This window comes from Pseudoalteromonas issachenkonii (assembly GCF_002310795.1).
Classification (GTDB): domain Bacteria; phylum Pseudomonadota; class Gammaproteobacteria; order Enterobacterales; family Alteromonadaceae; genus Pseudoalteromonas; species Pseudoalteromonas tetraodonis.
The window spans coordinates 461,371-519,041 of record NZ_CP011030.1; the positions used below are offsets into that span (position 1 = coordinate 461,371).

General features: G+C 40.4%; 57 protein-coding genes, 1 tRNA gene and 1 pseudogene (2 of these 59 only partly in view). 31 read left to right on the forward strand and 28 right to left on the reverse strand.

The features are described 5' to 3' along the window. The 10 genes from rapZ to PISS_RS02140 all read right to left on the reverse strand — a co-directional run. A protein-coding gene (gene rapZ, locus PISS_RS02095) for an RNase adapter RapZ (RefSeq protein ID WP_010390558.1) crosses the window boundary here: on the reverse strand, positions 1 to 227 show its beginning. It extends 616 nt beyond the left edge of the window; 227 of the gene's 843 nt are visible here — the first part of the coding sequence; the start codon lies at positions 225 to 227; the stop codon falls past the left edge of the window. Between the two features lie 19 nt (positions 228 to 246). Continuing rightward, complete coding sequence (gene ptsN, locus PISS_RS02100) at positions 247 to 699, reverse strand: PTS IIA-like nitrogen regulatory protein PtsN (RefSeq protein ID WP_013463980.1); 453 nt, start codon at positions 697 to 699, stop codon at positions 247 to 249. Positions 700 to 703: 4 nt separating this feature from the next. Then, positions 704 to 991: a ribosome hibernation promoting factor gene (gene hpf / locus PISS_RS02105; RefSeq protein ID WP_010390562.1), complete on the reverse strand. Its 288-nt coding sequence runs from the start codon at positions 989 to 991 to the stop codon at positions 704 to 706. Between the two features lie 26 nt (positions 992 to 1,017). Then, on the reverse strand, positions 1,018 to 2,517 hold the full coding sequence (locus PISS_RS02110; protein ID WP_024601344.1) for an RNA polymerase factor sigma-54: 1,500 nt from the start codon (positions 2,515 to 2,517) through the stop codon (positions 1,018 to 1,020). Between the two features lie 334 nt (positions 2,518 to 2,851). Further along, on the reverse strand, positions 2,852 to 3,577 hold the full coding sequence (lptB, locus tag PISS_RS02115) for an LPS export ABC transporter ATP-binding protein (RefSeq protein WP_013463982.1): 726 nt from the start codon (positions 3,575 to 3,577) through the stop codon (positions 2,852 to 2,854). Next, the gene (gene lptA, locus PISS_RS02120) at positions 3,574 to 4,113 is read right to left on the reverse strand and encodes a lipopolysaccharide transport periplasmic protein LptA (RefSeq protein WP_016900279.1); all 540 of its coding nucleotides are present in this window, start codon (positions 4,111 to 4,113) and stop codon (positions 3,574 to 3,576) included. The genes lptB and lptA overlap by 4 nt, the downstream gene beginning before the upstream one ends. Beyond that, positions 4,103 to 4,657, reverse strand: coding sequence for an LPS export ABC transporter periplasmic protein LptC (gene lptC, locus PISS_RS02125; RefSeq protein ID WP_024601343.1), 555 nt, complete (start codon positions 4,655 to 4,657; stop codon positions 4,103 to 4,105). The genes lptA and lptC overlap by 11 nt, the downstream gene beginning before the upstream one ends. Then, entirely contained in the window at positions 4,654 to 5,205 is a 552-nt protein-coding gene (gene kdsC, locus PISS_RS02130; protein ID WP_013463985.1) for a 3-deoxy-manno-octulosonate-8-phosphatase KdsC, read from the reverse strand. Before kdsC ends, lptC begins: the two co-directional genes overlap by 4 nt. After that, positions 5,206 to 6,177 (reverse strand): KpsF/GutQ family sugar-phosphate isomerase, encoded by a 972-nt coding sequence (locus PISS_RS02135; RefSeq protein ID WP_058154118.1) that lies wholly within the window; start codon positions 6,175 to 6,177, stop codon positions 5,206 to 5,208. A gap of 3 nt (positions 6,178 to 6,180) precedes the next feature. Beyond that, positions 6,181 to 7,149, reverse strand: a complete 969-nt coding sequence (locus PISS_RS02140; RefSeq protein WP_013463987.1) for a calcium/sodium antiporter — start codon at positions 7,147 to 7,149, stop codon at positions 6,181 to 6,183. 266 nt (positions 7,150 to 7,415) lie between these two features. Here PISS_RS02140 and PISS_RS02145 point away from each other — a divergent pair, with 266 nt between their 5' ends. From PISS_RS02145 to murA, 7 genes are read left to right on the forward strand one after another with little or no spacing between them, the layout of a single operon-like run. Further along, positions 7,416 to 8,231 carry an ATP-binding cassette domain-containing protein gene (locus PISS_RS02145; RefSeq protein WP_013463988.1) on the forward strand — a complete coding sequence of 272 codons (816 nt, stop codon included), beginning with the start codon at positions 7,416 to 7,418 and terminating at the stop codon, positions 8,229 to 8,231. Then, complete coding sequence (gene mlaE / locus PISS_RS02150) at positions 8,231 to 9,010, forward strand: lipid asymmetry maintenance ABC transporter permease subunit MlaE (protein ID WP_013463989.1); 780 nt, start codon at positions 8,231 to 8,233, stop codon at positions 9,008 to 9,010. Before PISS_RS02145 ends, mlaE begins: the two co-directional genes overlap by 1 nt. A gap of 14 nt (positions 9,011 to 9,024) precedes the next feature. Beyond that, positions 9,025 to 9,573 carry an outer membrane lipid asymmetry maintenance protein MlaD gene (gene mlaD / locus PISS_RS02155; protein ID WP_013463990.1) on the forward strand — a complete coding sequence of 183 codons (549 nt, stop codon included), beginning with the start codon at positions 9,025 to 9,027 and terminating at the stop codon, positions 9,571 to 9,573. 5 nt (positions 9,574 to 9,578) lie between these two features. Beyond that, positions 9,579 to 10,259 carry an MlaC/ttg2D family ABC transporter substrate-binding protein gene (locus PISS_RS02160; protein WP_013463991.1) on the forward strand — a complete coding sequence of 227 codons (681 nt, stop codon included), beginning with the start codon at positions 9,579 to 9,581 and terminating at the stop codon, positions 10,257 to 10,259. After that, positions 10,252 to 10,545 carry an STAS domain-containing protein gene (locus tag PISS_RS02165; protein WP_008465119.1) on the forward strand — a complete coding sequence of 98 codons (294 nt, stop codon included), beginning with the start codon at positions 10,252 to 10,254 and terminating at the stop codon, positions 10,543 to 10,545. The genes PISS_RS02160 and PISS_RS02165 overlap by 8 nt, the downstream gene beginning before the upstream one ends. A gap of 5 nt (positions 10,546 to 10,550) precedes the next feature. Beyond that, positions 10,551 to 10,808 (forward strand): BolA family protein, encoded by a 258-nt coding sequence (locus PISS_RS02170; protein ID WP_007378312.1) that lies wholly within the window; start codon positions 10,551 to 10,553, stop codon positions 10,806 to 10,808. Between the two features lie 14 nt (positions 10,809 to 10,822). Beyond that, entirely contained in the window at positions 10,823 to 12,082 is a 1,260-nt protein-coding gene (gene murA, locus PISS_RS02175; protein ID WP_058154119.1) for a UDP-N-acetylglucosamine 1-carboxyvinyltransferase, read from the forward strand. Positions 12,083 to 12,357: 275 nt separating this feature from the next. Here murA and PISS_RS02180 read toward each other — a convergent pair whose 3' ends face one another. From PISS_RS02180 to PISS_RS02190, 3 genes are all read right to left on the reverse strand, one after another. Next, entirely contained in the window at positions 12,358 to 13,440 is a 1,083-nt protein-coding gene (locus PISS_RS02180; RefSeq protein ID WP_058154120.1) for a trypsin-like peptidase domain-containing protein, read from the reverse strand. Positions 13,441 to 13,527: 87 nt separating this feature from the next. Beyond that, positions 13,528 to 14,880, reverse strand: coding sequence for a Do family serine endopeptidase (locus tag PISS_RS02185; protein ID WP_058154121.1), 1,353 nt, complete (start codon positions 14,878 to 14,880; stop codon positions 13,528 to 13,530). A 122-nt stretch (positions 14,881 to 15,002) separates the two neighbouring features. After that, positions 15,003 to 15,437, reverse strand: coding sequence for a Z-ring associated ZapG family protein (locus tag PISS_RS02190; RefSeq protein ID WP_008115546.1), 435 nt, complete (start codon positions 15,435 to 15,437; stop codon positions 15,003 to 15,005). Positions 15,438 to 15,570: 133 nt separating this feature from the next. On the opposite strand from PISS_RS02190, the gene zapE reads away from it, so the two are divergent. Continuing rightward, positions 15,571 to 16,659, forward strand: coding sequence for a cell division protein ZapE (gene zapE / locus PISS_RS02195; protein ID WP_013463994.1), 1,089 nt, complete (start codon positions 15,571 to 15,573; stop codon positions 16,657 to 16,659). A 160-nt stretch (positions 16,660 to 16,819) separates the two neighbouring features. On the opposite strand, the gene gorA is transcribed toward zapE, so the two are convergent. Next, positions 16,820 to 18,181 (reverse strand): glutathione-disulfide reductase, encoded by a 1,362-nt coding sequence (gene gorA, locus PISS_RS02200; RefSeq protein WP_013463995.1) that lies wholly within the window; start codon positions 18,179 to 18,181, stop codon positions 16,820 to 16,822. 252 nt (positions 18,182 to 18,433) lie between these two features. Here gorA and prlC point away from each other — a divergent pair, with 252 nt between their 5' ends. The 6 genes from prlC (at position 18,434) to PISS_RS02230 (ending at position 24,999) form a co-directional block, all read left to right on the forward strand. After that, positions 18,434 to 20,485, forward strand: a complete 2,052-nt coding sequence (gene prlC, locus PISS_RS02205) for an oligopeptidase A (protein WP_058154122.1) — start codon at positions 18,434 to 18,436, stop codon at positions 20,483 to 20,485. Between the two features lie 162 nt (positions 20,486 to 20,647). After that, positions 20,648 to 21,826, forward strand: coding sequence for a response regulator (locus tag PISS_RS02210; protein ID WP_058154123.1), 1,179 nt, complete (start codon positions 20,648 to 20,650; stop codon positions 21,824 to 21,826). Between the two features lie 76 nt (positions 21,827 to 21,902). Further along, positions 21,903 to 22,658, forward strand: coding sequence for a class I SAM-dependent methyltransferase (locus PISS_RS02215; protein WP_058154124.1), 756 nt, complete (start codon positions 21,903 to 21,905; stop codon positions 22,656 to 22,658). 109 nt (positions 22,659 to 22,767) lie between these two features. Then, entirely contained in the window at positions 22,768 to 23,199 is a 432-nt protein-coding gene (locus PISS_RS02220; RefSeq protein ID WP_232311353.1) for a TniB family NTP-binding protein, read from the forward strand. Between the two features lie 332 nt (positions 23,200 to 23,531). Beyond that, complete coding sequence (locus tag PISS_RS02225) at positions 23,532 to 24,575, forward strand: aldo/keto reductase (protein ID WP_016900269.1); 1,044 nt, start codon at positions 23,532 to 23,534, stop codon at positions 24,573 to 24,575. A 10-nt stretch (positions 24,576 to 24,585) separates the two neighbouring features. Beyond that, complete coding sequence (locus PISS_RS02230; protein WP_058154126.1) at positions 24,586 to 24,999, forward strand: SRPBCC family protein; 414 nt, start codon at positions 24,586 to 24,588, stop codon at positions 24,997 to 24,999. A gap of 82 nt (positions 25,000 to 25,081) precedes the next feature. On the opposite strand, the gene PISS_RS02235 is transcribed toward PISS_RS02230, so the two are convergent. From PISS_RS02235 to dkgB (PISS_RS02250), 4 genes are all read right to left on the reverse strand, one after another. Then, positions 25,082 to 25,951, reverse strand: coding sequence for a LysR family transcriptional regulator (locus tag PISS_RS02235; RefSeq protein ID WP_016899538.1), 870 nt, complete (start codon positions 25,949 to 25,951; stop codon positions 25,082 to 25,084). Between the two features lie 320 nt (positions 25,952 to 26,271). Then, a complete protein-coding gene (locus PISS_RS02240) occupies positions 26,272 to 26,598 on the reverse strand; it encodes a MoaF-related domain-containing protein (protein ID WP_016899539.1) in 327 nt (108 codons plus the stop codon). Between the two features lie 5 nt (positions 26,599 to 26,603). Then, a complete protein-coding gene (locus PISS_RS02245) occupies positions 26,604 to 27,530 on the reverse strand; it encodes a cyclase family protein (protein ID WP_016899540.1) in 927 nt (308 codons plus the stop codon). A 1-nt stretch (position 27,531) separates the two neighbouring features. Then, on the reverse strand, positions 27,532 to 28,338 hold the full coding sequence (dkgB, locus tag PISS_RS02250; protein ID WP_029609932.1) for a 2,5-didehydrogluconate reductase DkgB: 807 nt from the start codon (positions 28,336 to 28,338) through the stop codon (positions 27,532 to 27,534). A gap of 110 nt (positions 28,339 to 28,448) precedes the next feature. On the opposite strand from dkgB (PISS_RS02250), the gene PISS_RS02255 reads away from it, so the two are divergent. Next, a complete protein-coding gene (locus PISS_RS02255) occupies positions 28,449 to 29,348 on the forward strand; it encodes a LysR family transcriptional regulator (RefSeq protein ID WP_016899542.1) in 900 nt (299 codons plus the stop codon). Beyond that, positions 29,290 to 29,721 (forward strand): type I restriction enzyme endonuclease domain-containing protein, encoded by a 432-nt coding sequence (locus PISS_RS02260; RefSeq protein ID WP_257720498.1) that lies wholly within the window; start codon positions 29,290 to 29,292, stop codon positions 29,719 to 29,721. Before PISS_RS02255 ends, PISS_RS02260 begins: the two co-directional genes overlap by 59 nt. A 67-nt stretch (positions 29,722 to 29,788) precedes the next feature. On the opposite strand, the gene PISS_RS02265 is transcribed toward PISS_RS02260, so the two are convergent. From PISS_RS02265 to PISS_RS02290, 7 genes are all read right to left on the reverse strand, one after another. Beyond that, on the reverse strand, positions 29,789 to 30,742 hold the full coding sequence (locus tag PISS_RS02265) for an alcohol dehydrogenase catalytic domain-containing protein (RefSeq protein ID WP_058154127.1): 954 nt from the start codon (positions 30,740 to 30,742) through the stop codon (positions 29,789 to 29,791). A 1-nt stretch (position 30,743) separates the two neighbouring features. Continuing rightward, positions 30,744 to 31,562: a 2,5-didehydrogluconate reductase DkgB gene (gene dkgB, locus PISS_RS02270; protein WP_058154128.1), complete on the reverse strand. Its 819-nt coding sequence runs from the start codon at positions 31,560 to 31,562 to the stop codon at positions 30,744 to 30,746. A 10-nt stretch (positions 31,563 to 31,572) separates the two neighbouring features. Next, positions 31,573 to 32,487, reverse strand: a complete 915-nt coding sequence (locus PISS_RS02275) for a TIGR03571 family LLM class oxidoreductase (protein ID WP_058154129.1) — start codon at positions 32,485 to 32,487, stop codon at positions 31,573 to 31,575. A 37-nt stretch (positions 32,488 to 32,524) separates the two neighbouring features. Continuing rightward, positions 32,525 to 33,700, reverse strand: a complete 1,176-nt coding sequence (locus PISS_RS02280; RefSeq protein ID WP_058154130.1) for an MFS transporter — start codon at positions 33,698 to 33,700, stop codon at positions 32,525 to 32,527. Between the two features lie 300 nt (positions 33,701 to 34,000). Next, positions 34,001 to 34,663: a cyclase family protein gene (locus PISS_RS18985; protein WP_335337941.1), complete on the reverse strand. Its 663-nt coding sequence runs from the start codon at positions 34,661 to 34,663 to the stop codon at positions 34,001 to 34,003. Beyond that, positions 34,606 to 34,941 carry a hypothetical protein gene (locus PISS_RS18990; RefSeq protein ID WP_232311333.1) on the reverse strand — a complete coding sequence of 112 codons (336 nt, stop codon included), beginning with the start codon at positions 34,939 to 34,941 and terminating at the stop codon, positions 34,606 to 34,608. The genes PISS_RS18985 and PISS_RS18990 overlap by 58 nt, the downstream gene beginning before the upstream one ends. Positions 34,942 to 35,382: 441 nt before the next feature. Further along, positions 35,383 to 36,533, reverse strand: a protein-coding gene (locus PISS_RS02290) for an IS3 family transposase (protein WP_096040824.1) whose coding sequence is annotated in 2 segments (ribosomal slippage) — positions 35,383 to 36,263 and positions 36,263 to 36,533 — 1,152 coding nt in all. Because the reading frame shifts where the segments join, the coding sequence is not laid out codon by codon here. Between the two features lie 264 nt (positions 36,534 to 36,797). Between PISS_RS02290 and trmJ the strand changes: the two genes are divergently transcribed. The 11 genes from trmJ (at position 36,798) to PISS_RS02345 (ending at position 49,902) form a co-directional block, all read left to right on the forward strand. Next, entirely contained in the window at positions 36,798 to 37,523 is a 726-nt protein-coding gene (gene trmJ, locus PISS_RS02295) for a tRNA (cytosine(32)/uridine(32)-2'-O)-methyltransferase TrmJ (RefSeq protein ID WP_013463999.1), read from the forward strand. 202 nt (positions 37,524 to 37,725) lie between these two features. After that, complete coding sequence (iscR, locus tag PISS_RS02300) at positions 37,726 to 38,217, forward strand: Fe-S cluster assembly transcriptional regulator IscR (RefSeq protein ID WP_008113921.1); 492 nt, start codon at positions 37,726 to 37,728, stop codon at positions 38,215 to 38,217. Between the two features lie 24 nt (positions 38,218 to 38,241). Then, positions 38,242 to 39,459 carry an IscS subfamily cysteine desulfurase gene (locus PISS_RS02305; protein WP_008113922.1) on the forward strand — a complete coding sequence of 406 codons (1,218 nt, stop codon included), beginning with the start codon at positions 38,242 to 38,244 and terminating at the stop codon, positions 39,457 to 39,459. Positions 39,460 to 39,499: 40 nt separating this feature from the next. Beyond that, entirely contained in the window at positions 39,500 to 39,883 is a 384-nt protein-coding gene (gene iscU / locus PISS_RS02310) for a Fe-S cluster assembly scaffold IscU (protein WP_008113923.1), read from the forward strand. A 9-nt stretch (positions 39,884 to 39,892) separates the two neighbouring features. Further along, on the forward strand, positions 39,893 to 40,216 hold the full coding sequence (iscA, locus tag PISS_RS02315) for an iron-sulfur cluster assembly protein IscA (RefSeq protein ID WP_008113924.1): 324 nt from the start codon (positions 39,893 to 39,895) through the stop codon (positions 40,214 to 40,216). Between the two features lie 70 nt (positions 40,217 to 40,286). Next, positions 40,287 to 40,814, forward strand: a complete 528-nt coding sequence (gene hscB / locus PISS_RS02320) for a co-chaperone HscB (RefSeq protein ID WP_008113925.1) — start codon at positions 40,287 to 40,289, stop codon at positions 40,812 to 40,814. A 41-nt stretch (positions 40,815 to 40,855) separates the two neighbouring features. Next, on the forward strand, positions 40,856 to 42,718 hold the full coding sequence (gene hscA / locus PISS_RS02325; protein ID WP_024602640.1) for a Fe-S protein assembly chaperone HscA: 1,863 nt from the start codon (positions 40,856 to 40,858) through the stop codon (positions 42,716 to 42,718). Positions 42,719 to 42,729: 11 nt separating this feature from the next. Continuing rightward, positions 42,730 to 43,068: an ISC system 2Fe-2S type ferredoxin gene (gene fdx, locus PISS_RS02330; RefSeq protein WP_008113929.1), complete on the forward strand. Its 339-nt coding sequence runs from the start codon at positions 42,730 to 42,732 to the stop codon at positions 43,066 to 43,068. A gap of 834 nt (positions 43,069 to 43,902) precedes the next feature. Next, positions 43,903 to 45,330: an NAD-dependent succinate-semialdehyde dehydrogenase gene (locus tag PISS_RS02335; RefSeq protein WP_058154132.1), complete on the forward strand. Its 1,428-nt coding sequence runs from the start codon at positions 43,903 to 43,905 to the stop codon at positions 45,328 to 45,330. A gap of 473 nt (positions 45,331 to 45,803) precedes the next feature. Next, positions 45,804 to 47,345: a methyl-accepting chemotaxis protein gene (locus PISS_RS02340; protein ID WP_058154133.1), complete on the forward strand. Its 1,542-nt coding sequence runs from the start codon at positions 45,804 to 45,806 to the stop codon at positions 47,343 to 47,345. A gap of 4 nt (positions 47,346 to 47,349) precedes the next feature. Further along, on the forward strand, positions 47,350 to 49,902 hold the full coding sequence (locus PISS_RS02345; RefSeq protein ID WP_058154134.1) for a sensor domain-containing protein: 2,553 nt from the start codon (positions 47,350 to 47,352) through the stop codon (positions 49,900 to 49,902). Between the two features lie 289 nt (positions 49,903 to 50,191). Here the strand turns inward: PISS_RS02345 and PISS_RS02350 are convergent. Together PISS_RS02350 and PISS_RS02355 are read right to left on the reverse strand one after the other, a co-directional pair. Then, positions 50,192 to 50,267 (reverse strand) — tRNA-His (locus PISS_RS02350). Positions 50,268 to 51,233: 966 nt separating this feature from the next. Then, positions 51,234 to 51,875 (reverse strand): translocation/assembly module TamB domain-containing protein, encoded by a 642-nt coding sequence (locus tag PISS_RS02355; protein ID WP_167380507.1) that lies wholly within the window; start codon positions 51,873 to 51,875, stop codon positions 51,234 to 51,236. 35 nt (positions 51,876 to 51,910) lie between these two features. Between PISS_RS02355 and PISS_RS02360 the strand changes: the two genes are divergently transcribed. The 3 genes and pseudogenes from PISS_RS02360 to PISS_RS02370 all read left to right on the forward strand — a co-directional run. After that, the gene (locus PISS_RS02360) at positions 51,911 to 52,729 is read left to right on the forward strand and encodes a mechanosensitive ion channel family protein (RefSeq protein ID WP_013464003.1); all 819 of its coding nucleotides are present in this window, start codon (positions 51,911 to 51,913) and stop codon (positions 52,727 to 52,729) included. Between the two features lie 106 nt (positions 52,730 to 52,835). After that, on the forward strand, positions 52,836 to 53,618 hold the full coding sequence (locus PISS_RS02365) for a DUF481 domain-containing protein (RefSeq protein ID WP_036955876.1): 783 nt from the start codon (positions 52,836 to 52,838) through the stop codon (positions 53,616 to 53,618). A 368-nt stretch (positions 53,619 to 53,986) separates the two neighbouring features. Further along, positions 53,987 to 56,407: pseudogene (locus tag PISS_RS02370) on the forward strand (SLBB domain-containing protein); the annotation flags it as partial. Positions 56,408 to 56,711: 304 nt separating this feature from the next. On the opposite strand, the gene PISS_RS18950 reads toward PISS_RS02370, so the two are convergent. Then, complete coding sequence (locus PISS_RS18950; RefSeq protein ID WP_208617803.1) at positions 56,712 to 57,446, reverse strand: hypothetical protein; 735 nt, start codon at positions 57,444 to 57,446, stop codon at positions 56,712 to 56,714. Here PISS_RS18950 and PISS_RS02380 point away from each other — a divergent pair. Then, positions 57,431 to 57,671, forward strand: partial view of a Wzz/FepE/Etk N-terminal domain-containing protein gene (locus PISS_RS02380; protein ID WP_036955882.1) — the 5' end (the start) only. It continues 722 nt past the right edge of the window; 241 of the gene's 963 nt are visible here — the first part of the coding sequence; its start codon is at positions 57,431 to 57,433; its stop codon lies beyond the right edge, outside the window. The genes PISS_RS18950 and PISS_RS02380 overlap by 16 nt on opposite strands.

Here is a 57,671-nt window from a genome sequence, read left to right on the forward strand (position 1 = left end):
CCAGGTAAATATTCAATGATTTCATTAAACTGCTGTTGCTCTTTAGGTAGATTACGCACATCAACACTCACGGCAATTTTATTATAACTGTCGGAAACACTGCGCACTAATGATGGTAATAAATTAAGTGGAATATTGTCTACACAATAATAACCTAAGTCTTCCACAACGCGTAACGCCACAGATTTACCTGAGCCTGAACGACCGCTTATAATTATTAATTCCATTTATCACCTTTCTTTATTACTACGATTGACTGACGATAACCTGATACAGTTCGCTATCCGATTTGGCGGCGCGTAACTGTTTACAAAATTCTTTATCATTGAGCTTATCAGCAATCGTGGCTAGCGTCTTCAAATGCTGCTGATTATCGCCATCGGGAACAATTAACGCGACAAAAATGTCAACCGGTCGGTTATCAATCGCATCAAAATTAATAGCTGTTTCGCTCACTAAAATCAAAGCAAGGGGCTCTTGAGCACCACTCATGCGACCATGTGGAATAGCAATGCCTCGACCAATGCCTGTACTTCCAAGCTTTTCTCTTGCAGTTAATGCATTAAGAATATCTTGTTGTGTTAAATAGGGCAGCTTATTGTGAGCCAATTCACTGATAAATTCTAAAATTCTTTTTTTACTATTAAAAAGGACCGCAGCTTTACTGCAGTCCTGACAGATAAGTGAGCTTAGTTTCATAGTGTTAGTGTCGAGCAAGTTTCTCTTTGTGTTTAATTACTTGACGATCTAGCTTGTCAATGAGCGAGTCTATAGCGGCATACATATCTTGATGCTCAGTAGAGGCAAAAATCTCAGCGCCACTAACATGAACGGTTGCTTCAGCTTTTTGGTTTAGTTTTTCTACATCGAGAATAACGTGCACATTCGTTATGTGATCAGTGTGCCTCTGTAACTTCGAAAATTTACTATTTACGTAGTCTCTAAGCGAGTCGGTAATATCTACATGGCGACCAGTTAAATTCAGTTGCATAAACATTTTCCTCTTTGTTGTACGCCTTAAATCAAACTTTTACGTTGATTAGACGGGGGAATAGCTAGAGATTCGCGATATTTTGCAATGGTTCTCCTCGCTACTTTAATTCCTTGCTCTGCCAATATATCTGCAATTTTACTATCACTCAATGGTTTAGCTGAGTTTTCTGCAGCGATTAATTTTTTAATTAATGCACGTATTGCTGTTGATGAACATTCGCCACCATTTTCAGTACTTACATGGCTTGAAAAGAAATATTTAAGCTCAAAAATGCCACGTGGTGTATGCATGTATTTTTGCGTAGTAACACGCGATATAGTCGACTCATGCATTTCCACCATTTCAGCCACATCGTTAAGCACCATAGGCTTCATAGCCTCAGGACCGTGTTCAAAAAAGGCCTGTTGCTGCTGCACAATACAGTTGGTTACTTTAAGTAGCGTGTCATTTCTACTTTCTAAGCTTTTTATAAACCATTTAGCCTCTTGTAAGTGCGAGCGAATAAACTGGCTATCACCACTTGATTTAACCGTACGCGACATAGCTGCATATTGGCTATTTACTCTGATCTTAGGCATGCTATCTGGGTTTAATTCAACTACCCAACGACCTTTAACTTTTTTAACCGACACATCAGGAATAACGTATTCAGACTCTTCTCTGACAATAGTGTCTGCCGGTTTTGGGCTGAGCGTATGAATCAACGTCATGATTTCTTTAAGCTCATCTTCTTTAAGCTTTGTTTTTTTCATTAACGTGCGATAGTCACGTGCAGCAAGTAAATCAATATGATCGGTTAAGATCATTTTTGTTTCGTTTAAAAAAGGTGTGTCTTTATCAAATTGATTTAGCTGAATACACAAGCACTCTTGTAAACTACGCGCGGCTATTCCCACTGGATCAAATAGTTGAATACGCTTTAGTACCGCTTCTATTTCGTCAAGTTCAACTTCATCTTCGCCGTCGTTTTCTTGGTTAAAGCTTTCTAATATTTCTTCACAGCTAAGGGTTAGAATCCCTGAGTCGTCTACAGCTTCTACAATTGCAATAGCTATCGCTTCATCGGTAGGACTAAACGGCGTCAGTTGAAGTTGCCACATTAAATACTCATGCAGCGTTTCAGTCGAAGAGCCTTGATAAATAGATTCATCTTCTGGCATTGGGCCCGATGAAGAGGCAGGCGCAGCGCTCATATATTCATCCCAAGTAACATCCATAGCCATATCATCGCTAATAGTGTCTTTGGTCATTGCTTCGCCGCTATCTTGCTCATACTCGCTAGGTTTATCGTCAGCTGAGGCACTTAGCGTTAAGTCATCGTTATCGGCTTTTTGTTCGTTTTTACCTGCAGTGTCTTCGCTGTAATCGTGTTCTTCAACTTCAAGCAAGGGGTTGCTATCGAGCGCTTCTTGAATTTCTTGCTGGAGATCCAATGTACTGAGTTGCAATAAGCGAATTGCTTGTTGCAACTGTGGAGTCATTGTAAGTTGCTGGCCCATGCGCAGCTGTAATGATTGCCTCATGTATCTCTAACAATCCTTTTAAATTACGGTCTGTTGACCTTTACGGATTAAAATTTGTTCAAACTAGGGGCGGTTTAATTGCGGCGCGAGGTTTGTAACCTAGTGGGCTAAGTCAAAACCGAGCAACAAAGAGTAAATCGTCCCTAGGCAGAACCCGAAGGGCAGCGCCTGTTTGGCATTGATGCTGCGTTATCGCCTATTTATGGGGAATACCACACCACATAGGCTCTGCCTTGCCTAAATACCAAACAGACTGCTGCAAATTCAACCTTGAAAGGTCAACAGACCTAAGTATAATTAATCTTAGCAGATGCTTAGTGGAATAACACACATATTAGAGCTTGAACTGCTCGCCTAAATAAACATCGCGTACTGTTTTATCGTTTAATACATATTCTGGAGTGCCTGATGCAATTAACTCCCCATGAGAAACTATGTAGGCTTTTTCACAAACATCAAGAGTTTCGCGTACGTTGTGATCTGTGATCAATACGCCAATTCCTCGGTTTTTAAGATGCTCTATAATCTTTTTAATATCTAATACTGAGATAGGATCAACCCCCGCAAAGGGTTCGTCTAAAAGGATAAATTTAGGGTTTGCTGCTAACGCGCGAGCAATTTCAACGCGGCGACGTTCACCACCTGATAAAGCCATACCTTGACTATCGCGGATATGCTGAATGCTAAATTCATCAAGTAAATTATTTAAGGTATCTTCGCGTTGTTGTTTATTTAATTCTTTACGTGTTTCTAAGATAGCCATTAAGTTTTGATAAACAGTCAGCTTTCTAAAAATAGACGACTCTTGCGGTAAATAACCAATCCCTAAACGCGCTCGGCTGTGCATCGGTAATAAAGTAATATCTTTATCATCAATTGATATTTTGCCTTTATCGCTAGGCACAAGGCCTACAATCATATAAAAAGTGGTGGTTTTACCTGCACCATTAGGGCCAAGTAACCCCACAATACTGCCAGCTTCAACCTCTAGGCCAACGTTTTTTACAACTTCACGACCTTTGTAGCTTTTAGCTAATAGCTCTGCTTTTAATGTGCTCATGGTTGACCTTTATCATCTTCTTTTTTATTTTCAACAGGGACTAAAATAGTGTGTACACGGTCTGTTGAGTTTTCGTCTTTTTCTGCGCTAATTAACTGCTGCTCGATATCGTAAGTGATACTTTTAGCTGTTATTTTTTGACCTGCTTGAGCAATGCTTGCATCGCCGATTAAGGTTAAAAAACGCAGCGACACATCGTAACGCACTTCATTAGCACTGGCGCTCATTATGGTGCCATCAGCTTGTGTTTCTTCAAAATATGCAGGGCTGCCTGTGGCAATTAATAACTGTTTGTTATCGCCTAGGTCATCGCGTTTATGCACTTCTAAACGGTCAGCTGTGATACGGCGATTACCATGAATAATTTCAACATTTTTCTCAAAAATGCCTACGTTTTCTTTTAATTGACCTTCTTGCTTATCTGCACTAATTGAAATTTGATTAGCAGCGGGGGCTTCAGCAGGTTCAGCGCCATTACTGTTAAAAGCAATTAATAGTGAGGGAACAATTAAAATTTTAAATAGGTTATTGGTCATAATATAGGGTTCGCGTATGGTTAATAAGTTTAATCACCTCGGTTTTTAAATCGGCCTCAAGGCCTTTACCTGTGATTTTTAAATTAGGTCCTGTAATAACGACAGGCTGCTGTGATTGCATGGTTAATAGTTTTATATCAACATTGATGGTCTGGGCGGTGATCGTATCGATCATGGCGTTATCTACTAAGTTTTGAGCGGTTACATTACCCTCTAACACCAGTTGACGGTCGTCGTAGAGGGTGGCTTCATCGGCGTTAATACGCCATGTTTGCTGCTCGTTGTATAAAGTGAATATAGGCTTTTCAAAAAAGGTAAAACCGAGTTGTTGATACAACTCCATTTTTACCGCAGTTACCTTATGGCTCACTTTACCTTGTTCATTATAAGCCGTTTGTTTTAGCTCAATAGCGGTATAATCAGGCTTAGCAATAACTTGTGTTTCTTCGCTTGCAGTAATATCAACCTTAGTAAAATAAGGATACCAGAGCCAAACCATACAGCTTATGAATAAAACGCTCAGTATAATGCGCGCTACATTCATGAACTCGTTCCTTGGCTAGTTAGTGGCTTGTTATTTTCGAGCATAAGTAAGTCTGTCAGCTCTCTTACCGCACCAAAACCGCCGGGCAGTTGGGTTACATAATGTGATAAACGTTTAATAAGTGGATGAGCATCGTTTACGGCAACCGCAAAACCGACTTGCTCCATTACTGGCATGTCTGGGCCATCATCACCTATATAAGCAATTTGCTCATCGCTAAGCGCTAATTTTTGTTTTAATTCTTGATAGGCTATAAGCTTGTCTTCTTGGCCTTGATATATATGTTGTACGGTTAAACTGCTCATACGTTGCTGCACTATATGAGAATGGCGCCCAGTGATTACGGCGACTTCAAAACCGCTGTTAATCAGGGCTTTGATACCAAATCCGTCTTTGGTGTTAAATGCTTTGAGTTCTTCACCTTGGTTTCCAAGGTAAATACGGCCATCAGAAAATACACCATCAATATCACAAATTAATAGCTTTACTTTTTTTGCGCGCGCCTTTGCATCATCACTTAGCGGTTGATAGAGATCTTCAAATTGCATTTATAGCACTCCCGCTTTAAGTAAGTCTTGCATATTTAGTGCGCCAATCGGTTGATTATGCTCATTAATTACAATTAAACCATTAATACGTTTTTGTTCCATAATATTTAACGCTTCAGCCGCGAGCATCTCTTGGGTGGCTGTAGTACACGACTTGGTCATCACAACATTAATTTCAGTGCTATGAATGTCAATACGTTGCTCTAAAATACGGCGTAAATCGCCATCGGTAAACAGGCCTGATAATTGCTGGTCACTATCAACAATAGCGGTCATGCCGAGTCCTTTGGCCGACATTTCAATTAAGGCATCTTTAATCGTTTGCGTCTCGTTAATGATAGGTGTATCAGCACCACTGTGCATAACATCTTTAAGAGTTAAGAGTAATCGCTTGCCTAAGCTACCACCAGGGTGCGATAGTGCAAAATCATCAGCAGTAAAGCCGCGTGCTTCTAATAATGCCACCGCCATGGCATCACCCATAGCGAGTGTGGCAGTGGTACTTGCAGTAGGTGCTAAGCCCAATGAGCAGGCTTCTTGTTCAACTTTAATACACACATGCACATTTGCCAATGTTGCCATGGTTGAGCCTTGGTTGCCTGTCATGGCAATCATTTTGGCACCAATGCGCTTTAATACTGGAATAATATTAAGTACTTCGCTGGTTTCACCAGAGTTTGAAATGAGGATAACCACGTCATTTGCTGTGATCATTCCTAAATCACCATGGCTTGCTTCACCCGGGTGAACAAAAAATGCGGGGCTGCCGGTACTGGCAAGAGTGGCGGCTATTTTGTTACCAATATGGCCTGATTTACCCATGCCAATAACAATAATACGACCTGAGCAGTCAAACATTAATTGACAGGCTTGGTTAAAGCTTTCATTAACGTATTGTGTAATATCGCTGAGTGCTTGGCGTTCAATCTCTAGAACACGTAACCCTTGTTGAATAAAGTTTAGCGTTGCCATGGGCTATCCTACTTGACTAAAAATATAACCTTGGTAAATCATAAATGCGACGATGAGCAAGCCACCTTCTATTCTATTGATACGTCTTTGACCTCTAAAGTTCAATGACATAGCAATTAGCGCCAAGGTTGCGCCAATCATAATAATAACATCACGGTTAGCTACCGAAGTATCGATAACCGATGGATTAATTAATCCTGCCAGCGGTAATACCGCTAAAATATTAAAAATATTCGAACCAACTATGTTACCCAGCGCTAAGTCATCTTCATTTTTAAGCACACCTGCAATTGAAGCTGCAAGTTCAGGTAAGCTGGTGCCTATAGCAATAATGGTCAAACCAATCACTAAGTCACTTAAGCCAAAATATTTTGCGATATCAACGGCTGAGCCAACTAAAAAGTGTGAACTAACCGGCAGTAAAATCATACCCACTACCAGCCAAAAAACAGCTTTTTTGGTTGGTACGTTGTCAGGTACTTCGTCACAGGCTTCGCTCACAAACGGATCGTCTTGGTTTTTAGCTCGCAGTGAGACAAAAATAAGTCCGCCAATAAAAACAACAAAGCCAGATAATAAGGCTGCACCTTCAAAAAATGAAAAATAGTTATCTGAAAAAATATACCAAGTTGCAATGGAGACCAGCAGTACCAGTGGAATTTCACGTTTTAACGTACTTGAAGATACTGATAAGGGTCTTAAAAGGGCGGTAATACCTAAAACTAATAAGATGTTAGTGATGTTTGAACCAACTGCATTACCCACGGCAGTATCGGTTTTATTTGCCAAAGCTGCTGAAGCCGATACCATCATTTCAGGCGCAGAAGAGCCCATAGCTACCACGGTTAAACCTACAATTAGCGTTGGCACGCCAAAGTTTTTAGCCAGTGCTGCTGCACCATAAACAAACCTGTCTGCACTCCATACGAGAGCCGCAAAACCAAGAATTAAAATGACAAACGAGGTAACCATTGTGATAAGCCAATTAATGTAAATTCAGATAGCGCGAATAGTAACAAAAGCCACCATAAAAGTATAAATAAAAGAATAAGGTGTAATACATTAGGCGGTTATTTTAAGTATTCTTTGGCGCTTTTTATATGAAATTTTAAGCCAAAGTTAAGGCTGCTTGAATCAATCTTATAACTGTTTTTGCGACACTATTACAAAATCTTACGAATTGTTTTTTCCATATTGGTTAAAAAACCCTTAAAATAGAAATATGAGAGAGTATTGTTATGGAGAGCGACTTGTCGCAATCAATAGTTGAAGTCAAGGATGTTACCTTTTCTAGAGGCGATAGGGTCATATATAAAAATATGAGCTTTGACGTACCTGAGGGTAAAATTACTGCCATTATGGGGCCAAGCGGAATTGGCAAAACCACGATGCTACGCCTAATAGGTGGCCAGCTTAAACCAGACTCCGGTGATATTTTATTTAAAAACGACAGCATTGTCGCTATGTCGCGCAAAGAACTCTACGCGGCACGTAAACGCATGAGTATGTTATTTCAAAGCGGTGCCTTATTTACTGATATGTCGGTGTTCGATAACATTGCATTCCCCATTCGAGAGCACACGCAACTCAGTGAAGATTTAATCCGTTTAGTGGTATTAATGAAATTACAAGCTGTTGGCTTACGTGGTGCTAAAGATTTAATGCCTTCAGAGTTATCTGGCGGTATGGCACGTCGTGCAGCTTTGGCTCGCTCTATAGCGCTTGATCCTGAACTTATTATGTATGATGAGCCTTTTGCAGGACAAGACCCTATTTCAATGGGGGTTTTAGTTAAGCTGATCAAATCTTTAAACGAAGTACTTGGCTTATCTTCTTTAATTGTCACGCACGATGTGACTGAAGTAATGAGTATTGCCGACCACGTTATTATTATTGCTGATCAAGGCGTTATTGGCAGTGGTACACCAGAGCAGATGCGAGAGCACGAATCACCACTTGTTCAACAGTTTTTAAAAGGGTTATCAGATGGTCCAGTGCCATTTCATTATCCAGCACAAACCTATGCAGATGAACTGTTAGGAGAGCAGCAGTAATGTTGGATTTACTACAAAAAATAGGCCACAAAACGCTGGGCCGATTTGCTGCACTGGGGCGTTCAACCCAAATGCTGGCAAGTGCGTTATGGCATGTACCCAATTTTAAAAAAGGCACACCTTTACTCGTGCGCCAACTTTACATGGTTGGTTCACAATCGCTGTTGATTATTGTTGTGTCGGGATTATTTATCGGCATGGTTCTAGCGCTGCAAGGTTATACCGTTTTAGTTGATTATGGCGCTGAAGACAGCCTAGGCCCTTTAGTGGCACTTAGCTTGTTACGTGAGCTTGGACCGGTAGTTACTGCGTTATTATTTGCAGGCAGGGCTGGTAGTGCGTTGACTGCTGAAATCGGCTTAATGAAAGCCACCGAGCAATTATCGTCGCTTGAGATGATGGCCATTGACCCGCTTAGACGAATTATAGCGCCGCGGTTTTGGGCTGGTTTGATTAGTATGCCAATGTTGGCACTTATTTTTTCTGCTGTAGCTATTATTGGTGCTCATTTAGTGGGGGTTGATTGGCTAGGCGTTGATACGGGAAGTTTCTGGTCAATTATGCAATCTCAGGTGTCGTTTGAAAAAGACATACTAAACGGTTTAATTAAAAGTATCGTATTTGCGATTGTTGTTACCTGGATTGCGCTTTACAAAGGGTATGACTGTGTTCCCACATCAGAGGGGATCAGCAAGGCAACAACAGAGACAGTGGTGCACTCATCACTAGCGGTATTAGGTTTTGACTTTATTTTGACAGCGGTAATGTTTACCAGCTAATAGGGTATTAAATAATGAATTCACGGAAATTAGAAATTTTAGTTGGTTTTTTTGTAGCATTGGGCATTTTGGCATTTTCAATGCTGGCGCTCAAAGTGGCTAATTCGGGTATTAGCGGCTCAGGTGAAACCTACACATTGAACGCCAAGTTTGAAAATATAGGATCATTAAAAACACGTGCACCCATTAAGGTGGGCGGCGTTGTTATTGGTCGTGTAGAGTCAATTTATGTGCATCCACAAGAGTTTTTACCAGTAGTAAATATGAGCATTGATGCGCAGTATTTGTGTCGTTTTTCAGACACTAGTTCTATCTCAATTTTAACCTCGGGTATTTTAGGTGAACAATATTTAGGAATTAACCCCGTTATCGCATCAGATTCAGCTAAACAGCGATGTTTAGGCGAAGATGTAGCGAACAGCGAACAAGATCAAGCCATTGACGATTTATTTGGTGTTCAAAGTAAAGCATTAGCCAACGGCGATTCTATTACAGATACCAAGTCAGCATTGGTACTAGAAGAATTAATAGGCCAGTTTTTATTCAACCAAGGTAGTGAGTAATTATTATGTTGAAAACATTTTTAGCAAGTATCGCATTAGTAACTGTCACGCTAGTACAAAGTGTACATGCCGGTGAAGTGAAATTGACTGATCCTAATAAAATGGTACGTCAGGTTGCTGATAATACCTTTGAGCGTATTACCAAAGACCAGCCGTTAATAACCACTAACAAAGAGCATTTACGGGTCATCGTTGAAGAAGAACTGATGCCCTACATTGACTACAAATATGCTGCACTGAGAGTGTTAGGTAGCGAAGTATCTAAGGTACGCGCCATTACCAACAAAGCAGAAAAAGCAAAAGCAATTGAAGATATTCAGCGTTTTATTGGCGCGTTTAGAGAGTACCTTGTTGCCACTTATGCTGGCGTTTTTACCCAGTATACTAATCAACAAGTTGAATTTGCTGCCGAGCAGCCTTTTAAAGGCAAAGATGTGGTGGTGGTAAAAACCAAAATTGTAGAAGCCGGTAAGCCTGATATTAAAATTGATTTTAAAGTACGTGAAGATAGAAGTGGCGAATGGCGCGCTTACGATATGATTGCTGAAGGCATTAGCTTACTTGATGCAAAACAAAGTGAGCTTCAGGGCATTTTACGCCAACAAGGTATTGACCACGTTAGCGACCTGTTAGAGCAAAAAAGTAAGTTACCGGTTCAGTTTAGAGGCAGTGACACAAATGACTAAATTGGCAATCAGCCAAGTCGATGAACAGCATCTACGAGTCAGTGGTGAATTGACTCATAATTCAATTGGCAATGAACGGCTTCTGAACACTAAGCGACAAACTGAGCATAAAACCCTTTATTTTGACCTAAGTGAGGTGACAAGGGTTGACACAGCCGGCTTAGCTTGGTTAATTCACTCTTTTACAGAATTTAAGCAACAAGGCATTCGCCTTGAATTGCAAAACCCACCTGAACAACTGCAAAACCTTATGCAGTTAGGCCAGGTTACAACCCTATTTGAGTGAGAGTTATGGAAACGAGTCAAGTCGAAACATTATTACGCGACGAACTTCAGTTAGCTGAAGTACATGTAAAAGCCAATGGCAGTCATTATGAAGTAATCGCTGTCGGTGAATGCTTTGACGGATTAAGTCGTGTTAAAAAGCAACAGCTAGTATATGGGCCATTAATGAACACTATTTCAGACGGTACCATTCATGCTGTTTCTATCCGCGCTTTTACTCCGACAGAGTGGAAACGTGAGCAAAAATTCATTTTACCGCAATAAATAAGGCCCCTTAGATGGATCAATTTGTAATTCAAGGTGGCACTTCACTGGCTGGTGAAGTAACTATTTCTGGCGCTAAAAACGCAGCTCTTCCGATTCTATTTGCAGCTTTATTAGCTGATGGCAAAAGTACTTTTACTAACGTACCACATCTTCGCGATATCATTACAACCGAAGCCTTATTAAAAACGTTAGGCGCTGATGTTCAATGGCAGGGCGATTCACTCATTATTGATGGTGCAACGGTAAATAGCACGTTAGCGCCTTATGACTTAGTAAAGCAAATGCGTGCGTCAGTGCTTGCACTTGGCCCTTTAGTCGCTCGATTTGGTGAGGCACAAGTATCCTTACCTGGTGGCTGTGCTATTGGTGCGCGCCCGGTTGATATTCATATTCAAGGCTTAGAGCGTATGGGCGCTCAAATAACCGTTGAAAACGGTTATATTAATGCCAAAGTAGATGGTCGCTTAAAAGGCGCTGAAGTTTTCATGGAAATGATCAGCGTAGGTGCCACTGAAAACTTACTCATGGCGGCAACGCTCGCCGAGGGTAAAACAGTATTAGAAAATGCTGCGCGCGAGCCAGAAATTATCGATTTAGCCAATTGCTTAATTGCTATGGGTGCTAAAATCACTGGTGCGGGCTCAAGCCGTATTGAGATTGAAGGGGTTGAGCGTTTATCAGGTTGTGAACACCGCATATTACCGGATCGCATTGAAACGGGTACCTTTTTAGTGGCTGCAGCGATGGCTGGCGGTGAAGTTCTGTGTAAAATGACCGACTTCCATTCGTTAGAGCCAGTAATAGAAAAACTACGTGCAACCAATGCATTATTAGAAGTGCTCGATGACAGTATTTACCTAGACATGCGAGGCCGAGAGCTTAAAGCGGTGAATATTAAAACTATGCCTCATCCTGGTTTTCCGACCGATATGCAAGCGCAGTTTACCGCATTAAATGTGGTGGCTAATGGTAGTGCGACGATTACCGAAACTATTTTTGAAAATCGTTTTATGCATGTGCCTGAGCTTCAACGTATGGGCGCTAATATTCGCTTAGAAGGCAATACGGCCTTTTGTGGTGAAACAAAAAGCTTATCGGGTGCGCAGGTTATGGCAACCGATTTACGCGCATCGGCAAGTCTTATTCTAACGGGGATTGTGGCTCAAGGCGAAACGGTTGTTGATCGTATTTATCATGTAGATAGAGGCTATCAGCGTATTGAAGATAAACTCAGTGCGCTAGGTGCTAACATCAAACGCAAAAGCAATTAGTTATACTAATACGTAACCTGAACTCTGGATAATAAATCTATCTCAAGCAGCTATTTTCAGCGCTAACTGCGTTGAATTTACTTGCAATAGGCTAGCTATTGACGCGTAATTTCGCCTTGTTTTCACTGGAAATCTCTGGCTAGAGAAAAATAAACATAAATATCATTTTTTGATTCAATACGTTAGTAAATCTCTTAACCAGAGTTCAGGTTACATAAAAAACGCGATGATCTATCGCGTTTTTTATGTCTAATGCCAAAGTATAAATAAGCGCTTTATAGCTTGGTTTCGAGCTCTGCTACTTTCACCATTATTTTTTGTATTTCACCGTTACGGTAAAGCTCAAATTCAATTTCTTTCCCCGGTTCGGTACTGCCTATTTTTTTCAATACATTTTGTGGATTAGCCACTGAAAGCCCAGCAATTTTAATCACAATATCTTGCTCTTCTATACCCGCCTGCCATGCAGGACCTAAAGGGTCTAGGTTGGTAATACGCATGCCTGCAACAGGCGTTAAGCTATCATTGACCTCTTTGCCTGTACTGTCTACCGCTGTGCCTTCAAAGCCCAAATAGCCGCGTACAACACGACCATGGCGTATAAGCTTACCCATTACCTCTTTTACCAAGGTGTAAGGCACCGCAAAAAAGATCCCTTGTATATTTAAGTTTTCACGGGTTTTAAACTGGGCAGAGGTGATCCCTACTAAATCGCCATTAGAATTTACCAGTGCACCACCAGAGTTACCTACGTTAATAGCAGCGTCCATTTGCAGTAAGTTATTGTAAGGACTGTCGGTAATTTTTTGCTTACCGGTGGCGCTAATGATCCCCTGAGTAATGGTTTGCCCTAAGTTAAGTGGGTTTCCGATGGCTAATACTAAATCGCCTACACTCGAACTGTAGTTATCGTTAACGGGTATAACAGGCAGGTGATTGGCATTTATTTTTAATAATGCTAAGTCGGTAATAGTATCAAAGCCAATGAGTTGCACATCAAAAAAACGTCTGCCGTCAGTAAGAATAACCAGTATTTGATCGGCATTATTGATCACATGGTAATTAGTCAAAATATAACCGTCAGGTGACATGATCACCCCAGAACCAAGCTCTTGCACCGTATTTTGGCGTTTATAGCGTGGCTCTTTAGAAATGCTTTCTGAAAAAATGGTGACAACCGATGGCGCTGCGCGCTTAACTGCGTCAGAAAAGCTCAAATGACTTGCAGTCATTGCACTGGGTAGCGGCACGTTAGGTAGCAATGCAGTGCGCATGTTAGGGCTAAAAAAAACCACTAAAAAAGCAATGCCTAAACCGGCAAATAGAGGAGGAAGTACAAATTTTAGAAGTTTTAGCACGGTATTCTTATTGTTAGTGAGCAATCCCTTTATGATGGCACAAAAAAAATAACAGCGGCAAGTGCCGCTGTTACTTTTATTGTATTATTACTGAATTAATACAAAAATAGATTCACGTCCGCGTTTCACACCTAACACAATATTACCTTGAATATCTTCGATAATTTTGTTCATGTCGCGAATGCTTTCTACTCGTTGACGGTTTACTTGCACAATAACATCGCCTTCTTCAAGGCCAACCCGTGCTGATGGCGAACGAGGGTCTACAGAGGTCACCTCAATCCCTTTCATTTTGTTCTTCTTCACGTTTTCAAGCGTTGCACCTTGGAATGCTGGGTGTAACTCTTCGCCCGCAGCGGTAATGCCTGATGCACCATCTAGGGTTACTTCCACATTTTTAACTTTACCGTCACGGTAAATCCCCAACTGTACTTCACGACCCTCACCTAAGGTGGCAATTTTACTGCGTAGTTCATGGAAGCCACTAATTTCACTACCATTAATACTAATAATCACATCGCCTGCTTTAATACCGGCTTTGCTGGCTGCGGTGTCATCCATTACCTGCATAACATAAGCCCCTTGTTTAACATCAAGCTGCTGTGCTTTAGCAAGGCCTGCATCAAGAGGGCGGCCTGAAATACCTAACGAACCACGGCGTACTTCACCATGCTCTACAATTTGATCAATTAGGTTTTTCATCATATTTGACGGAATAGCAAAGCCAATCCCCACATTTCCGCCTGATGCACCTAAAATAGCGGTATTAATACCAATCAGCTCACCGTTTAAATTAACTAAAGCCCCACCTGAGTTACCTTGGTTTATCGCGGCATCGGTTTGAATGAAATCTTCGTAACCCTCAATATTTAAGCCACTGCGGCCTAATGCGCTAACAATACCTGAGGTAACCGTGTGGCTTAAACCAAAAGGGTTACCAATTGCGACGGCAAAATCACCGACACGTAAGTCATCTGAGTTAGCTAGCTTTACTGCGGTTAATTCATCTGCGTCTATTTGTAGTAGCGCAATATCAGACTCTTTATCGCTACCAATTTTTGTTGCTTCATATTCGCGGCCATCTTCAAGGGTGACCACCATTTTTTCAGCGTCTTGCACTACATGGTTGTTAGTAACGACATAACCTTTGTCAGCATCAATAATAACTCCTGAGCCTAAACCACTAAACTGGCGCTTTTGGCTACGTGGCTGCGGGTTGCCAAAAAAGAAATCGAGCGGGTCACCGCGTCGGCGAACCTCTTTAGAGCCTGAAACCTGAATACTCACTACACCTGGGGTAATTTGCTCAAGCATAGGGGCAAGTGTTGGTAATTGTTGACCATTAACGGCAACCGGCAATTTAGCAAACGAAGCGGCTGGACTTAGTAATAAGCTAGTAGATAAAATAGCAGCACTGATAAGTGATAATTTCATTTTCATAGTCAGGGTTTACTCCACTTAAAAAGCAAAAGGCTGCAATAAGCAGCCTCAAAAAAGTATATCAATAAGATAAAACAACAAAGCTGTTATATCTAAAGACTATGGGGTCAAAAAAAAGTTCATCAAGATGCTTTAGAAGTATTCACATCACCAGCAAATAATCCTGATTTACCCGACACATAATCAGCTGGTTGAGCATCGGCGTTTGAGCGATCCGAACTACGCTCTTTTAATGACGCTTGTAATTGCTCTGTGGTTTCTTTAGAGAAAAACGGTTCAGCAGGGGCTTTATTTCTGTCTTCAAGTAATAGTTGATTGGTTTCTTCAACATGGCTTAATAACTGGTCGTAGTTTTCTTTCATTTTGTTTACTAACTTACCAGTGTTCGCTAAATGGTCGGCAACATCTTGACGATACTGCTCAAGCGAATGCTTAGCTTGCTCTGCTTGTTGCTCTAACTCATCTTGTTTAAATTGTTTTTTAGTGACAAAGGCACCAACGAAAAATGCAGCAATAGCAACCACTATCACTAAACCTACCCATGTAAATGTACCCATAAATTCACCTCTATGCGAAAATAACTAAAAAAATTTAGTTCAATAATAATTCATACTAAGTCTAATATACCCTGAGTATTGATGCGTGTTAATATGCTTTACAAATTAAACTGTGTTTTAACTGTAAATAGATATGACTCCTTGGCAAACATACCAGCAAGACCTTCAACGCGATGACTTTGTACATGACGCAGCACAAGAAAATGCAGTTCGTCATTTACAGCGTTTATACGACGATTTAACACAAGCAAAACCACAATCTAAAGGCTTTTTTGCAAAGCTTTTTAATAAAGCTGAACCCGCACCTATAAAAGGATTGTACTTTTGGGGTGGCGTAGGCCGAGGTAAAACTTACCTAGTTGATACTTTTTACGAAGCTTTGCCGGGCGATAGAAAAATGCGAGTGCATTTTCACCGTTTTATGCACCGAGTACACGACGAGCTTAAAAAGTTAAACAACACAGCAAACCCATTAGAAACAGTTGCCGATATTTTTAAAGCAGAAACAGACATAATTTGTTTTGATGAGTTTTTTGTACAAGACATTACCGATGCCATGCTGCTCGGTGGTTTAATGGAAGCGCTATTTGCACGTGGTATTGTGTTAGTTGCAACCTCTAATATTATACCTGATGATTTATACCGTAATGGCTTACAACGCGCTCGTTTTTTACCGGCTATTGCCTTAGTGAATAAGCATACTGAAATAGTTAATGTAGATTCCGGTGTTGATTACCGGTTACGTACACTGGAACAAGCAGAAATTTTTCACAGCCCGCTTGATGATCAAGCTGATAAAAACCTATTTGAATACTTTGATAAGCTCTCCCCTGAGGCCGGTAAAGTAGACACCCCAATTGAAATAGAAGGGCGGATGATCAAAACCCGCAAGGTGTCTGATTGCATCGTTATGTTTGAATTTAGCGAACTGTGTGAAACCGCGCGTAGCCAAGTGGATTACATGGAAATAAGCCGATTATATAACACGGTGATTTTATCAAACGTAAAACAGCTTGGACAAAATAATGATGATGCAGCAAGGCGTTTTATTGCGTTGGTAGATGAGTTTTATGAGCGTAACGTTACCTTAATTATCTCTGCAGAAAAACCCATTACTGAGCTGTACACACAAGGCAATTTAAACTTTGAATTTAAACGCTGTATTAGTCGCCTGCAAGAAATGCAATCGTTAGAATATTTAGCCCGAGAGCATTTAGCTTAAAATACGAAGGTTAGCGGGCGACGGGCTACGAGCAACGGGCTACGGGCTACGAGTTGAAATTACCTAGCAGCGGGTTTACCCCGCGTAAAGTTGGTCATTTAAAATAAAAAAACCTTGCGATGTTAACCGCAAGGTTTTTTTATTTTCTCGAACCTCGAGCTTATCTCATGGTAACAAACTCTTCCGAACCCGTCGGGTGAAGTGCTACAACCGCATCAAAATCGGCTTTAGTCGCGCCCATTTTCATGGCGACAGCAAAGCCCTGAATCATTTCATCAACGGTGAAACCGATACCGTGTAAGCCCACAACTTTTTCATCATCGCCTGCACACACAAGCATCATGTTACATGCTTGGCGATGCTGAGTAACTGCGGTGTACATAGCCGCAAAGCTTGATTTATATACTTTTACATTTTCTTCGCCGTACTGAGAAATCGCCTCTTGTTCAGTTAAGCCAATGGTGCCGATAGGTGGATGGCTAAATACCACGGTTGGTACTAGGCTGTAGTCCATTTTTAAATCGTTCGGCAATTCTTTATTAAATAAACGCTCCGATAGAGTACGACCCGCTTTTACAGCAACTGGTGTAAGCTCAATACCATTTTCGATAATATCACCCACAGCGTATACATTTTTAGCCGTGGTGTTTTGGTATTCATCTACTTTTACATAGCCGCTTTCGTTTACTTCTACGCCTGCTGCAGCAAGGTTAATTTTATCGGTTGTAGGTGTACGACCAATCGCCCAAATAACCTGATCAACATTTTCGCTGTAACCGTTTTCAAAATGAATAGTTAAGCTGCCATCAGCCTCTTTTACCACCTCTTTTGGCGAACACTCAGTGTGCAGAGTAGGGCCTTCTTTTGCCATAATATCAACCAGTGTGTCGATAATGTATGGGTCAAAGGTGCGCAGCGGCTTGCTCTTACGAACAAATAAATGGGTTTGTGTCCCTAGGCTGTGTAGCACACCTGCAATTTCTACGGCAATGTAACCGGCACCAACAACGGCAACACGCTTAGGTTGTTCGTTCAGCTCAAAAAAGCCGTTTGAATCAATACCGTGTTCAGCACCTGGAATGTTAGGAATAGTAGGGCGTCCGCCTACAGCAACTAAAATGTGATCAGCAGTGTAATGCTCACCATTTACTTCAACGGTTTTACTATCCACAAATTTTGCAAAGCCTTTGATCACAGTTACGCCATTTTTAGCTAAACCATTATCATAGCCTTTGTGAATGCGGCCAATATAGGCTTCACGGCTTTCTACTAGCTTTGACCAGTCAAAGCCTTTAACTTCAACATCAAAACCGTAATCAGGAGCATAAAGATTAATTGCTTCAGCAACTTGAGCGCCATGCCACATTACTTTTTTAGGAACACACCCTACGTTTACGCAGGTGCCACCCATGTGTTTAGCTTCAATTAATGCTACTTTTGCGCCACGCATTGCTGCACGGTTAGCTGATGCAATACCACCACTACCGCCACCAATTGCAATGTAATCAAAATGCTGAGCCATGTTTAATCCTCTAAATATTAATTTAACTTTTCTGTGCCGATGATAGCATATGCGATGAGCAAGTCACTTGTTCGGGGCTGCTAAAATCTATCAAACATCCTTCATCAAACGAAAGATATGCTATTTCAGATCAAGCTGCTAGGTGATCATTTACAGATACGCACTCGTTAACTAGTAAAGCAGGTTTGCCCTTGTATTTACGTATTTTGCCCCAACTTAAATTTTTATATTTTGCATAAACCGAGAATCACTATGACCAATGCACATACTAATCCCCTAATCGGGCTTGAAGGTTTACCGCCTTTTTCAAAAATAAAGCCAGAGCATGTTGTCCCGGCACTAAAAAAAGGTATTGAGCACTGTCGCAGTGCAATTAATGATGTATTAGCAAAGCAATCATACACATGGGAAGATTTAGTATTACCCCTTGAAGAAGCTGACGATAAACTATCGCGATTGTTTTCACCGGTATCGCATTTGAACTCAGTAATGAACAATGATGAACTTCGCGAAGCCTACGAGCAATGTTTACCGCTTATTTCTGAATACTCTACTTTTGTTGGTCAGCACCAAGGTTTGTATGAGGCTTACAACGCACTTTATAACAGTGACGAATTTAAAACACTCACTACTGCCCAGCAAAAAACCATTACTAACGCATTACGTGACTTTAAGCTTTCAGGTATTGCGTTAAATCCTGAGCAACAAAAACGCTACGGTGAAATTAGTGCGCGTTTATCAGAGCTTGCCTCAAAATTTGGTAATAATGTGATGGATGCCACGCTTGCATGGCATAAGCATATTACCGATGAAAGCCAATTGGCTGGTTTACCAGAATCAGCGCTTGCATTAGCGGCCGATACGGCAAAAAGTAAAGACTTAGACGGCTGGGTATTTACCCTAGATTTCCCTTCATATTTGCCGATTATGACCTATGCAGATAATCGTGAACTTCGCAAAGAAACATACACCGCGTTTTCTACCCGTGCATCCGATCAAGGCCCTAATGCGGGAGAGTTTGATAACTCTGCGATCATGAGTGAAGAGTTGGCACTGCGTCATGAGTTAGCACAATTACTTGGCTTTAATAACTACGCTGAAAAATCGTTGGCTACAAAAATGGCAGAATCACCCGCGCAGGTATTCTCATTTTTAGAAGACTTAGCCGCTAAGTCTAAACCACAAGCAGAGCAAGAACTTAAAGAGCTGCAACAATATGCAGAGCAAAAGCATGGTATTAGTGAACTGCAGGCGTGGGATTTTGGTTATTATAGTGAAAAACTAAAGCAAGAAAAGTACGCGATTTCAGATGAAGTTCTTCGCCCGTACTTCCCAGCAAATAAAGTACTCAGTGGCTTATTTGAAACGGTTAATCGCCTATTTGGTATTACTGTAAAAGAAGTCGCTGATTTTGATAGCTACCATAAAGATGTACGCTTTTTTGAAATTTACGATAGCAATAACACTTTACGTGGTCGTTTTTACTTAGATTTGTATGCGCGTGATCACAAGCGTGGTGGTGCGTGGATGGATGACTGTATGGGTCGTAAAGTGCGCGCTAATGGTGAACTTCAAACACCAGTTGCTTACCTGGTGTGTAATTTTAATAAAGCGATTGGCGATAAGCCGGCGTTATTTACCCATAATGAAGTAACCACACTGTTTCATGAGTTTGGTCACGGTATTCATCATATGCTTACCCAAGTAGATGCAGCCCCCGTTGCCGGTATTAATGGGGTAGCGTGGGATGCTGTTGAGTTGCCAAGCCAGTTTTTAGAAAACTGGTGTTACGAGGAAGAAGCGCTTAGCTTTATCTCAGGTCACTTCGAAACCGGTGAGCCACTACCAAAAGAGTTGCTTGATAAACTACTTGCGGCTAAAAATTATAACTCAGGTATGCAAATGTTAAGACAACTTGAGTTCTCGTTATTTGATTTTAAAATCCACCACGATTACGTGGCAGACAAACCATGTAACATTCAAGCTGTGCTTGATGATGTACGCAGTCGTACCTCAGTCATTAAGCCGCCAGCGTTTAATCGTTTTCAGCATGGCTTTAGTCATATTTTTGCGGGCGGTTATAGTGCAGGTTATTACTCGTACAAATGGGCTGAAGTACTTTCGGCAGATGCCTATTCTAAATTTGAAGAAGAGGGGATTTTTAATCCACAAACAGGCCAAGCGTTTATGCAGCACATTCTTGAAAAAGGCGGCAGCGAAGAGCCGATGACATTGTTTAAAAACTTCCGTGGTCGTGAGCCAAGTGTAGACGCACTACTACGCCACAGTGGCATTGCCGCTTAGGGTCTGTTGACCTTTGCGGATTAAAATATAATTACAAAAGCGCCCCAGTGGCGCTTTTTTATTGCCTAAAACACAGTGTTGTTAAAGAATATTTTGAATAAATTTTAGTAGTTTCAACATAGCGTACTATGCTTTGAACAAAGTACTAAAAGGGACTAACGCATGGCAAAGTTAATACTGGCAATTGATGACGATAAATTAATGCACCATATTATTGAAGAGTCTTTAGCTGGGTTTTGTAAAGTGCTCCATGCCAAAAATGGTGAAGATGGCATAAGACAAGCAAATAAATATAACCCTGATATTATTTTGCTTGATGTTGAAATGCCAGGAATGTCTGGTTATGAGGTCTGCCAAAGTATTAAACAAAATAAAGCCACAACAGACATTCCGGTAATGTTTTTATCATCCAAAGTGGGGCAGGCCGAACGTATTAAAGGGTTTAGTGTTGGCGGGGCTGACTACATTTTAAAGCCTTTTAACGCACAGGAGCTGATGGCACGCATTAAAATTCTTTACCAGTACCGCAAGCAATGCGCAGCACTGCAGTATGATATAGCAAAGGCCAATAAAACAGCTGAAATGGCGATGATTGAAACCGGTGACATGGGACGCATTATGCGCTTTGTTTGTCAAAGCTACCATGCTGATAATTTAGAACTATTAAGTGAATACTTTTTAGGCTTTTTTGCGCCATTACACCTCAATGTTGTGGTCGTTTTTTGGCAAAATAACCAGGGAGTGTTTTATAGCCAAGAGACGGGCGTATGCCCATTAGAGCAAGAGCTACTCATGCAGCATAAAAATGCAGAGCGCTTTGTTGATATTGGTCATAGTACTATTATTAATTACCCTAATATTTCACTGTTAATTAAAAATATGCCAATAGATACGCCATCACTGTATGGTCGCTATAAAGATTTATTTCCGCATATTTTAGAAGTAACTAACGAAAAAGTAGTTACTATACAGCAGCACCAATATCGACTAATGCGCGACAATGAGCTAACCCTTGTTTTTAAAGATATTGTTGCCCAGCTTAAAAATCAAAATGCCATGCAAACGAATGCGATTAGCCAGCTTACAGATCAGCTCGAGCAACTCCAATCGTTAATGCAAACACAAAATGACTTACCAGCTTCGCAGCTCAATGAGCAAATAACTCAGCTTAGCCATACATCACAGCAGCTGGTTGCAACCACGAATGATTTAGCGTTTATCAAGCACCAACTAAAAACAACTACTCAACAGCGTGATGACTTAATTACTCAAACACAACTAAGTAAACAACAAGCGCAGCCAGAATCTGAGAGTGAAAATAACGATATTGAGTTGTTTTAAACTATACACCTTGCGAACTTCGTATATTGCTGCTGTTTGGGTATAATAGCGGTGAAATTTATCATCGGAGTGTGAAGTGATTATACAGTGTGCGTTTAAAGAGTGTCGGCCATATTTGAATGAGTTAGAAACACGCTTTGGGCTTGCTCAATGGGCGGAGCAAAGCCGTGGCTTTAGTTTGCATTACGATGATAAAGGGCTAAGCCTATATAAAACTGATGAGCCTAAACTAGGTGCAATTAACGTAGACTTTGTAACTGGTGCCGTTGCACATAGGCGTAAATTTGGTGGTGGTAAAGGGCAATCAATTGCTAAAGCGGTTGGCCTTAATAAGGGCGCAACGCCAGTGGTACTCGATGCAACCGCAGGGCTTGGACGTGATGGTTTTGTTTTAGCTTCGCTAGGCTGTAAAGTGATTTTGCATGAGCGCCACCCCGTGGTTGCCGCGCTGTTATATGACGGTTTACAACGTGCTTATAACGATAGTGAAATTGGCCCATGGATGCAGCAAAATATGAGCTTAATATTTGGCTCAAGCCATACCTTACTTGCTCAATGTGACAGCATGCCCGATGTAGTGTACTTAGATCCTATGTTTCCGCACCGTGAAAAATCAGCATTGGTTAAAAAAGAAATGCGCGTATTCCAAGAATTAGTAGGTGGCGATACCGACGCCGATGATTTACTCGAGTTTGCCTACCCCCTTGCCAGCAAGCGTGTGGTGGTTAAACGCCCCGATTACGCACCATTTTTAAATGATAAAACTCCAAGCATGCAAATCAAAACTAAAAAGAACCGCTTTGATGTATATGTAAAAGCCGCGATGGTTTAGGTTAAAGGTTAAAGTGTCGCTGCAACCATAGTTTGACATAATACAACCATAGTTTGACATAATTAAAGCTCAAGTAGAGCTACTCATCATTAATGAGTTTCAGGAGTTAATAGAGTTTAAAAGCGTACAAGAACGACAACAAATTGCAAATGGGTTAAAGTTTATTAGTGAAGAAGCCAAAGTGCCAATAGTACTGGTTGGTATGCCTTGGGCTGCAAAAATAGCTGAAGAACCTCAATGGGCTTCTCGCTTAGTTAGAAAAAGAAAACTTGAATACTTTAGCCTAAAAAATGACAGCAAGTACTTTCGCCAATATTTGATGGGGTTAGCTAAGAAAATGCCATTTGATGTACCTCCTAAGCTTGAAAGTAAAAATACCACAATAGCGTTGTTTGCTGCATGTCGAGGTGAGAATCGAGCTCTTAAACATCTACTGTTGGAGGCTTTAAAATTAGCACTAAGTTGTAATGAGTATCTTGAAAATAAACATTTTATTACTGCTTATGACAAGTTTGATTTTTTAATGATAAGGAAAAACTAAAATCAAAAAATCCTTTTAAACAAGACATTAAAGATATTGAAATTTATGAGGTAATCAAAAGCTCATCATACAACCCAAATGCATTAGATCCTGAACATATGCTCACAGGTCGAAAGTTCGAAATAGTAAAATAAACTGTATAACCTAAGTTCTGGTTAGGTGGAATAAAAGAGCAAGTCTTAATTTACACTATCTACGGTAAATAGGGATCCTACAAAATATATTAGTCCGTCGTCTGATCATCTCTACTTTCCTATGGACCCTATTTAATTAATGCAAGTAAGGACTCAACTAGCGCCAATTAAGTCTTAGACACCAAATTGGGGAGCTGTATGATCGCCCTACTTCTTAGTAATAAATTAGGTTTAAGTATGAAAAGTAAATTGTTAGAAAATCAAAAGTTAGGTTTTGGAACTGCTCCTTTAGGCAATATGTTTAGAAATATACCGGAGGAAGAGGCATTAGCCACTATAACAGAAGCTTGGAATCAGGGTATCCGTTATTTCGATACAGCACCATTTTATGGCGCTGGTTTAGCAGAAATAAGATTGGGACAAGTGCTTAAAAACTATAATCGTGATGAATATACATTAAGTTCAAAGGTTGGTCGTATTATCCTCGATGAGGAGGTTGAGTCTCAAGAATTCGGTGAAAAAGGCGCTTTATTTGAGCATGGAAGGAAGAATAGAGTTGTTAATGATTATACTGCTAGTGCAACTTTAAGATCTATTGAAGATAGCTTAAAACGATTAGACACAGACAGCTTAGATATTGTCTATGTACATGATATTGCACAAGACTTTTATGGCGACAATTGGTTAGCTAAATTTGAAGAGGCCAGAAATGGGGCATTTAAAGTATTAGCTGATTTAAAAAAAGAAGGTGTTATTAAATCTTGGGGTTTAGGTGTAAATAAAGTTGAACCAATTGAACTTGCTTTAAATCTTGAAGAAGATAAACCTGATGCATTTTTACTAGCAGGAAGATATACACTGTTAGATCATGAATTGGCACTACAACGTCTGATGCCTAAAGCCGCAGCACAAAAAGTTGATATTATTGTCGGAGGTCCATATAGCTCCGGCATTTTAGCAGGGGGGTCTAATTTCGAATATCAAAAAGCTCCTACTCATATTGTTAACAAAGTAGCTAAAATAAAAGCAGTTTGCGAGAAATTTTCGGTCAGTATTAAAGCTGTAGCACTCCAGTTTGTATTAGCCAATGATGCGGTTAGCTCAGTTATTCCTGGTGCAAGTAAACCTTCTAGAATTGCTGAAGATATCTCAGCCTTAGAAGAAAAAGTGCCTCATGAACTATGGCTTGAATTAAAGCGTGAGGGTGTTATTTCTGAACTCGCTCCAACACCAACTAAGTAGGGAAAACGACATGCTAAAAGCTCAAGCTCAAACTGTAATAATAGCTCCCTCTAACGATGTATGGGAGCTAATTGGTGGATTTAATAGCCTGCCAGATTGGTTACCGTTCATTCGGGAAAGTAAGCTTTCTGAAGGTGGTAGAGTTCGAACATTGCAAAGCCATAAAGGTGATAAAATCATTGAAAGGTTAGAAGGCTTTAGCGAAGATAAAACGTTTTACAGCTATTCAATTATTAACGCGCCATTTCCAGTGAGTAGCTACCTTTCAACTATAAGTGTAAAAGCTATAGATGATAAAAGCTGCCAAGTAACGTGGTTTGGTTCATTCATGGCTGACGACAGCGTAAAAGATTCTGATGTGATTGAACTGTTTACTACTATATATTCAGACGGTCTAAAGGAGTTAAGCAATAATTTCGTCTAAGAAATCACTAACCCCAGTACATTCATCTTGTATTGGGGTTTTTAATGTTTCAATAGTTGAAGGCTAAGGTTGTACGGTATAGCTAACTCATTAGTTGCTCTCTAAATTCTCTTACTATCGGTCTCAGTATTTCAGCATGCCAAGCGACCCATAGAGTAATAGAGAAATTTAGTGCATTGAGTTTAATAGTTACTACATTCTTTGGTAGTTGTTGTTTCAAGCTCTCCTGAATCATTGTAATCCCATTGCCAGCAGCAACCAAGCCAAGGGCACTGACAGGATCATCTACTTCGATCAAGATATTAGGAGAAAACCCTTTCTTAGCGCACTCATTGATAAAGCCTTTTTTGTACGGACCTTTTACTGTCAGCCAAAGCTCCTCGCTTAGATCTACCTCGGTAATAGTTTCTTTTTTGGTAAAATGATGGTCGTCAGCAACAACAAGTACCATTGGATCTTCATAAATTTTTGAAAATTTAATAGTGGTATGTTTTTCTAACAGCTCATCTACAATTGCAATATCAAGACTTCTTTGAATCAACCCTTCGAATTGCTTGTCACTTTTCAAGTGGTATAAAGCTGTATGAATTTTCGGTTTCGTTTTTCTTAACTCTCGAAGCTTAGACGGCAATATATTTGAGAACATTGCGCTATTAACGTACCCGATACATAGTCCACCCTCTTCACCTTTTCCCAACCGTTTTCCTAGTGACTCTAAACGAGTAGCATGTGTTAAAAGAGCTTTTGCCTCTTTAAGGAAAGTATGTCCGTCTGTTGTCAGAATTATTCGCTTTGCTTTTCTTTCGAATAATATTAAGCCAAGTCTATCTTCTAATTGAGATATTTGTCTGCTTAATGGGGACTGAGATATGAACAGCACTTCTGCGGCTTTGCCGACATGTTCTAATTCTGCCACAGTTATAAAATAATGAAGTTGCTTTAGATCTAGCATTGTAATGGCACCGTTTAATATAGAATTTAGCTTTTATAGCTACTGGTACGCTAACACGTATACTTTTAACTACATATCTCAAATTTAAGATAGAGATTCCTTAAAGAAAATAATTGTCATTGTTTTTAATCTAGCCATAGTTAGCAATTGATGACATACATTTTAGGGTTAAAAGTTTAATGAATGGAAGCTATAGCTAGCCATCTAGGTTAAAGTAAATATAAAAAAATATTAATAAACAGCCACATCAATAGATGTGGCTGTTTATTTAGCTTCGGTAAAATCATAGTATCTAAATAGAATATGTGTCCTTATCGAGCTTAGCTCGATAAGCCATTATCTTTCACTACGAGTGTACCTTTAAGCCTATAAAACTCATTATTAGCCGTTGAGAAAAAAGTCATTGATGTACCCTTTTTAAAGTCATCTAAATGAACCACTGTGGCTCCCGAATCTTCTTGCCACGAGATTAAATATACGCCTTCAGATACCTCGTTCCACTCACATGAAGATTTTCCCTTTGAGCCCTTACCTGGTCCTTCAATAATCTCATATTCAACTTGAGAGGCATCAGTATTATATTTATTTGTAGCAACTAAACCGTCATATGAGACAGTAACGAACTTTTCTGCAAAGAATTTTGACATATATTTCACCTTATAGCGATTGGGTTTATATTAACTTGGGTCGATCCTTTATATAGAGGATGACCAAGTACGAATAAAAATTCGAAAATACCGTCTTTTAGTAGCTCTCTTGTATCTATCAATTCAAGGTTATAAATCCCTTTCTTAGCTAACATGAACTGATTGACAGGAAATTCTAGCCCCTTAGGGTTAGGGTAAACCTCAGAAGCCCAAGTATCACCACCAAACGCTACAATCTTCTTATTAGCTAGCCAAGCAGCTGCTTCCATATCGATACCAGGCTCAGTCTCTAAAAATTTTTTATTATCTTTGCCAATAAGGTTTAACCATCCGGTATTAAATAAAACAACATCGCCTTCATTGATAGTTATCTTCTGCTTGGCTAGTACCGCTTTAATATCTTTAACTGTAATGACAGTACCTCCATCAACCACCGGGGTATTAAAGTGAGATGTCATATCTAAAACGACTCCTCGCGTTACTATAGGTGGTACTTTTTCTATACCTAATTTAGTTACACCTTCAACAGTGACAAAATCTTCAGCTTTATTACCATTATAGTAAACATTATCAATACCTATATGGCCAATACCGTTTAGCTGAGTCCCAATTCCAGTCCATCCATTTACAAGCTCATCATTAAATGTAAATTTATTTACACCCAATGTTTTACCTGCTTGACCTTCAGGTTGTACATTGTAAAGGTTGAAAGATCTATGTCTAAAAGCGGGTAAATCTTTACTAACGGGAACAGCTAAAGAGTAAACTTTACCAGTGCTAACGAGATCTACCGCTTGCTTTACTAAACTTGAAGTTAATAAATTAGCAGCTCCAATTTCATCGTTCTGGCCAAATTCTGAGGAAGTCCAATCATTAGCCAAAGCATTAAAACTGACTAAAATTGATAATGAAAGAGTTTTAATTTTTTGCATCTTATATATCCCACTCTGGTGCTAGCCCTTCTGGGTTAACTAGTCGGCCATCTCTTTCCAAGTTATCAATGAGCTGAACCGTTTTCTCATCCAAAACAATTTTCAGCGCCTGCAAGTTACTTGCTAAATTCTCTCGTTTTGTGGAAGATGGAATAACGGCATAACCCTTATGTAATGCCCAAGCTAATGTAAGCTGAGCGGGTGTGATTTGTAACTCTGATGCTAAGTCATTAATAGTAGAGTCATTTAATACACTGCCATATGCCAGTGTCATGTATGAAGTAACCTTTATACCTAAAGTTTTCATATGATCTACGAGCTTATTATTCTGTAAGTAAGGGCTTAGTTCTATTTGGTTTGTAGCAATATTTTCTGCGCCCAAAATATCAACAGCTTTATCGATAAGTTCAATAGTAAAATTTGATACGCCAATTTCTTTTGTTAATCCTAAACGTTTAGCTTCAGCTAAGGCTAAGAGGTACTCTTCAATTGCAACGTTGCTTGTAGGTGCTGGCCAATGAATAAGAACAAGATCCAGATATTCAACCCCGAGTTTTGTAATGCTCTCTTTGACACTTTGAATCAGCTTATCTCTTTCGTAATTGTCTACCCACACTTTAGTAGTTATATATAAGTCACTCCTATTTATATCTGCACGTTTTAGTGCTTTACCAATATCACTTTCATTCTGATATATTTGGGCGGTGTCAATAGCTCTGTAGCCAAGCTCTATCGCATTGCTTACTGATTCAATAACAACATCACCTGTTAACCTAAATGTACCCACTCCGAAAGATGGTACTGCCATAATCATTACCTCGTATAGTTATTTAGTATAAATAAGACATACATATTAGCTGGTAATTTTATTTACATTAAGGCACAGTAAGTAAAATTATATTTGAATTATTATCAACAATGAAAGCTACTTTAGACGAATTAAATACCTTTGTTGCGGTAATTGATTGTGGAACCATTAGTCACGCCGCTGATAAGTTAGACTTAACAGTTTCTGCAGTAAGCCGGAGTTTATCTAGGCTTGAAGAAAAGTTAGGTACAACATTGATAAGTAGAACAACACGCAAAATGGAGCTAACGATTGAAGGACAAGCCTATCTAGAAAAAGTTAGAAAAATCCTCGATGATATCAATGAGGCTGAAGAAATGTTGGCTTTAAAAAAAGGGATGCCTTCAGGTAGGTTACGTGTAGATGCAGCAACACCATTTATGCTAAATGTTATCGCACCTCTAATTAAAGAGTTCGTTCACAAATATCCCCACATACAATTAGAGCTCAACAATAATGATCAAGTAATAGATCTTTTAGAAAAGCGCACTGATGTCGCAATTCGTATTGGTGAGTTACAAGATTCGACACTGCACGCTGCGCTTATAGCCAAAAGTCAAATACGCATTTTAGCAAGCCCAAATTACCTTAGCCGGCATGGTGTACCAACCTCAATCCAGGATTTAAAAAACCATTCTCTAATTGGTTTCAGCAATCTAGAAAAATTAAACTACTGGCCTATATTAGATTCCGAAAAAAAGCTATTTCATGTGAACACTAATATAAAAGCCTCAAGCGGAGAAACAGTAAAAAAACTTGCACTAGATGGAGTTGGTATTGCTTGTTTGTCAGATTTTATGACAGCAACAGAAAGACAAAACTCAGAATTAGTTCAACTTTTTGCTGATGTGACAATTGAGTCTATGCAATCAATTAACGCTGTATATTACAAGAATTCCGTAGTGTCTAGTCGTGTTAGCTCTTTCATTAACTTTCTTAAAGAGAGGCTTAATACTCAGTTGTTTTTGTAAAGCAGCTTTAAACTTAATAGAAAGCATGGTTGATATGATTTACAGCGTACGCGACGAAATGAACGCCGGCGATGAGCTAGGTATTGATATTGAAGAAAAAGGCTTTTACGACGCCCTAAAAATGTTAGCGGTTAAGTACGACTTTGACTACCCCGAAGATAAGCTCATTGAGCTTGCCCAAGCGGTAAAAGTAATTGTAGACGACAAGGTAAAATTTGTAGATTGGAACCACCGCGACGATATTAAATCAGCTTTAAAAGTAGAGCTGATTTTAATACTCGCTAAATTTAAATACCCACCAATGAGCCGCGATGAAGTGTACAAAGAAATATTTGAGCAAGCGCAAAATGTGAAAGCGAATAAAAAAGTTTAAATTACTAGGCTTAGTTTGGATGTGATTTATGGAGTTCGCGATTTAAAGCGAGCTCCATAAACAAGCGTTATAACGCACTTTGGCTAACTACGGTTTTAGCGTTTGATTGTTCACTAAAAATAAGTGCCTCATTAAGTTTTTCAAATGGAAATACTTTCGGTGTATCAGTGATTAGAGTTTGGTTATCTAACTGGTTTATTAATGCCTCACCCTCTTTTATGAGTTCAGCCCAGTCTTGCTCATCGCCATAGTTGTGCAACGCGCCAAGAGCAACTTCATGATAAGAGATTGAGTTGGTAAATGCAGGAAACAGCGGTTCCTCAATTCTATCCTGAATACAGACTAAGTGGCCGTTAGCTTTAAGGTAGCATGCAAGTTTAGTAGCACTTTGTTGGCCTTTAGCATCAAATACGGCGTGGTATTGTTGCTGGCATTGGCTTTGCTCCCTCAGTACTTTATTTACACCAAGTGATAAGGCCTCTGTTTTATTCGCACTTGGGCTGAGTAAATCGATTTTAACGCCATTTTTATGAAGCAGCTGTATAAGGATTTTGGTGACTGCACCAAAACCAGAGACCAACACCTTTTTATTTTGCATGCTTGGCAATTTATTAAATGCCTGTATTGCAGTGAGCATGGGGCACGGTAAGCTTGCAGCTTTAGATAAAGAAAAGCTTTGCGGGAGTCTCATTACTCGTTGAAATTTTAACACTGTGTATGTTGCAAAACTGCCAGGTAAAAGCAGCGATTGATGATAACAAACCGAGCTGCCTATAAACTCTTTAGGTACGCTTGCGCCTGTTTCAATAACAATTCCAGCGCCATCCACACCGGGTGTAAAACCGGGCGGCCAAGCTAGTGGATTGGCTTTTATAAATTTCCAATCAACAGGGTTTATACCCATTGCTTTATTTAAAACAACAATTTCATTTTCGTTTATGTTTAAAGGTGGCGCAATTGAAGATAGAAGCAGGGGTGAGCCTGCCTCTTCAAACTGCCACGCTAAATCGCAGCTGTTCATTTTAGTTATCCCACTGTGGAGAAAAGTCAGGTGATGCTTGGCGATCGTTTTTATTTAATTGATCAATTGCGGTTATTTCTTTAGCACTAAGTGTTAAATCAGGGCCAGCTAAATTTGTAATCAGATTACTTCTTTTAGTTGATGAAGGAATCGTTGTTAATCCATTCGCAAGTGCCCATGCAATAACAACCTCAGAAGGCGCCTTATTATGACTATTGGCAATCTCAATAATGGTTTTATCTTTGAGAACTTTACCAACAGCAAATGGCATATAACCTGTCACATGAATGTTATTTTCACTGCAAAATCCGCGTAATGACTCGTTTGTTAAGTAAGGGTGTACTTCTACTTGGTTAGTAAAAATTTCACCGTTAGGCAAAATAGCCATAGCCTGTTTAAGCAAATCAATAGTGAAATTTGATACGCCAATATTTTTAGCAAGGCCTAGCTCTTTAGCTTTAACTAGCTCACCTAAATATTCTTCCATCGGTTCATCGTTCTCTGGAGATGGCCAGTGTATCAATAACAAATCTACATAATCAGTTTGCAGTTTACTTAGGCTTTCTTTAACACTATCAATGAATGATGCTTTGTTTAAGTTAGCATTCCATACTTTTGTAGTAATAAAAATATCGGCTCTAGGTATGCCGCTGTCGCTAATAGCTTGGCCTACTTGCGCTTCGTTGCCATAAATTTGTGCAGTATCTATATGCTTATACCCAACTTCTAACGCCATTTTTACAGAGTTGTAAGCCACTTCGTCTTCTAAGCGAAAAGTACCCATACCTAATTTTGGCATAGTGTTTAAATTTATGTTCATTAGTTATCCTTTATTTATGAAAAACGGGTAAGACATTTTTTGCTATGTCTTCCATGCTTTGTTCGATATTTATTTCATTGCGTCTAAAATGAAGGCCAATATGATCTACGCCAGCAGCCTTCATGCTGTTTAGCTCTTTTATTAAGCCATTGACTCCGGTTCTAACCCCAAAGTGGTGTCTCTCAATGGGTGCGTCTGGGTTGTCTACAAAATCTAAATGAATAAAGCTTACATAAGGTTTGTCACCTGCAACGCTTCGCCATAGAGCTACACGTTTTACATGATCGTCAGGTGTACCTGGATACGCTAACCATCCATCGAGGTTTTCACCTATAAATTGCGGCGATTGTTGTGCAAGGCCTGCGGCGTAAATAGGGTATTGCGCTACTTGAGGGTATATTTTTTGCCCTGGTTGTAATTTAGAGTCAGACTCATCCTTTAACACCTCAATAGCTTCTCTAAAAAGCTGGCCACGAGCGGCGTAATCAACATTAAATAAAGGATATTCTGAGGGTCTATCACCACTTGCTACACCTAAAATTAAGCGGTTGTTGCTTAGCTCAGCCATTGTGTTCGCTGATTTTTTCACAAGCCAAGGCTGTCTTAATGGCAGAACAATAGCCGCAGTACCTAGTAAAATATTGTTTGTAATACCCGCTAGGTAGCCTAAGTATGTAAACGCTTCAAATACTTGTGCAGCATCGCCAAAGTTAGGGTCGTACAGTGGCACGTCTCTTACCCATGCAGTACTAAAGCCAAGCTCATCGGCTAATATAATGCGCTCTTTATGCTGTGACATATCAGGCACACCAAAAGGCTTGCCTTCTTTAATTCGTTTTTGTTGGCCATCTCTTGACCAGTCATTGTCTAGTGGCAGTTCAACACCAATTGAAAAGCCCAAGTTTTTTAATTTATCAATAGTCATAATCAGCCTCTTTCGAAGAAAAAATTCGGGATTAAATTTAAATAGCTTTCACTTGTTCGCGTGAATCTAGAAAACCCGATAGTCGTGTTAATACAATGGCAAATATAACAATTGATGCGCCCACCCAAGGGGTGTCCATTAACTCCATGTCTTCTACAACAACACCGCCAATGATTGAGCCAATTGCAATACCGACATTAAAGGCCGCTATATTTAAACCTGATGCAACATCTACAGCATTAGGCGTATGTTTTTGTGCTAGCTGCACAACATAGACTTGCAGACCTGGTACGTTACCAAAAGCGAAGGCGCCCCAGATAAGTAGTGTTAAAACAGCGCCAATTTGATTACCAGCTGTAAATGTAAATACAAAAAGAATGATAGCGAGTGCGCTAAAAATACCTGTTAACGCTTTTACTGGCCCCATGCGGTCAGCTAGTTTTCCACCCCAAATATTGCCTATTGCTACTGAAACTCCATAAACAAGCATAATTAAGCCAATTGAACTGGATTCGAAACCAGAAACCTGCTCTAAAATTGGGGCTAAATAGGTAAAGGCTACGAAAGTGCCGCCGTAGCCAACAGCTGTAATAGCGTAAACTAAAAGTAATCTAGGCTGTGTTAGCACTTTTAGTTGCTCTGAGATTTTTGCCGGTACCGCTTTTTTTAAGTTTGATGGTACAAGAATCGCGCTACCAATAAGTGCGATTAAGCCCAATATAGAAACGATTAAAAATGTTGCTCTCCAGCCCAGCTCTTGCCCAATCCACGTACCTAAAGGCACACCGGTCACTAAGGCTACGGTTAAGCCTGTAAACATGATTGCGATTGCGCTGGCTTCTTTTTCTTTAGCAACTAAGCTCGTTGCAATGGTTGAACCAATAGAGAAAAACACACCATGAGCCAATCCTGTTAGGATTCGGGCTACTATTAGGGTTTCATAACTTGGGGCTTGCCAAGCAAGTAGGTTACCTGCGACAAATAAAGCCATTAAAACTAATAAAACAGATTTACGATTCCAACGACCGGTTAATGCTGTTAGCACTGGCGCTCCAATAGCGACACCGAGTGCGTATAAGCTGACTAATAAGCCTGCTGATGGTAGTGAAACACCTAAGTCTGCTGCAATAGTTGGTACTAAGCCAACAATTACAAACTCAGTTGTTCCTATAGCGAATGCGCTTAGTGTAAGCGCCAATAATGCTAAAGGCATTTGTAGTTCCTCAAATAATTAATGTGGGGTAATTTTCATCTAATTTAAGGAGAAGAAACACAGCGTATTTCTCAAAACAATTTTGTTAAAAATGCAAAAGTAAAAATATTGGCTTGTTATTTTTAATATAATACGGGGCCCAGTAGTGGGTTTAATAGAACAATTAAAACGGCAGGTTTTATGCGGGTTCAGAGTATGGGGTATTGGCTAGTATAAATGGGGGAAGGGAAGCCACAAAAAAACGGCAAACAAGGAGTGGTTGACCTCGTTTGCCGTTAAATAACTATGCCTAAATGGGTGTTACAAAATAGCGATAGGGTTAATTTGCACCTGAGTAGAGCCTTCGTATAGAGGGTGGCCAAGTACGAACATAAATTCCCATGCTTGATCTTTTGCTAGGTCGTCACACAAAATGTTTTCAAGCACGTGCACGCCGTAATGAGTGGCCATCATTTGGTTTACAGGAAATGAAAGACTAGGGTCTTCATGCGGAACGGCTTCAGATGACCAGTTATCGGCACCTACTGCAATAACGCCTTTTTCGGCAAGGTACTGACCACCTTCAACATCAATACCTGGGCCGCCCGCAAGGTAACGTTCGTTATCTTTACCCATTAAGTCAGACCAACCGGTACAAAATAAAACAACATCGCCTTTCTGAATATCTACGCCTTGTTGTTTGGCTACTGCGTCAATTTCTTTTTTATTAAAGGTGGTACCTTCGCTCACTATATCTTGGTTAAAATAAGGACGCATATCTAATAATACACCACGAGAAACCATTGGTGGGACTTTCTCTAGACCGAGTTTTTTAACGCTTGTTACAGTCATAAAATCAGATACTTTATGGCCATTATAATGAACGTTGTCGCGGCCATAGTGCGCTAGGCCATTAATTTGAGAGCCTACACCAGTCCAGCCAATAATTTGGTCATCGACATAAGTAAATCTATTGTACCAAATGTTTTAGGTTCAGGCTGCGACGTATGAACTTCAAAGTAACGGTGACGAAACGCTGGGGTATCTTTATTTACCGCCATGCCTAAACCGTACACTTTACCTTGTTTTATTAATTTTGATGCTGTTAATACAGAGCTTGGAGTAATGTAATTCATTGCGCCAATTTCATCATCGGCCCCCCACTTTGAAGTAGGTACTTGATCGGCCGCGTTAACACCAGCAGAAAGTGTAAGTACTGCACTTAGAGCAGTGGCTATTTTCAATTTTTTATGTGCTTTCATATTGCTATTACCTTGTATTTAATTTTAGAGGTGCAAAGCATATTTGCTATGACGTGGCCTACTATATTTAAAACAACGTGAATAATTGATAGTTGAAAACACAAAACTCTTTTTCACTTTTTGCAATTAACGAGCATATTAAATAATAGTGAATACACCTAATTAAAGCTTATGTAATCACTGTAAATAAGAATTAGTTTAATTTTATTATTTCATTTTTAACAAAATAGATTTAACAACAATAGCGTTTTTAACATTTGGAAACCCTTACATAATCTCCTTGCTTTAAAAAAGAGGGCTCACTATAGAGCTTTCTAAATAATTAATTTAGGAGATACACAATGAAAATGAAAAAACACGTACTTGCTATTGCTGCAATCGTTTCAGCCTCACTCAGCTCTGCATCTGTAATGGCAGCAGATTTTGTTCTGCACAACTAAATCAGGACACTTTTTTTAAGGAACTTTGCTCATACTTTACTGGCGATAGATCACCATGAGCAGTATGAAGTCGCTCTAAGTTGTAATAGCGCATATACGCTGCCACATCATTTCTCATATGCTCACGAGTTGGTTGCGGAACTTTCAACAGCCAATCATGTTTTAAGCTGCCGAAGAATCGTTCAACAACCGCATTATCCCAACACGCACCGACATCGCCCATACTGGCTCTGAAGCCATAACTCCATAGTAATTGTCGATATTGTTTACTGGTGTACTGTGAACCTCTATCACTGTGAAAAACCAAGCTTTTTGGTGGCTGCCGTAAGTTATAAGCTTTCATCATCGCCTTGCTAACTAAGTCAGTCGTCATGCGTTTATCAATATGCCAACCAACAATACGACGTGAATATAAGTCCATGACGATAGCCAGATACATCCAACCTTCGCCAGTTCTTAGATAAGTCACATCACCAGCCCACACCTGATTTGGCGCAATAGGATTAAAGTTCTGATTCAAAAGATTATCAGCAACGGCATCACTGTGTTTACGCTTGGTTGTTACCTTGTATGCCACTCGTTGAGTAACGACTAAACCAAGTGTTGCCATTAATTTCTGAACGACATAATCACTGACGCTAAAGCCCTCACTGCGTAACTTCTTTCTAAGCTCTCGGTAGCCTAAGCTATTTCTGCTTTTCTTGAAGAAATACTTGGCCTTTCGATATAAATTAAGCTGCTCTACAGTAATTACTTTTGCTGGCCGCTTAAGCCAAGCATAATAAGCACTGCGGCTTACTTTCATCACTTTGCAGAGCTTAACCACGGGAAACACCGAGGATAACTGCTTAATCGTTTTAAACGTTACTTGGTTTCTTTTAGCAGGAGGGCGCTGGCCTTTTTTAAAATTTCTTTTTCCATCCTTAGCTCTTTATTTTCCTTGCGAAGCCTTAACAGCTCAGCCCGCTCATCAGCATTCAAACTGGCACCAGATTGTTCTGCTTCAACTTTAGCTTTCCAGTTATAAAGTAATTTATCTGTGATACCTAAAGACGCTGCTGCCTTAGGTACGCTGTAACCTTGCTCGGTTACCAATGCCACAGCTTCTTGTTTAAATTCTGCTGTGTAACTTCTGTTTGTTCGTTTTGTCATTTAACACCTCAATAATTGGATTATATTCCATTATTAAAGTGTCCTGTTTGATTAAAGCAGATCAGGGTTAGGTGATGAATAAATAAATGACGAATTGCTTTTTAATTAATCCCAAACACAATCCTGCCGAACCCCGAGAACCCCGAACCCCGAACCCCGAACCCCGAACTGATCTTTTAGATCTCGACTATTGAATATAGGATCTCAGCGCGTTTTCATGCTAGAATTTGCGCAATTTTTTTGTACTCGATAAGTAGCACTGTAATGATCTTAGATGATATTCGCATCGTTTTAGTTAACACATCACACTCTGGTAACATTGGTTCAGCGGCGCGCGCCATGAAAACCATGGGATTATCAAAGTTATACCTTGTCGATCCAGCCTGTGAAATAGACAGTCATGCTAGTGCGCTTGCTGCAGGTGCGACTGATGTACTAGGTAATGCTGTTATTGTTGATAGCGTTGCAGATGCGATTGCTGACTGTGCATTAACGATTGGTACTAGCGCCCGCTCGCGTACATTGTCGTGGCCTATGGTAGAGCCGAGAGAATGTGGTGAAAAGCTTGTTGGCGAAGCCGTAAACGGCCCTGTGGCGCTTGTGTTTGGCCGTGAAAACAGTGGCTTAACTAATGAAGAATTACAACTGTGTAATTACCATGTGTGTATTCCTGCTAACCCAGAATACAGCTCACTTAATTTAGCCATGGCTGTGCAAACCTTATGTTATGAAACGCGTATGGCGTTTTTAAATCAGCAACCTAAGGCTGTTCAAGAAGAAGACGACACCCTATACCCATCGTCTAAACAAACAGAACTGTTTTACGAACATCTTGAAGACACTTTGTTTAAAACAGGCTTCATCATTAAGCAGCATCCAGGCATGGTAATGACTAAGCTACGTCGCTTGTTTAATCGTGCTCGCCCTGAAGATGCTGAAATGAACATATTACGAGGTATTCTTACCTCAATTAATAAGTCTATAAAATAGCAATTAGTTATAAATAGCGCCCTTTATTGCTCTACTAATACTTGACTAAATTACTCAGGTAATTACAATAGACCCAATACTTGACCAAAACAGTCGGGTATTACAAGTTTATCGGCTGGCATTCGAGGCTAGCCAATCAGGATAATACTTGACTAATCTACTCTGGTAATTAAAATTTGCACTCTTTTGTGCGGGGGGCGTTATGAAGTTAACATCAAAAGGCAGATACGCCGTTACAGCCATGCTGGATGTTGCACTACATGCAAATATAGGCCCTGTAGCGCTTGCAGATATTTCGCAGCGCCAAGAAATTTCTTTGTCTTATCTTGAGCAGTTGTTTGCCCGTTTACGTAAGAATGGGCTAGTGAGTTCTGTTCGAGGTCCTGGTGGGGGCTATTTACTAGGACGTGAGGCTGACGTAATTTCAGTTGGCGATGTTATCAATGCGGTAGATGAATCTGTTGACGCTACACGGTGTCAGCGAAGCAATACTGGTTGTCAAAGTGGTATGCGTTGTTTAACCCATACATTGTGGTCAGACTTAAGCGCACGAATTGAAGAATTTTTAAATAATATTACCTTAGCTGAACTGGTCGAAAAGTCGGACGTTAAAGCGGTCGCTCTTCGCCAAGAAAACAGCGTTAATGATGCAATTAAGCAGTTGGAAAATATTCAAGTAAGCTGTCAACTTTAAGGTTGACCTGCAGCGGAGAGAGAAATGAAGTTACCGATTTATTTAGATTACGCAGCAACTACGCCCGTTGACGAACGAGTTGCCAAAGAAATGATGCAGTGCCTGACTATGGACGGTAATTTTGGTAATCCAGCATCGCGTTCACACCGTTTTGGTTGGCAAGCTGAAGAAGTCGTTGACCAAGCACGTACTGACATTGCTGATTTAATTAATGCAGACCCACGTGAAATTGTATTCACATCGGGTGCAACAGAATCAAATAACCTTGCTATTAAAGGTGCAGCTCAGTTTTACAAGAAAAAAGGTAAGCATGTTATTACCGCTAAAACTGAACACAAAGCCGTTATCGACACATGTCGTGAACTTGAGCGTCAAGGGTTTGAAGTAACCTACATGGACGTTGAAGAAAACGGCCTACTTGATCTGCAAAAATTAGCAGATACGATGCGTGACGACACCGTGCTTGTAAGTATCATGCATGTAAATAACGAGCTAGGTGTAATCCAAGACATCAATACTATTGGTGAAATGTGTCGCGAACGTAAAATTATGTTCCACGTAGATGCGGCACAAAGCGCGGGTAAAGTTTTAATCGATGTGCAACAAACCAAAGTAGATTTTATGTCATTCTCGGCGCACAAAGTATACGGCCCTAAAGGCGTAGGTGCTTTGTATGTTCGTCGTAAACCACGTGCACGTTTAGAAGCACAAATGCATGGTGGCGGCCATGAACGTGGCATGCGTTCTGGTACATTAGCAACTCATCAATTAGTGGGTATGGGTGCAGCATTTAGAATTGCAAAACAAGATTTTGAAAAAGATCACGCACACATCAGTGCGTTGCGTAAACGCCTAATCGACGGCATTTTAACGGATATGGACGAAGTGTACTTTAACGGCACGCAAGACCAATCAGTACCTGGTATTGTCAACATTAGCTTTAACTTTGTTGAAGGTGAGTCGTTATTAATGGCTGTTAAAGATATTGCGGTATCGTCAGGTTCAGCCTGTACATCTGCAAGTTTAGAGCCTTCTTACGTATTACGTGCATTAGGTCGCAACGACGAGCTAGCGCACAGCTCGATTCGTTTTAGTATTGGCCGTTTTACCACCGAAGAAGAGATTGATTACACCGTTGAGCTAATGAAAAACTCGATTGGCCGTTTACGTGAAATGTCTCCTCTTTGGGAAATGCACCAAGAAGGTGTTGATTTAGATTCAGTTGAATGGGCGCACCACTAATTAGTGGAGCCCATACCTAGCAGGTAGTGAGGATAGAATTATGGCTTACAGTGATAAAGTAATCGACCACGTAGAAAACCCACGTAACGTAGGTGCTCTAGACAAAAATGATCCGTCAGTGGCAACGGGTATGGTAGGCGCACCAGCATGTGGTGACGTAATGAAATTGCAAATTAAAGTATCGGCGGAAGGCGTTATTGAAGATGCAAAATTCAAAACGTACGGCTGTGGTAGCGCAATTGCTTCATCTTCGCTGGTAACAGAGTGGGTTAAAGGCAAAACATTAGACGAAGCTGCGACTATCAAAAATACCGATATCAGCGCAGAGCTAGAATTACCACCAGTGAAAATTCACTGCTCAATTTTAGCCGAAGATGCAATTCAAGCAGCAATTGCAGATTATAAAAGCAAACATACAAACTAAGAGATATTCATGGCAGTGACATTGACAGATGCGGCAGCAAACCGCGTACAATCATTTTTAGCAAACCGTGGTAAAGGCATTGGCCTGCGAGTTGGCATTAAAACGACGGGCTGTTCAGGTCTTGCTTATGTTCTAGAGTTTGTTGATGAGCTAAACGATGACGATGAAACATTTGCGGCCAAAGGCGTTACCTTAATTGTTGACGCTAAAAGCTTAGTTTATATCGACGGCACCGAGCTCGACTACACTAAAGAAGGTTTAAATGAAGGGTTTAAATTTAATAACCCTAACCAAGCTGATGAGTGTGGCTGTGGCGAAAGCTTTACCGTTTAAGCTCAAACTTGTTTTAAGATATAAATAAGCCCTGCCAGTTAATGTAGGGCTTTGTCATTTGTGAGAAGTTATGCGTTATTTTGAGTTATTTGCAATACCGGTTGACTACAATATTGACTTAGCAATGATCAACAAGCACTACTTAGAACTTCAACGTGCTGTACACCCTGATCGCCATGCTAATGCCAGCAGTCGTGATAAATTAATGGCCGTACAAAGTACCGCTGAAATTAACGACGCATTACAAACACTTAAGCATCCGGTTAAACGTGCTGAATATATGTTGAGTGAGCTGGGCGTTGATATTCGCGCTGAGCAGCAAACACTGCAAGATCCCATGTTCTTGATGCAACAAATGGAACTGCGCGAAGAGCTTGAAGAACTTCCCTCTGCAAGTGATCCAGATATCGCTATTGCTAATTTTGAGTCGCAAATAAAGCAATTAAAAGCCCAGTATAGCAACGAATTAGCTGAGCAACTTGCAAGCAACGATGAGCAACAATATCAACACGCTGCTGACAACATTCGCAAATTAAAATTTGTATATAAGTTACAAGACGAACTTGAACGCATTGAAGACAGTTTATTTGACGATTAATTACTTGCTGCAAAGCGAGCAACACGAGTTTAAAGAGCATTATGGCATTATTGCAAATTGCTGAGCCGGGGCAGAGCGCGGCACCACATGAACACAAATTAGCCATTGGAATTGATTTAGGCACTACAAATTCATTAGTGGCAACCGTACAAAGCGGCGAAGCACGCACTATTACTGATGAGTCAGGCGAAGCGATGTTACCCTCAGTGGTTCGTTATCAAGCTGGCGGCATTACCGTGGGTAATGATGCAATGCAAGCAGCTACACTCGATCCGGTTAATACACTTATTTCAGTGAAGCGCTTTTTAGGTAAAACGCAAACCGAAATAGAACAAAGCTATGGCCAACTGCCTTATCAGTTTTGCGATGATGATGGTGCATTGGCTATCGAAACGGCTGCGGGAAAGATCAGCCCAGTTAAAGCCTCAAGTCATATTTTAAATGCATTAAAAGTACGCGCTGAGCAAAGCTTTGGTAATCAAGATATTTTAGGGGCAGTGATTACGGTACCAGCCTATTTTGATGATGCACAGCGTCAAAGCACCAAAGATGCGGCTGAGCTTGCCGGTATTAATGTACTGCGCTTACTAAACGAGCCTACTGCCGCTGCCGTTGCTTACGGTTTAGATTCGGGGCAAGAAGGTATTATCGCCGTTTATGATTTAGGGGGCGGTACTTTTGATATTTCTATTCTGCGTCTTAATAAAGGCGTGTTTGAAGTGCTGGCCACCGGTGGCGATTCAAGCCTAGGCGGCGACGACTTTGACTCATTATTAGTTGATTATCTAAAACAAGAAACCGGCGTGACAGGCTTATCTCCTTCGGTATTACGCTTATTCATTAATAAAGCCAAAGCCTGTAAAGAAGCACTCAGCCAATACGAAAAAGTGAATGTTGGCCTTGAGTTTGACGATGAAAAATACATGGTTGAAGTAACGCGAGAAAAATTTAATGAGCTCGCTATGCCACTGGTTAAAAAAACGCTCCGCTCATGTCGTCGTGCAGTAAAAGATGCCGGTATTGAAAACCAAGAAGTATTACAAGTTGTAATGGTTGGCGGTTCAACCCGCATGCCGTTGGTTCGTACTCAAGTTGGCGAGTTTTTTGATAAACAGCCACTCACTTCAATTGACCCTGATCGTGTTGTTGCACTTGGTGCTGCGCTTCAAGCTGACGTATTGATTGGTAACAAGCCAGATTCAGACATGTTATTACTTGATGTGTTACCGTTGTCGTTAGGCCTTGAAACAATGGGTGGCTTGGTTGAAAAAATCATTCCACGCAATACCACGATTCCGGTTGCGCGTGCGCAAGAATTTACTACGTTTAAAGATGGTCAAACGGCTATGTCGTTGCATGTTTTACAAGGTGAACGTGAACTGGTTGACGATTGTCGATCGCTGGCTAAATTTAGCTTAAAAGGCATTCCTCCTATGGCGGCGGGGGCGGCGCATATTCGCGTTACCTTTAAAGTAGACGCTGATGGTTTATTAAGCGTGTCGGCAATGGAAAAATCAACGGGTGTTCAAGCAGAAATACAAGTAAAACCGTCGTTTGGTTTGTCTGACGACCAAGTTGCTAATATGCTTAAAGAGTCGATGAGTAACGCTAAAGGCGATATGCAAGCGCGTATGCTTAAAGAGCAACAAGTTGAAGCGCTTCGTGTAATAGAAGCGATGGAAGCCTCATTAGCTGCTGATGGCGATTTACTTGAGCCTGAGCAATTAGCGACGCTAAAAGTGGAAATAAGCGAACTTGCGAAAGTACGCGAGAGTGCGCAAGAGCCAAGCGAAATTAAAGCGGCCATTGAAAAAATGGATAATGCGAGCAGTGATTTTGCCGCGCGCAGAATGGACGCGTCAATTAAAAAAGCCTTAACGGGTCAGTCAGTAGACAATATATAAGAGAGATTAGAATGCCACAAATTGTTTTTCTTCCCCATCCGGAGTTGTGTCCTGACGGTGCAGCAATAGAAGCGCCCGCTGGCGAAACGGTACTTGATATCGCGCTTAAAAATGGCATTAGCATTCCTCATGCCTGTGAAAAATCATGTGCATGTACAACGTGTCATTTAGTGATCCGTGAAGGTTTTGACTCATTAGATGAAAGTGATGATCTAGAAGATGACATGCTAGATAAAGCATGGGGTTTAGAGCCTGAATCGCGCTTAGGTTGCCAAGCAATTATTAGAGATGAAGACTTAGTGGTTGAAATACCTAAGTACAATCTCAATATCGTTAATGAAGAACACTAGTTTTTAATTAATGAATATCATATTAAAAGCCGCTGTTTGATACAGCGGCTTTTTTGTTTTAGGCGAAGATTTATGCCGCGCAGACAGATCTTTTGTAGACGTAGAGCTTTCTCAAGTTAGCCTTGCAGCGGCTCATTGTTTGATTTTTTAGTGATTTATTCACCACAGAGGGCACAGAGTTCACAGAGAAAGTGAGCAAAGGCAAAGGTTTAGTGTTATTTACCTTAACCCCTCGGTGTAGCGCGAAGCGCCTTTGTATTCTCTGTGGTGTAAATATTTTGTAGGCGGGGCTTTACGCCGAGCAGAAGTAGCAGCGGGTTTACCCCGCGTCTTTTTTAAAGGTTAAAGGCGAAAGGTAAAGGGTTACGAGCGGCGGGCTGCGAGACGCGGGTAAATTAAAATAGCCTGTAGGCGCGGCTTTACGCCGCGCAAATGTGGTTAAAGGTAATAAAATTATGCACAAAGAGGTTAAGAGACGCTGCGCTTTTAGAGGAAGTGACAAAACAATTAATCACTCAGGCTAATGGTTAGTGTTTTCTCATTTTCTCCTCATTCACTTCTCTTTGTGCATATGCTTTTTAAAGCGGTTTTATTCCGCGTTTGTTAGTAATTTTATTTACCACAGAGATTACAGAGTGCGCAGAGGAAGTGAATAAATACAAAGGTTGAAGGTAAAGGGTTACGGGCGGCGGGTAAATTAAAATTAAAAAGTCTTGTAGCGTTAACCACAAGGCTTTTTTAATTTATCGAAGCCCGAAGCCCGAAGCCCGAAGCCCGAAGCCCGAAGCCCGAAGCCCGAAGCCCGAAGCCCAAAACCCATTTTGGAGGTATATTTTGAGTGATCTTATTTTTTCAGACTCGTTTATTAACGGTGAATTTTATCAAACTAGCTCACGCTTTAGCGTTGATGATCCGGCCACCGAACAAAGTATTGTTGATGTAAGTGATATTGACGAGCAAGGCGTAAAAAATGCCATAACAGCAGCGCAAGGCGCTTTTGTAAAATTAAAATCCACCAATGCGACCGAACGAAGTGACACCTTGATGCGTTGGTATGATCTAGTGATCAAGCACAAACAAACCCTTGCTACACTTATGACTAAAGAGCAGGGAAAGCCGCTTAAAGAATCGCTTGGTGAAATAGATTATGGGGCTGGCTTTATTAAGTGGTTTGCAGAAGAAGCTAAACGCAGCTACGGCGATGTGATCCCCGCCACCGATAACAGTCATCGTTTAACTAGCTTCAAGCAACCTATTGGCGTGGTAGCAGGTATTACGCCATGGAATTTTCCTGTTGCTATGGTGACTCGAAAAGTCGCGCCGGCTTATGCTGCGGGCTGTAGTTTTATACTCAAGCCTTCTGAGCACACACCATTATGTGCTATCGCTTTAGCTTATTTAGCTGATCAGGCTGGCTTTGTTAAAGGTGCATTTAATGTGCTTGTGTCACAAGATGCCAAAAAGGTGGGCAAAATGCTGACCGACTCAGAGGTGGTACGTAAGTTTACTTTTACTGGCTCTACCGGTGTAGGTAAGCAGTTACTCTCTCAATGTGCATCTACAATAAAGCGTACTTCAATGGAATTGGGGGGAAATGCCCCGTTTATAATATTTGATAATGCTGATATTGACGATGCGATTGATGGATTAATGGCGGCCAAATTTAGAAACTCAGGACAAGCTTGTGTTGCAGCAAATCGTATTTTTATTCAGCGTAATATATTAAATGACGTGCTTGAAAAAATTACACCCAAAGTCGCTGCGCTCAAAGTTGCGAACGGTTTTGATGAAAATGCCGACATAGGGCCGCTTATTTACCCCAAAGCAAAAGAGAAAGTGCAACAACTGATTAAAGACGCTCTTGATAAAGGCGCTACGCTAATTGGAGATAACAGCAATTTAGGTGGCAGTTTTCAAAACCCATTAATAGTCACCAATGTCACTACACAAATGGATATTTATCACGAAGAAGTGTTTGGTCCTGTATTAACGGTGATCCCATTTGATGAAGAAAGCGAAGTACTTGCGCTTGCTAATGACGTCCCTTATGGGTTAGCTGCGTACTTTTATAGCCAAAACATTAAACAAATCTATCGTATAAGCGAAGGGCTAGAGTTTGGCATGGTAGGTGTAAATGAGGGCGTTATATCAAACCCAGTTGCGCCGTTTGGTGGTGTAAAGCAATCAGGTCTTGGTCGTGAAGGCGGGCATCAGGGTTTAGATGAGTACTTAGAAGAAAAATACGTATGTATTAAGCTGTAATGATTAAGACTGTTCCGATGAGTTAATGGTTGTAAGATAAAACCCGGTTAAATGTTGCTAGATAATGGGCTAAATGTTACCTTTTTAATATATATTTTTCGTAACAAAATAGTAAAAAAATTTCTATAAGTAGAAATACCCCCGTGTGTAAATGCCACCATTTGGTGGCATTTTTTTTAGCCACTTTTTTGGCGAACCTTATCGCTTCGGTCTAAAATTACTCTATAAGCAGTGATTGGTGTTTAAACTTTGTATATAAGCTTAAAATAAAGTAATAACTATTCTCGTTTGTTTTTGTGAGTTTTTGTAACCTCATGTTTTTAAATGTATATTTTTACTAAGCTGAGGTGTAATATGAAGTTTCAGGCTCTTTTGAACTGTTAGAATATAGTAATAATGTATAATTGTGTTTTATACATTTATAAATTAACATCCCGCAAATTCACCCATTAAAAAATAATGAAGCACCCACTATGAGTAGAAGAAATCAAGCAACGGTAGACCAGGAAGTTTCGTTTGGCATTGACGAAGAATTAGTTTCTACAACAGATTTACGAGGGGTTATCACCTATGCAAATGATAGCTTTTGTAAAGTTTCAGGGTATACCATCAATGAGTTAAAAGGGAAAAATCATAATATGGTTCGTCACCCAGATATGCCACCTGCGGCATTTGGTGATATGTGGTCTAATTTAAAAAGCGATACCGCATGGCGAGGAGCTGTAAAAAATAGATGTAAAGATGGGCGTTATTACTGGGTTGATGCATTTGTTACCCCTATTTACGAAAACGGTAAAAAAGTAGGTTATCAATCAGTTCGTCAACAACTCCTTCCAGAATATAAACACCGTGCAGAAAAGCTTTACCAACGTTTAAACAACGGTCAATCAATTACGCCTTTAAGTGAAAAATTAGCTGCATTTAAATTGCCTCTATTTATTGGGTGTGCCGCTTTAATTGCTTGGTTAACAAGTTACATGTTCTGGTTATGTTTGCTGTTTGTTCCTCTGCCTTTTGTTATTTTTTATGAAGAGTTAATTCGCTCGCAAAGCAAAATCAAAAAAACCAAGGCAGGCCCAGATAGCGTATCTCGGCATATTTATTCTGGTAGCGATAGCCTCAGCTATAGTGATTTTCGGATTAAATTACTTGAGGGTAAAGTAACGACCATTGTTGGGCGTATTATTGATGGCACTTTAAGCCTTAGCAAAGGAGCTGATTCGCTTAAAGTTTGTGCTGAAGCTGCGCAGGCTGGCGTTGAAAAAGAAGCATCTGAATTACATCAGGTATCGTCTGCGGTCGAAGAAATGGTGCATTCAATTGACGAGGTAGCAAAAAACACCTTAGTCACTAATCAACGAGTGCAACAAGCTCACCAAGATTGTGAGTCAGCAACGCAAGCCATGTCTGGGACAATGCGAGAGGTGTCGTTACTTGCAACTGAAGTTGATAACTCAGCAAGCTCTGCGAGTGAGTTAGCAACAGAGGCTGAAAAAATTGGTGGTATAATGCAAGAGATACAAGGGATTGCCGATCAAACAAATTTACTTGCACTCAATGCCGCTATTGAGGCTGCGCGTGCTGGTGAACATGGCCGAGGCTTCTCGGTTGTTGCTGATGAGGTACGTGCACTCTCAAGCAGAACGCATACCGCCACAGAGCAAATTCAAGTCTCAATATCTGAAATGCAATCTACGCTACTCAACTGGTCCAAAACAATGGAAGCGGGTAAACACGCTGCTGAAACATGTGTTAAAGAAACCCGTAATAGCCAAGATATCGTCTCAAAAGTCTATGCGGCAATTACAGATATTTCCGATTTAGCAACGCAAATATCAACCGCTGCGGAAGAGCAAAGTATGGTATCGCAAGAAATTAGCCGCAATATTTCCAATATTAGTAGTGCGTCTTCAGAAAATTTAGCCCAAGCGCATTGTGTAGGGGCAGAGTCTGATGCGATTGAAAAGCACTCTAAAGCATTAGCGTCATTAGGTCTTTCTTTCAAAGTAGGTTAGTAAAGTGAGCAAGGATAGCAAGCAGTTAGATATAGGTGCAGCCTATGATGTATCGTATTCTCAATGTGCAAATTTAAGTGCACAATTGAGAGTACTGCAGCACGAAATTAAAGCCGATTACTTATTTATTGCCTCTGTAAATGAAGATAAATTAGCAACTACGCAGTTGGTTTTACATAACGCAGAGGTCGTTGATAACTTTTCTTATTCGCTAGAAGGCTCGCCTTGTGAACAGCTGCCTTCAAAAAGTGCGTGTTTTATAACGGATGAATTACAACAACACTATCCTGAAAATAAGCTACTAAAAACTATAAATGCGCAAGCTTACATTGGCGTCTCTATAAGCAATGATGAAGGCCAATTAAGCGGCGTACTGGTTGGTCTTTATTTAAATAGTGATCCAACAATCGAACGCTACCTACCAAGGCTAATTAGCTTTGCGAGTTATACAGCAGTGTTCTTGCAAAAGTGTTTTTTAGAAGATAAATCAAGCTCACAGCAATCACTATTTAGTGCTGTTGAAGCTATGTCGAAGGTAGGCACGTGGGAATACACAATTTCAACCGGCGAGCTAAATTATTCACCCGAGGTTTATAATATTTATGGCCTTGATAAGCACAAACCGCTCACGACCACACAAGCGATTGCGCATTATGCTGGTGAAAAAGAGCAAGCGCGTATTCGTGATTTTTTTAATCGTTTGCAAACACATGGTCTTCCTTATTGTGAAGACTTTGAGTTTGTAGATGCTCATGGCAATAAAAAGTGGGTACGGACGAGTGGTCACCCTGTTTTTAATGATGATCATCAGGTTATTAAAGTGCATGGTGCTTTTGAAGATGTCACTTTAGAGTATGAATTAAAGGCCAAGGTTGATGATAAAAATAATCGCCTTGAAGCTATTTTAAATAACTTAAATGATGCAGTGATCACTATTAATCAGCAAGGCGTTATTGTTCACTGTAACTCAACCGCATTAACTATGTTTGGCTATAAGCAAAATGAAATGCTTGGCTTGTCGATTAACAACTTAATGCCTGAGCCTTATGCATCTAAGCATCACTCGTATATGCGAAATTATGAGCAAACAGGTGAGGCTAAAATTATTGGTGTTGGTAGGCAACTACCTGCAAGAAAAAAAGACGGCACTATTTTTCAAATAGAATTGTCACTTACCAAAGCCGTTAATGAGCAAAGCGTTGAATATATTGGTGTAGTTAGAGATATTAGTGAAAAACTCAAAGCGCAAGATACCATTTATAATTTAGCTTATTCAGATCCCATAACAGGATTAAAAAATAAGCGGTGGTTTGAGCGCGAATGCAGAAGTTTACTTCAAAGTGCCAGCATTAATAATGGCTATATATATGCTGCATTATTAGATATGGATAAGTTAGCGCAATTTAACTTTAAGTACGGTATTGAGGCGGGCAACGAAGCACTCATTTTAACGGCTAAAAAACTATCAAATGCGGTACAGGGCGAGTACAAGCTATACAAAAGCGGAGTCGATTCTTTTTTAATTATAAGCGCCAATATAAGTAATGACTTATCCTACCTAGAGCAACAACAACCAAGTATAGACTCTAAAATATTAGCGCTAGATAACTTCTCACATAAGATCAGTGATCTTGATGTGGTACTAAGCGCCTCGTTGGGCAGTACAATTATTAATGCGAGTAGAGACTCCTATAGCTCTATGTTTGATAAGTTGGAATACGCACTAAAACAAGCCAAAAAGTTTTCTCCTTTTGGTTATTACTTTGCAGATTTAGATGCATTAAAACGTTACGAACGTACCAATAAAATTCGTTACTTACTAATAAATGTTGATAAAAGTGATGAATTAACACTGGTACTACAGCCACAATTTATTAATGAAAATACCTTTAATTCAGCCGAAGCATTATTACGTTGGGATTCTGAGGAATTAGGCGTAATAAGCCCTGGGGAATTTATACCCCTAGCAGAAGAGAGTGAAGCCATTATTAAAATTGGCGATTGGGTGGTTGATCAAGTATGTAAGTTGCTGCATGAAGTCAGCCGAGCAGGAAAAAACACCTGTATTGCCGTTAACATTAGCGCTAAACAAATTGTAGCCCCCGATTTTAAGGAAAAATTGCTCGCCAGTGTTCATAAGTGGCAAGTGTCACCACGTAACTTAGTGATAGAGCTGACCGAAACGACTTTAGTGTCAGACATCGAACTAGTAAAAGAGACTATGCTTGAACTTAATAAAAAGGGCTTTAGGTTTTCAATTGATGACTTTGGAACGGGTTATTCAAGCCTGAGTTATTTGAAAGAGTTGCCAATTTCTGAGCTTAAAATAGATAAATACTTTGTCGATGGCATTATGGATACTGACGATAATTCAAGTAAAACTATTGTGAATATGATCATCGACATGGCCAGTGCTTTAGGCGTAAACAGCGTTGCTGAAGGCGTTGAGGAACCTGCGCAATTTAATTATTTAAAGCAGCGCGGTTGCAACTTATTTCAAGGCTATTTATTTTCAAAGCCACTGCCTATTGCACAGTGGAAAGAACGCCTTAAATAATATGTAGCAGCGACTTTATTTTGCGTTTATTAAGTTTACATGTTCAAAGCTTCAAATGCGGGCATCGGGCTTCGAGACGCGGGGTAAATCCACTGCTACGTGTGTAGTTTTTAAATCTATGGTAGCAGCGACGTTATGTCGCGTCAGGTTTAAGATCTAATAAATGCGTAAGGTAAACTCATGCCTACAGACAAGTTGGCGTAGTTTCTTTGTTTCTGACTTGGCTTTGTATCGGGTAAATATAATTTAGAGATTAACTTTAGATATTACCGAGGAGACTTAGAAATAGTGGGGCGATTGACGGGGCTCGAACCCGCGACAACCGGAATCACAATCCGGGGCTCTACCAACTGAGCTACAACCGCCACTACATACACCTTGTTTGGTGTGGCGCGCATAATACATAATATCCCCATGCTTGTGAAGCAAAAAATCAAAAAAATTAAACTTATTTTAAGTATTCTATATTTAAGCTATTGGCAACGGGTAACGGGCAGCTCGAATCCCTAATTCCGCGCAAGATTTTCTTCTCTGTGTAGCGCGAAGCGCCTCGGTGTACTCTGTGGTTCAAAATGGTTTTTTAGGCGGGGGTTATCACGCGCAGGTGGTTTTAGGCAATAAACTTATTCACAAAGAGGTTAAGAGACGCTGCGCTTTTAGAGCTAGTGAAAAAACAATTAATCACTCGGGCTCATGGTTATTGTTTTCTCATTTACTCCTCATTCACCTCTCTTTGTGCAAAAAGATCTTAAAGAGATTTTATTCACCACAGAGGGTTAGTGCACACAGAGGAAATGATTAAAGACATGTTTTATTTGTTTTGTCTTCTCTGTGGAGCGTGAAGCGCCTCGGTGTACTCTGTGGTTCAAAATGGTTTGTAGGCGGGGGTTATCACGCGCAGGTAGGTTTTAGGCAATAAACTTATTCACAAAGAGGTTAAGAGACGCTGCGCTTTTAGAGCTAGTGAAAAAACAATTAATCACTCGGGCTCATGGTTATTGTTTTCTCATTTACTCTTCATTCACTTCTCTTTGTGCAAAAAGATCTTAAAGAGATTTTATTCACCACAGAGGGGGCAGAGCACACAGAGGAAATGATTTTTGTCTTCTCTGTGAAGCGCGTAGCGCCTCGGTGTACTCTGTGGTGCAAAAAATTAAAACACTATTTACCACAGAGGTCACAGAGGAAGAGATTAAAGACAAAGATTTTAGGTTTTAGGTAGAGATTAAGCCAAGCATGATGTTTGTATTGAACGTGAGCGGTGGTTATCCCGCGCATTTTATTAAACCCTGCGCGAGGTAAACTCCCGCCTACGGGTATAAAAAACCTTGCTATATTAACCGTAAGGTTTTTAAATTCCTCGAACCTCGAACCTCGAACCTCGAACCTCGAACCTCGAACCTCGAACCTCGAACCTCGAACCTCGAACCTCGAACCTCGAACCTCGAACCTCGAACCTCGAACCTCGAACCTCGAACCTCGAACCTCGAACCTCGAACCTCGAACCTCGAACCTCGAACCTCGAACCTCGAACCTCGAACCTCGAACCTCGAACCTCGAACCTCGAACCTCGAACCTCGAACCTCGAACCTCGAACCTCGAACCTCGAACCTCGAACCTCGAACCTCGAACCTCGAACCTCGAACCTCGAACCTCGAACCTCGAACCTCGAACCTCGAACCTCGAACCTCGAACCTCGAACCTCGAACCTCGAACCTCGAACCTCGAACCTCGAACCTCGAACCTCGAACCTCGAACCTCGAACCTCGAACCTCGAACCTCGAACCTCGAACCTCGAACCTCGAACCTCGAACCTCGAACCTCGAACCTCGAACCTCGAACCTCGAACCTCGAACCTCGAACCTCGAACCTCGAACCTCGAACCTCGAACCTCGAACCTCGAACCTCGAACCTCGAAATACGCTGTTGCAAACACCTATTAAAGATTTACAATACAATACAATAAACAACACCGCTAAACTGCTTAATAACACTATCAGGAGTTAATATGGATTCAATACTCAATTGGCTGAATGAAAATTCAGGCTTAATCTTACACTACGGTATTCAAGCAGTCATAGCGCTTGTTATATTTTTGCTGGGTGGACGAATTGCTAAATTTTGTGCAAAGTTAACCGAAAAAGCATTCGACAAGAAAAAAGTAGATAAAGCGGTTTCATCGTTTGTCTCTAGTATTGTATATGCCATTGTATTTGCAGCCACTATTTTAATGGCGCTGTCACAAATTGGCATCGAAACCACGTCATTCATTGCTATTTTAGGTGCGGCAGGTTTAGCCGTTGGCTTAGCACTGCAAGGGTCGTTATCTAACTTTGCGTCAGGCGTATTAATTATTCTACTTCGCCCATTTAAATCAGGTGACTACGTTGAAGCGGGCGGTAAAGCCGGTACGATTAAAAAAATCGAAATATTCTCAACTGAAATGCGTACACCCGATAACAAAGTTATTGTAATGCCTAATTCAAAAATTATGTCAGATGCAATTATTAACTACTCGCGCGAATCAACACGCCGCGTTGACCTTGTGATTGGTGTTGGCTACGACGCCGACTTACGAAAAGCAAAAGAAGTACTTAAATCAGTGCTTGATAACGAATCGCGTATTTTAAAAGATCCTGCATATAACGTATCGGTATCTGAACTTGCCGATTCAAGCGTTAACTTTATAGTGCGCCCGTGGGTTAACTCAGAAGATTACTGGCCAACATACTGGTCGTTAATGGAAAACATTAAAATAGCGTTAGACGACGCAGACATTACCATTCCATTCCCGCAAATGGATGTACATTTACACAAGCAAGACTAATTTTTTAAAATACTTATTTATTAAGGCAGCGCTCAAATTCGATTTATTAATATGCGCGCTGTTTTTTTAATAGGTATTAATACATTTTTTACAGGGTTATTTTTTAATGAAACTTAAGCTTTTATCAATTTTAGTAGCAGCCTCAGCTACAACCAATGCATTTGCAGCAGAAGATGAACAAAAAACCTGGGAAGTTACCAGCGAAGTAGGCGCTATTATTACCAGCGGTAATACCGAAACAACGACCTTAAAAGGCGGTATTAAAGTATTACATAACTTAGAAAGCTGGAATAACGAGTATAAGTTAGACGGCATCTACAAAGAAGATGAAGTAGAGAACGAAAACGGCATAAAAGAAAAACAGCGTACTAACGAAAAGTACTCTATTTCAGCACAAGGTAATTACAAGTTAAATGAAAAGCACGCCCACTTATTTATTTATGGGTCACACGTATCTGACTACTTTGGTGCATACCGAAGTGAGTCGGTTATTTCAGCGGGTTATGGTTTACGTTTACTAAACGAGTCAAACATGAAACTAAATGCTGAAATTGGTCCAGGTTATAAGTACTTTAAATACCCAGATGTAAGCGAAGAGGTTGATGAAAACGGCAACTCACTAGCGGGTGAATACGAAGGCGAAGTAATTGCTTTAGGTAAATTAGACTTTAGCTGGAAAATTTCAGACAACGCGCGTTTTACCCAGTTAGTATCGGTAGAATATGGTGATACCAATACCAAAACTCGCTCAGAAACTGCGCTACTTACTAAAATTAATGGCTCATTACAAATGAAAGTAGCCTACAATATCATCAACAACTCAGATGTGGCTGATGACAAAGAAGCAACCGACACTGAGACCTCATTAACATTGGTTTACAGCTTTTAACATCAAGTAGTAAATTAATTGTAATAAAACTATGAAAGGGGCTAAAGTCCCTTTTTTATTTGCTCATAAATAATGTATGATACCCAACAATTTTGGTTGTAGACCTAGGGAAATACCTACTCGTGAACGTTATTAAACATTTATTAAGTGCTTTTGTACTTATATGTAGCTTTAGCACATTAGCATTTGCGCCAACAGCCGCTCAACTAGAGCAGTTTCAAAAGTTGCCTAAGTCTCAACAGCAGGCACTTGCAAAGCAATATGGCGTAGATATTTCAAGCCTTGAAGGTGCAGGCAATGCCACTGGCAAAAATAACGAACAAGATAAACCCACAGTAGGTGAGCGTAATACCGCCGACGAACAAGCTTTTACAGATGAAGAACGCTTTAAGCCCGAAGATAACACGGTAAAACCATTCGGTTATGACTTATTTGCCGGCGAACCCACCACATTCATGCCCAACGAAAACGCCGCAGTACCCGATACGTATTTAGTGGGGCGTGGCGATCAGCTATTAATCAACTTTTACGGTAAAGAAAGCGCAAGCTACGAAGTCATCGTTGATAGGGAAGGACGTATTAACATTCCCGACTTAAGTCCTGTTCAGGTAGCTGGTTTAACCTTTGCTGAAGTTAAAGAGTTAATAAAAGTAAAAGTTGAACAAGAGATTATAGGTGTTAAAGCGTTCGTATCGCTTGGTAAACTTCGCAGTATTCGTATTTTAGTATTGGGTGAAGCATACAAACCAGGTAGCTATAGTGTGTCGTCATTGACTACAGTGTCGCATGCATTATTTGTAAGTGGTGGCGTGTCTGATATTGCCTCACTGCGCAATATTCAAGTAAAACGCGGTGGTAAGGTTGTTACTAACTTTGATTTATACGATTTACTTATTCGCGGTGATAGCAGTAACGATATTATTTTAAAGCCGGGTGACGTGGTATTTATACCGTCGGTTGGCGAGCAAGTAACCGTTGATGGTTTAGTAAAACGCCCTGCTATTTTTGAGCTTAAAAAAGGCGAAACGGCAGAACAATTATTAAAAATGGCGGGCGGCATCAAGCCAAATGCTTACGCTAAAAGCGTGATAGTTGAACGTTTTAATAACCAACATAAAGAAGTGCTTTCGGTAGATTTTAGCAAAGAGCAAGTTAACTACATTCCAAAAGATGGCGATCGTATTCGTTTTAGTGCCATTGGTGAGCAATACCAAACTTCAATTAGTTTAATTGGTGCTGTAGTACGCCCAGGTAATTACCAGTGGTACAAGGGTAAACGTATTTCAGACATATTAGGCTCAGTACGTGGTGACTTACTACCACAGGCCGATTTAGATTATGCACTAGTGGTGCGCGAAACCAACGTAAATGGTGATATTGAAATTCATCAGTTCGATTTAGCAAAAGCCATTACAAAAAATACTGAGAACAACTTACCACTTAACCCTAACGATAAAATTATTGTATTCAGTCGTTTTGAAGAAAAAGCATTAGAAGATATAGCGCTTGCAAATTTAGCGTTAACTAAAGAGCAGCAAGACCAACAGCGCAAAGCAGAGCTTTGGCATGAATACCAACAAAAAGAGTTTGAAAAATACGTTGGTGTGGCGACTAAAAAGTCAGAGTTTGAAGAGGTAAACCCAAACTTAAGCATGTCGCAAATGCTTGAGAAAAAGCTAAAAGAACAAGAAGAAGATGCAAAAAGCTATGCCTTGTTCAGCCGCCATAATTTACTTAAACCGGTAATTGCCAAGTTAGAGCAGCAGGCTGGTGTAATGCAGGCGATGCAAATAGTGGAAATTAGCGGCAGTGTAATGTACCCAGGCATTTACCCGTTAATGGAAGGCGGTGAAGTAAAAGACCTAATTACTGCAGCGGGTGGCTTGTTAGAGTCGGCTTATACACAACAAGCAGAAGTAACAAGAATTGCCAATAAAGATGTATCAAACATTGAGCATATTAAGTTTGACCTTAAAAGCGCCATGCAAGGTAAAACAGCATCTAATATTTCATTACAAAGTAAAGACAGCGTAAATATATTTGCTATACCAAATTGGCAAGAAAACTTAAAAGTAGAGCTTAAAGGTGAGCTTAAATTTCCGGGTACTTATACCATTCGTCGTGGCGAAACCTTAAGTAACTTACTTGAGCGCGCCGGTGGCTTTTCTGAGTTTGCTGCAACCAATGCCGCTGTATTTACTCGTCAGTCGATTAAAAAGCAAGAGCAACAACAGCTAGCGCGTTTATCTACCGAGCTTCGCCGTGATATAGCATCAAAAAGCTTCCAAAGCTCAGTAAGTAGCAACACACTTACTTACGATGAAATGAATAAGCTTTTGAAGGATTTAGCAAACGTAGATGCCGTAGGCCGTTTAGTTATAGATTTACCGCTTATTGTTAACAATCAGCAAAACTTAGTACTGCAAGATGGCGATGTGCTTTATGTGCCGAGTGAACGCGACTCAATTAGCGTAATAGGTGAGGTTAATTACTCTACCTCGCACCTTTACAAAGAAGGTATCAGCGTAGACGAATACATAGACCTAAGCGGTGGTTTAAAAGAGCGCGCTGCTGATGACCGTATTTACATAATAAAAGCCAACGGCTCAGTAAAAATACCAAATACCGGCAACTGGTTTGCAGTTAATAACTCAAACCAACTTGAACCAGGCGATACCATTGTTGTCCCACTAGATGCAGGCCATATGGATAAGTTAACGCTTTGGAGCACCGCAACACAGATTCTATATCAACTAGGTGTAGCAGTAGCAGCCATAAGCGGTATTTAATATAATGTAGCGCGGGTTTATCCCGCGCTTATGTAGCAGCGACTTTATGTCGCGTCTGTTAGTGATTTTATTCACCACAGAGGGTAAAGAGAACACAGAGGAAGAGATCAAAGTTAAAGGCTTTTATCAATATAAGCTTTTCTTCTCTGTGTAGCGCGCAGCGCCTCGGTGTACTCTGTGGTTCAAAATGGTTTTGTAAACGGGGCTTTATGCCGCGCAAATGTAGTAGCAGGTTTGGTGTTACGAGGGACGAGCTAAAGTTCCTAAAACCTAAAACAATAACTTGACCTAATGTTCTAGTTATTCAATTTTTGATAGCTGATAGCTGATAGCTGATAGCTGATAGCTGATAGCTGATAGCTGATAGCTGATAGCTGATAGCTGATAGCTGATAGCTGATAGCTGATAGCTGATAGCTGATAGCTGATAGCTGATAGCTGATAGCTGATAGCTGATAGCTGATAGCTGATAGCTGATAGCTGATAGCTGATAGCTGATAGCTGATAGCTGATAGCTGATAGCTGATAGCTGATAGCTGATAGCTGATAGCTGATAGCTGATAGCTGATAGCTGATAGCTGATAGCTGATAGCTGATAGCTGATAGCTGATAGCTGATAGCTGATAGCTGATAGCTGATAGCTGATAGCTGATAGCTGATAGCTGATAGCTGATAGCTGATAGCTGATAGCTGATAGCTGATAGCTGATAGCTGATAGCTGATAGCTGATAGCTGATAGCTGATAGCTGATAGCTGATAGCTGATAGCTGATAGCTGATAGCTGATAGCTGATAGCTGATAGCTGATAGCTGATAGCTGATAGCTGATAGCTGATAGCTGATAGCTGATAGCTGATAGCTGATAGCTGATAGCTGATAGCTGATAGCTGATAGCTGATAGCTGATAGCTGATAGCTGATAGCTGATAGCTGATAGCTGATAGCTGATAGCTGATAGCTGATAGCTGATAGCTGATAGCTGATAGCTGATAGCTGATAGCTGATAGCTGAACTTATGAGATTTAAATGGAAAACAACTCAAACAACCTAAATCAAGCAAATACACCAGTGCAAAACAACATTGCTGACGACGAAATAGATCTACGCGAACTATTTACCGCAATTTGGCAAGGTAAATGGATCATTATTGCTATAACCACCTTATTTGCTGTTGCATCTGTTTTTTATGCCATTAATCAGCCAAATATTTATAAGTCTGAGGCGTTACTTGCCCCTGCTGAACAAGATAAAGCGGGTGGTTTAGGTG

What these genes read in the sequence shown, in the direction of transcription:
- ptsN (WP_013463980.1), bottom strand. Translation starts at nt 699, where the DNA reads ATGAAACTAAGCTCACTTATCTGTCAGGACTGCAGTAAAGCTGCGGTC.
- hpf (WP_010390562.1), bottom strand. Translation starts at nt 991, where the DNA reads ATGCAACTGAATTTAACTGGTCGCCATGTAGATATTACCGACTCGCTT.
- PISS_RS02110 (WP_024601344.1), bottom strand. Translation starts at nt 2,517, where the DNA reads ATGAGGCAATCATTACAGCTGCGCATGGGCCAGCAACTTACAATGACT.
- lptB (WP_013463982.1), bottom strand. Translation starts at nt 3,577, where the DNA reads ATGAGCACATTAAAAGCAGAGCTATTAGCTAAAAGCTACAAAGGTCGT.
- lptA (WP_016900279.1), bottom strand. Translation starts at nt 4,113, where the DNA reads ATGACCAATAACCTATTTAAAATTTTAATTGTTCCCTCACTATTAATT.
- lptC (WP_024601343.1), bottom strand. Translation starts at nt 4,657, where the DNA reads ATGAATGTAGCGCGCATTATACTGAGCGTTTTATTCATAAGCTGTATG.
- kdsC (WP_013463985.1), bottom strand. Translation starts at nt 5,205, where the DNA reads ATGCAATTTGAAGATCTCTATCAACCGCTAAGTGATGATGCAAAGGCG.
- PISS_RS02135 (WP_058154118.1), bottom strand. Translation starts at nt 6,177, where the DNA reads ATGGCAACGCTAAACTTTATTCAACAAGGGTTACGTGTTCTAGAGATT.
- PISS_RS02140 (WP_013463987.1), bottom strand. Translation starts at nt 7,149, where the DNA reads ATGGTTACCTCGTTTGTCATTTTAATTCTTGGTTTTGCGGCTCTCGTA.
- PISS_RS02145 (WP_013463988.1), top strand. Translation starts at nt 7,416, where the DNA reads ATGGAGAGCGACTTGTCGCAATCAATAGTTGAAGTCAAGGATGTTACC.
- mlaE (WP_013463989.1), top strand. Translation starts at nt 8,231, where the DNA reads ATGTTGGATTTACTACAAAAAATAGGCCACAAAACGCTGGGCCGATTT.
- mlaD (WP_013463990.1), top strand. Translation starts at nt 9,025, where the DNA reads ATGAATTCACGGAAATTAGAAATTTTAGTTGGTTTTTTTGTAGCATTG.
- PISS_RS02160 (WP_013463991.1), top strand. Translation starts at nt 9,579, where the DNA reads ATGTTGAAAACATTTTTAGCAAGTATCGCATTAGTAACTGTCACGCTA.
- PISS_RS02165 (WP_008465119.1), top strand. Translation starts at nt 10,252, where the DNA reads ATGACTAAATTGGCAATCAGCCAAGTCGATGAACAGCATCTACGAGTC.
- PISS_RS02170 (WP_007378312.1), top strand. Translation starts at nt 10,551, where the DNA reads ATGGAAACGAGTCAAGTCGAAACATTATTACGCGACGAACTTCAGTTA.
- murA (WP_058154119.1), top strand. Translation starts at nt 10,823, where the DNA reads ATGGATCAATTTGTAATTCAAGGTGGCACTTCACTGGCTGGTGAAGTA.
- PISS_RS02185 (WP_058154121.1), bottom strand. Translation starts at nt 14,880, where the DNA reads ATGAAAATGAAATTATCACTTATCAGTGCTGCTATTTTATCTACTAGC.
- PISS_RS02190 (WP_008115546.1), bottom strand. Translation starts at nt 15,437, where the DNA reads ATGGGTACATTTACATGGGTAGGTTTAGTGATAGTGGTTGCTATTGCT.
- zapE (WP_013463994.1), top strand. Translation starts at nt 15,571, where the DNA reads ATGACTCCTTGGCAAACATACCAGCAAGACCTTCAACGCGATGACTTT.
- gorA (WP_013463995.1), bottom strand. Translation starts at nt 18,181, where the DNA reads ATGGCTCAGCATTTTGATTACATTGCAATTGGTGGCGGTAGTGGTGGT.
- prlC (WP_058154122.1), top strand. Translation starts at nt 18,434, where the DNA reads ATGACCAATGCACATACTAATCCCCTAATCGGGCTTGAAGGTTTACCG.
- PISS_RS02210 (WP_058154123.1), top strand. Translation starts at nt 20,648, where the DNA reads ATGGCAAAGTTAATACTGGCAATTGATGACGATAAATTAATGCACCAT.
- PISS_RS02225 (WP_016900269.1), top strand. Translation starts at nt 23,532, where the DNA reads ATGATCGCCCTACTTCTTAGTAATAAATTAGGTTTAAGTATGAAAAGT.
- PISS_RS02230 (WP_058154126.1), top strand. Translation starts at nt 24,586, where the DNA reads ATGCTAAAAGCTCAAGCTCAAACTGTAATAATAGCTCCCTCTAACGAT.
- PISS_RS02235 (WP_016899538.1), bottom strand. Translation starts at nt 25,951, where the DNA reads ATGCTAGATCTAAAGCAACTTCATTATTTTATAACTGTGGCAGAATTA.
- PISS_RS02240 (WP_016899539.1), bottom strand. Translation starts at nt 26,598, where the DNA reads ATGTCAAAATTCTTTGCAGAAAAGTTCGTTACTGTCTCATATGACGGT.
- PISS_RS02245 (WP_016899540.1), bottom strand. Translation starts at nt 27,530, where the DNA reads ATGCAAAAAATTAAAACTCTTTCATTATCAATTTTAGTCAGTTTTAAT.
- dkgB (WP_029609932.1), bottom strand. Translation starts at nt 28,338, where the DNA reads ATGGCAGTACCATCTTTCGGAGTGGGTACATTTAGGTTAACAGGTGAT.
- PISS_RS02255 (WP_016899542.1), top strand. Translation starts at nt 28,449, where the DNA reads ATGAAAGCTACTTTAGACGAATTAAATACCTTTGTTGCGGTAATTGAT.
- PISS_RS02265 (WP_058154127.1), bottom strand. Translation starts at nt 30,742, where the DNA reads ATGAACAGCTGCGATTTAGCGTGGCAGTTTGAAGAGGCAGGCTCACCC.
- dkgB (WP_058154128.1), bottom strand. Translation starts at nt 31,562, where the DNA reads ATGAACATAAATTTAAACACTATGCCAAAATTAGGTATGGGTACTTTT.
- PISS_RS02275 (WP_058154129.1), bottom strand. Translation starts at nt 32,487, where the DNA reads ATGACTATTGATAAATTAAAAAACTTGGGCTTTTCAATTGGTGTTGAA.
- PISS_RS02280 (WP_058154130.1), bottom strand. Translation starts at nt 33,700, where the DNA reads ATGCCTTTAGCATTATTGGCGCTTACACTAAGCGCATTCGCTATAGGA.
- PISS_RS18990 (WP_232311333.1), bottom strand. Translation starts at nt 34,941, where the DNA reads ATGAAAGCACATAAAAAATTGAAAATAGCCACTGCTCTAAGTGCAGTA.
- trmJ (WP_013463999.1), top strand. Translation starts at nt 36,798, where the DNA reads ATGATCTTAGATGATATTCGCATCGTTTTAGTTAACACATCACACTCT.
- iscR (WP_008113921.1), top strand. Translation starts at nt 37,726, where the DNA reads ATGAAGTTAACATCAAAAGGCAGATACGCCGTTACAGCCATGCTGGAT.
- PISS_RS02305 (WP_008113922.1), top strand. Translation starts at nt 38,242, where the DNA reads ATGAAGTTACCGATTTATTTAGATTACGCAGCAACTACGCCCGTTGAC.
- iscU (WP_008113923.1), top strand. Translation starts at nt 39,500, where the DNA reads ATGGCTTACAGTGATAAAGTAATCGACCACGTAGAAAACCCACGTAAC.
- iscA (WP_008113924.1), top strand. Translation starts at nt 39,893, where the DNA reads ATGGCAGTGACATTGACAGATGCGGCAGCAAACCGCGTACAATCATTT.
- hscB (WP_008113925.1), top strand. Translation starts at nt 40,287, where the DNA reads ATGCGTTATTTTGAGTTATTTGCAATACCGGTTGACTACAATATTGAC.
- hscA (WP_024602640.1), top strand. Translation starts at nt 40,856, where the DNA reads ATGGCATTATTGCAAATTGCTGAGCCGGGGCAGAGCGCGGCACCACAT.
- fdx (WP_008113929.1), top strand. Translation starts at nt 42,730, where the DNA reads ATGCCACAAATTGTTTTTCTTCCCCATCCGGAGTTGTGTCCTGACGGT.
- PISS_RS02340 (WP_058154133.1), top strand. Translation starts at nt 45,804, where the DNA reads ATGAGTAGAAGAAATCAAGCAACGGTAGACCAGGAAGTTTCGTTTGGC.
- PISS_RS02360 (WP_013464003.1), top strand. Translation starts at nt 51,911, where the DNA reads ATGGATTCAATACTCAATTGGCTGAATGAAAATTCAGGCTTAATCTTA.
- PISS_RS02365 (WP_036955876.1), top strand. Translation starts at nt 52,836, where the DNA reads ATGAAACTTAAGCTTTTATCAATTTTAGTAGCAGCCTCAGCTACAACC.